The sequence below is a fragment of the Mesorhizobium sp. BR1-1-6 genome (assembly GCF_020165355.1).
Lineage (GTDB): Bacteria > Pseudomonadota > Alphaproteobacteria > Rhizobiales > Rhizobiaceae > Mesorhizobium.
Window position 1 is genome coordinate 784,876 of the sequence record NZ_JAIUHZ010000001.1, and the last position, 57,671, is coordinate 842,546.

At 64.5% G+C, this 57,671-nt stretch carries 52 protein-coding genes (2 of these 52 only partly in view); 25 read left to right on the forward strand and 27 right to left on the reverse strand.

What is annotated here, in order from left to right:
* The 4 genes from LB545_RS03835 to LB545_RS03850 form a co-directional block, all read left to right on the forward strand.
* Positions 1–1,371: the 3' portion of a DUF11 domain-containing protein gene (locus tag LB545_RS03835; RefSeq protein WP_224704457.1), read on the forward strand. The gene continues 2,388 nt to the left of window position 1, outside the view; the window shows 1,371 of its 3,759 coding nt (coding positions 2,389–3,759); its start codon lies off the left edge, out of view; it ends in the stop codon at positions 1,369–1,371.
* Between the two features lie 201 nt (positions 1,372–1,572).
* A complete protein-coding gene (rpe, locus tag LB545_RS03840; protein ID WP_140491619.1) occupies positions 1,573–2,250 on the forward strand; it encodes a ribulose-phosphate 3-epimerase in 678 nt (225 codons plus the stop codon).
* A gap of 417 nt (positions 2,251–2,667) precedes the next feature.
* Positions 2,668–3,414, forward strand: a complete 747-nt coding sequence (locus tag LB545_RS03845) for a GntR family transcriptional regulator (protein WP_140514205.1) — start codon at positions 2,668–2,670, stop codon at positions 3,412–3,414.
* 214 nt (positions 3,415–3,628) lie between these two features.
* Positions 3,629–5,158: a malonate--CoA ligase gene (locus LB545_RS03850; protein ID WP_224704459.1), complete on the forward strand. Its 1,530-nt coding sequence runs from the start codon at positions 3,629–3,631 to the stop codon at positions 5,156–5,158.
* A 78-nt stretch (positions 5,159–5,236) separates the two neighbouring features.
* On the opposite strand, the gene LB545_RS03855 is transcribed toward LB545_RS03850, so the two are convergent.
* From LB545_RS03855 to LB545_RS03875, 5 genes are read right to left on the reverse strand one after another with little or no spacing between them, the layout of a single operon-like run.
* Positions 5,237–6,349, reverse strand: a complete 1,113-nt coding sequence (locus tag LB545_RS03855; RefSeq protein ID WP_140897816.1) for an NAD(P)/FAD-dependent oxidoreductase — start codon at positions 6,347–6,349, stop codon at positions 5,237–5,239.
* A gap of 9 nt (positions 6,350–6,358) precedes the next feature.
* Entirely contained in the window at positions 6,359–7,537 is a 1,179-nt protein-coding gene (gene nagA, locus LB545_RS03860; protein ID WP_224704462.1) for an N-acetylglucosamine-6-phosphate deacetylase, read from the reverse strand.
* Positions 7,534–8,586 carry an SIS domain-containing protein gene (locus LB545_RS03865; RefSeq protein WP_140559105.1) on the reverse strand — a complete coding sequence of 351 codons (1,053 nt, stop codon included), beginning with the start codon at positions 8,584–8,586 and terminating at the stop codon, positions 7,534–7,536. Before LB545_RS03865 ends, nagA begins: the two co-directional genes overlap by 4 nt.
* Positions 8,583–9,365 (reverse strand): GntR family transcriptional regulator, encoded by a 783-nt coding sequence (locus LB545_RS03870; protein WP_140491609.1) that lies wholly within the window; start codon positions 9,363–9,365, stop codon positions 8,583–8,585. Before LB545_RS03870 ends, LB545_RS03865 begins: the two co-directional genes overlap by 4 nt.
* Entirely contained in the window at positions 9,362–10,240 is an 879-nt protein-coding gene (locus tag LB545_RS03875) for an N-acetylglucosamine kinase (RefSeq protein ID WP_140559104.1), read from the reverse strand. The genes LB545_RS03870 and LB545_RS03875 overlap by 4 nt, the downstream gene beginning before the upstream one ends.
* Before the next feature lie 199 nt (positions 10,241–10,439).
* Here LB545_RS03875 and LB545_RS03880 point away from each other — a divergent pair, with 199 nt between their 5' ends.
* The 6 genes from LB545_RS03880 to LB545_RS03905 all read left to right on the forward strand — a co-directional run bounded on the left by LB545_RS03880 (position 10,440) and on the right by LB545_RS03905 (position 17,295).
* Positions 10,440–11,390 (forward strand): N-acetylmuramic acid 6-phosphate etherase, encoded by a 951-nt coding sequence (locus tag LB545_RS03880; RefSeq protein WP_140559103.1) that lies wholly within the window; start codon positions 10,440–10,442, stop codon positions 11,388–11,390.
* A 117-nt stretch (positions 11,391–11,507) separates the two neighbouring features.
* Positions 11,508–12,767 carry an ABC transporter substrate-binding protein gene (locus LB545_RS03885; protein WP_140559102.1) on the forward strand — a complete coding sequence of 420 codons (1,260 nt, stop codon included), beginning with the start codon at positions 11,508–11,510 and terminating at the stop codon, positions 12,765–12,767.
* A gap of 249 nt (positions 12,768–13,016) precedes the next feature.
* Positions 13,017–13,946, forward strand: coding sequence for a carbohydrate ABC transporter permease (locus LB545_RS03890; protein WP_140524307.1), 930 nt, complete (start codon positions 13,017–13,019; stop codon positions 13,944–13,946).
* 226 nt (positions 13,947–14,172) lie between these two features.
* Positions 14,173–15,012 (forward strand): carbohydrate ABC transporter permease, encoded by an 840-nt coding sequence (locus LB545_RS03895; RefSeq protein ID WP_140551691.1) that lies wholly within the window; start codon positions 14,173–14,175, stop codon positions 15,010–15,012.
* The gene (locus LB545_RS03900) at positions 15,009–16,070 is read left to right on the forward strand and encodes a Gfo/Idh/MocA family protein (protein WP_140514220.1); all 1,062 of its coding nucleotides are present in this window, start codon (positions 15,009–15,011) and stop codon (positions 16,068–16,070) included. The genes LB545_RS03895 and LB545_RS03900 overlap by 4 nt, the downstream gene beginning before the upstream one ends.
* Positions 16,071–16,296: 226 nt before the next feature.
* Positions 16,297–17,295, forward strand: a complete 999-nt coding sequence (locus LB545_RS03905) for an ABC transporter ATP-binding protein (RefSeq protein WP_140559100.1) — start codon at positions 16,297–16,299, stop codon at positions 17,293–17,295.
* A gap of 186 nt (positions 17,296–17,481) precedes the next feature.
* Here LB545_RS03905 and LB545_RS03910 read toward each other — a convergent pair whose 3' ends face one another.
* From LB545_RS03910 to LB545_RS03930, 5 genes are all read right to left on the reverse strand, one after another.
* The gene (locus LB545_RS03910; protein WP_140559099.1) at positions 17,482–18,327 is read right to left on the reverse strand and encodes a fumarylacetoacetate hydrolase family protein; all 846 of its coding nucleotides are present in this window, start codon (positions 18,325–18,327) and stop codon (positions 17,482–17,484) included.
* Positions 18,328–18,496: 169 nt separating this feature from the next.
* Entirely contained in the window at positions 18,497–19,228 is a 732-nt protein-coding gene (locus tag LB545_RS03915; RefSeq protein ID WP_140514227.1) for an SDR family oxidoreductase, read from the reverse strand.
* Positions 19,229–19,407: 179 nt separating this feature from the next.
* Entirely contained in the window at positions 19,408–21,780 is a 2,373-nt protein-coding gene (locus LB545_RS03920; RefSeq protein WP_140559098.1) for an aldehyde dehydrogenase family protein, read from the reverse strand.
* A 223-nt stretch (positions 21,781–22,003) separates the two neighbouring features.
* The gene (gene deoC / locus LB545_RS03925; RefSeq protein ID WP_140559097.1) at positions 22,004–23,044 is read right to left on the reverse strand and encodes a deoxyribose-phosphate aldolase; all 1,041 of its coding nucleotides are present in this window, start codon (positions 23,042–23,044) and stop codon (positions 22,004–22,006) included.
* Between the two features lie 207 nt (positions 23,045–23,251).
* On the reverse strand, positions 23,252–24,079 hold the full coding sequence (locus LB545_RS03930) for a ferredoxin--NADP reductase (protein WP_140491577.1): 828 nt from the start codon (positions 24,077–24,079) through the stop codon (positions 23,252–23,254).
* Between the two features lie 222 nt (positions 24,080–24,301).
* Here LB545_RS03930 and LB545_RS03935 point away from each other — a divergent pair, with 222 nt between their 5' ends.
* From LB545_RS03935 to LB545_RS03950, 4 genes are all read left to right on the forward strand, one after another.
* Positions 24,302–26,386 carry a hydantoinase/oxoprolinase family protein gene (locus LB545_RS03935; protein ID WP_140559096.1) on the forward strand — a complete coding sequence of 695 codons (2,085 nt, stop codon included), beginning with the start codon at positions 24,302–24,304 and terminating at the stop codon, positions 26,384–26,386.
* A gap of 1 nt (position 26,387) precedes the next feature.
* Positions 26,388–28,073: a hydantoinase B/oxoprolinase family protein gene (locus LB545_RS03940; protein ID WP_224704464.1), complete on the forward strand. Its 1,686-nt coding sequence runs from the start codon at positions 26,388–26,390 to the stop codon at positions 28,071–28,073.
* 105 nt (positions 28,074–28,178) lie between these two features.
* Entirely contained in the window at positions 28,179–28,385 is a 207-nt protein-coding gene (locus tag LB545_RS03945) for a hypothetical protein (RefSeq protein ID WP_140514236.1), read from the forward strand.
* A 4-nt stretch (positions 28,386–28,389) separates the two neighbouring features.
* Entirely contained in the window at positions 28,390–28,956 is a 567-nt protein-coding gene (locus LB545_RS03950) for a Fic/DOC family protein (protein WP_224704466.1), read from the forward strand.
* 9 nt (positions 28,957–28,965) lie between these two features.
* On the opposite strand, the gene LB545_RS03955 is transcribed toward LB545_RS03950, so the two are convergent.
* The 3 genes from LB545_RS03955 to LB545_RS03965 all read right to left on the reverse strand — a co-directional run bounded on the left by LB545_RS03955 (position 28,966) and on the right by LB545_RS03965 (position 31,617).
* On the reverse strand, positions 28,966–29,622 hold the full coding sequence (locus LB545_RS03955; RefSeq protein ID WP_140662489.1) for a methionine ABC transporter permease: 657 nt from the start codon (positions 29,620–29,622) through the stop codon (positions 28,966–28,968).
* Complete coding sequence (locus LB545_RS03960; protein ID WP_140763022.1) at positions 29,603–30,691, reverse strand: methionine ABC transporter ATP-binding protein; 1,089 nt, start codon at positions 30,689–30,691, stop codon at positions 29,603–29,605. The genes LB545_RS03955 and LB545_RS03960 overlap by 20 nt, the downstream gene beginning before the upstream one ends.
* 71 nt (positions 30,692–30,762) lie before the next feature.
* Positions 30,763–31,617, reverse strand: a complete 855-nt coding sequence (locus LB545_RS03965) for a MetQ/NlpA family lipoprotein (protein WP_140491565.1) — start codon at positions 31,615–31,617, stop codon at positions 30,763–30,765.
* 748 nt (positions 31,618–32,365) lie between these two features.
* Between LB545_RS03965 and LB545_RS03970 the strand changes: the two genes are divergently transcribed.
* The 7 genes from LB545_RS03970 to LB545_RS04000 all read left to right on the forward strand — a co-directional run bounded on the left by LB545_RS03970 (position 32,366) and on the right by LB545_RS04000 (position 40,428).
* A complete protein-coding gene (locus LB545_RS03970; protein ID WP_140763019.1) occupies positions 32,366–33,460 on the forward strand; it encodes a transporter substrate-binding protein in 1,095 nt (364 codons plus the stop codon).
* Positions 33,457–34,074, forward strand: coding sequence for an ANTAR domain-containing response regulator (locus tag LB545_RS03975; protein ID WP_140491561.1), 618 nt, complete (start codon positions 33,457–33,459; stop codon positions 34,072–34,074). The genes LB545_RS03970 and LB545_RS03975 overlap by 4 nt, the downstream gene beginning before the upstream one ends.
* On the forward strand, positions 34,052–34,960 hold the full coding sequence (locus LB545_RS03980; protein WP_411971064.1) for an ABC transporter permease: 909 nt from the start codon (positions 34,052–34,054) through the stop codon (positions 34,958–34,960). The genes LB545_RS03975 and LB545_RS03980 overlap by 23 nt, the downstream gene beginning before the upstream one ends.
* The gene (locus LB545_RS03985; protein WP_140625241.1) at positions 34,957–35,877 is read left to right on the forward strand and encodes an ABC transporter permease; all 921 of its coding nucleotides are present in this window, start codon (positions 34,957–34,959) and stop codon (positions 35,875–35,877) included. Before LB545_RS03980 ends, LB545_RS03985 begins: the two co-directional genes overlap by 4 nt.
* A 34-nt stretch (positions 35,878–35,911) precedes the next feature.
* On the forward strand, positions 35,912–37,555 hold the full coding sequence (locus LB545_RS03990; protein ID WP_224704467.1) for an ABC transporter substrate-binding protein: 1,644 nt from the start codon (positions 35,912–35,914) through the stop codon (positions 37,553–37,555).
* Positions 37,545–38,489 (forward strand): acetamidase/formamidase family protein, encoded by a 945-nt coding sequence (locus LB545_RS03995; RefSeq protein WP_224704468.1) that lies wholly within the window; start codon positions 37,545–37,547, stop codon positions 38,487–38,489. The genes LB545_RS03990 and LB545_RS03995 overlap by 11 nt, the downstream gene beginning before the upstream one ends.
* A 163-nt stretch (positions 38,490–38,652) precedes the next feature.
* Entirely contained in the window at positions 38,653–40,428 is a 1,776-nt protein-coding gene (locus LB545_RS04000) for an ABC transporter ATP-binding protein (protein WP_224704469.1), read from the forward strand.
* Positions 40,429–40,513: 85 nt separating this feature from the next.
* Here the strand turns inward: LB545_RS04000 and ggt are convergent, their stop codons facing one another.
* The 5 genes from ggt to LB545_RS04025 all read right to left on the reverse strand — a co-directional run bounded on the left by ggt (position 40,514) and on the right by LB545_RS04025 (position 46,064).
* Positions 40,514–42,100 (reverse strand): gamma-glutamyltransferase, encoded by a 1,587-nt coding sequence (gene ggt, locus LB545_RS04005; RefSeq protein WP_140563703.1) that lies wholly within the window; start codon positions 42,098–42,100, stop codon positions 40,514–40,516.
* 48 nt (positions 42,101–42,148) lie between these two features.
* A complete protein-coding gene (locus LB545_RS04010) occupies positions 42,149–42,949 on the reverse strand; it encodes an ABC transporter permease (RefSeq protein ID WP_224704470.1) in 801 nt (266 codons plus the stop codon).
* Positions 42,946–43,872, reverse strand: a complete 927-nt coding sequence (locus tag LB545_RS04015) for an ABC transporter permease (RefSeq protein WP_224704471.1) — start codon at positions 43,870–43,872, stop codon at positions 42,946–42,948. The genes LB545_RS04010 and LB545_RS04015 overlap by 4 nt, the downstream gene beginning before the upstream one ends.
* Complete coding sequence (locus tag LB545_RS04020; RefSeq protein ID WP_140655397.1) at positions 43,872–44,954, reverse strand: ABC transporter ATP-binding protein; 1,083 nt, start codon at positions 44,952–44,954, stop codon at positions 43,872–43,874. Before LB545_RS04020 ends, LB545_RS04015 begins: the two co-directional genes overlap by 1 nt.
* A 69-nt stretch (positions 44,955–45,023) precedes the next feature.
* Complete coding sequence (locus LB545_RS04025) at positions 45,024–46,064, reverse strand: ABC transporter substrate-binding protein (RefSeq protein WP_140514265.1); 1,041 nt, start codon at positions 46,062–46,064, stop codon at positions 45,024–45,026.
* A gap of 218 nt (positions 46,065–46,282) precedes the next feature.
* On the opposite strand from LB545_RS04025, the gene LB545_RS04030 reads away from it, so the two are divergent.
* The gene (locus LB545_RS04030; protein WP_181171609.1) at positions 46,283–46,984 is read left to right on the forward strand and encodes a GntR family transcriptional regulator; all 702 of its coding nucleotides are present in this window, start codon (positions 46,283–46,285) and stop codon (positions 46,982–46,984) included.
* Positions 46,985–47,125: 141 nt separating this feature from the next.
* Complete coding sequence (locus tag LB545_RS04035) at positions 47,126–47,683, forward strand: TMEM175 family protein (protein WP_246670963.1); 558 nt, start codon at positions 47,126–47,128, stop codon at positions 47,681–47,683.
* Between the two features lie 159 nt (positions 47,684–47,842).
* Here the strand turns inward: LB545_RS04035 and LB545_RS04040 are convergent, their stop codons facing one another.
* The 5 genes from LB545_RS04040 to LB545_RS04060 all read right to left on the reverse strand — a co-directional run bounded on the left by LB545_RS04040 (position 47,843) and on the right by LB545_RS04060 (position 51,849).
* Complete coding sequence (locus LB545_RS04040) at positions 47,843–48,619, reverse strand: carboxymuconolactone decarboxylase family protein (RefSeq protein ID WP_224704472.1); 777 nt, start codon at positions 48,617–48,619, stop codon at positions 47,843–47,845.
* Positions 48,620–48,646: 27 nt separating this feature from the next.
* Complete coding sequence (locus LB545_RS04045) at positions 48,647–49,105, reverse strand: cupin domain-containing protein (protein ID WP_140655238.1); 459 nt, start codon at positions 49,103–49,105, stop codon at positions 48,647–48,649.
* A 56-nt stretch (positions 49,106–49,161) separates the two neighbouring features.
* Positions 49,162–50,178 carry a zinc-dependent alcohol dehydrogenase family protein gene (locus tag LB545_RS04050; RefSeq protein ID WP_224704473.1) on the reverse strand — a complete coding sequence of 339 codons (1,017 nt, stop codon included), beginning with the start codon at positions 50,176–50,178 and terminating at the stop codon, positions 49,162–49,164.
* Positions 50,179–50,194: 16 nt separating this feature from the next.
* A complete protein-coding gene (locus LB545_RS04055) occupies positions 50,195–50,545 on the reverse strand; it encodes a cyclophilin-like fold protein (RefSeq protein WP_318012490.1) in 351 nt (116 codons plus the stop codon).
* Between the two features lie 113 nt (positions 50,546–50,658).
* Positions 50,659–51,849, reverse strand: coding sequence for an MFS transporter (locus LB545_RS04060; protein WP_224704474.1), 1,191 nt, complete (start codon positions 51,847–51,849; stop codon positions 50,659–50,661).
* 167 nt (positions 51,850–52,016) lie between these two features.
* Here LB545_RS04060 and LB545_RS04065 point away from each other — a divergent pair, with 167 nt between their 5' ends.
* On the forward strand, positions 52,017–52,907 hold the full coding sequence (locus LB545_RS04065) for a LysR family transcriptional regulator (protein ID WP_224704477.1): 891 nt from the start codon (positions 52,017–52,019) through the stop codon (positions 52,905–52,907).
* Between the two features lie 64 nt (positions 52,908–52,971).
* On the opposite strand, the gene LB545_RS04070 is transcribed toward LB545_RS04065, so the two are convergent.
* From LB545_RS04070 to LB545_RS04085, 4 genes are all read right to left on the reverse strand, one after another.
* A complete protein-coding gene (locus tag LB545_RS04070; RefSeq protein ID WP_140514275.1) occupies positions 52,972–53,403 on the reverse strand; it encodes a nuclear transport factor 2 family protein in 432 nt (143 codons plus the stop codon).
* Positions 53,404–53,430: 27 nt separating this feature from the next.
* Positions 53,431–54,408: an alpha/beta fold hydrolase gene (locus LB545_RS04075; protein ID WP_224680505.1), complete on the reverse strand. Its 978-nt coding sequence runs from the start codon at positions 54,406–54,408 to the stop codon at positions 53,431–53,433.
* 121 nt (positions 54,409–54,529) lie between these two features.
* The gene (locus LB545_RS04080; protein WP_210239740.1) at positions 54,530–55,519 is read right to left on the reverse strand and encodes an alpha/beta fold hydrolase; all 990 of its coding nucleotides are present in this window, start codon (positions 55,517–55,519) and stop codon (positions 54,530–54,532) included.
* 393 nt (positions 55,520–55,912) lie between these two features.
* A complete protein-coding gene (locus LB545_RS04085) occupies positions 55,913–56,317 on the reverse strand; it encodes a hypothetical protein (protein ID WP_224680503.1) in 405 nt (134 codons plus the stop codon).
* Positions 56,318–56,518: 201 nt separating this feature from the next.
* On the opposite strand from LB545_RS04085, the gene LB545_RS04090 reads away from it, so the two are divergent.
* Positions 56,519–57,671 carry the 5' portion of a DUF4396 domain-containing protein gene (locus LB545_RS04090; protein ID WP_224704479.1) on the forward strand. 761 nt of this gene lie beyond the right edge of the window, so 1,153 of the gene's 1,914 nt are visible here — the first part of the coding sequence; its start codon is at positions 56,519–56,521; its stop codon lies off the right edge, out of view.

The window sequence follows — 57,671 nt, forward strand, 5'->3', positions numbered from 1 at the left end:
TCCATCCGCGTCGAGAAGACCGGCGACCGCGAGTGCCGGCCCGGAGAACCCTGCTCGTTCGAGATCACCATCACCAACGACGGCCCGGCGGAATTTTCCGGCCCTGTCCGCATCGGCGATGCGATCGGCGTCGAAGGCCTCGGCCGGCTGGAAGGCGTCGCGATCACCTCGATCGAGCCGGCCTTCGGCTGCTCGCCGGAACCGGCGGCCTTGCCTGCGTCCTGCATCGCAGACCTGACGCTTGGCGCTGGCGAAAGCCGCGTCCACCACGTCACCGTGGTCATCCCCGACGACGGCCGCCTGGCCAATCTGCAAGGCAGCGTCAACGGCCAGAACTGCGTCGGCGTGCTCTCTCCCGACACGCGGGTGCAGGGCGGCGGAGATGTGCTTTCCCGCGACCAGGCCAATACCCAGGGCAATCGCGACAAGGCCTATGCCTGCCATCCCTTCGCCATCAGGCATGAGACGAAGAAGGAATGCTCGGCAGGCTTCGTCATGAACGACGCCGGCCGGTGCGTCTGCCCGCAAGGCACCACCTATCGCAACGGCCAGTGCTCGTCCGGCGGCGTCATCATCCCGCCGAAGGAGCCAAAGCGTTGCGTGCTGCTCGAGGGCCAGGTCCGCACAGAGGATGGACGCTGCGTCTGTCCGCGCGGGACCGAGCTGGAGAATGGCGCCTGCGTCACGATATCCAGGCCGGGCTGCGCGATACCGGGATCGGTGCCGACATCGGACGACGATGGCTGCACCTGCCCCAAGGGCACGCATCTCGATCGGGATGCCAACGCCTGCGTACGCGACAGGCCGAAGCCCGAGCAATGCACCATCCGTGGTCAGGTCCACGGCGCGGACGGCGACTGCGTCTGCCCACGAGGGACGGAACTGCGCAAGGGAGCCTGCCGGGCTCTCCAGCCGGAGCCTGAGCAATGCACCATCCGCGGCCAGGTCCACGACGCCAATGGCGACTGCGTCTGCCCGAGGGGGACCGAGCTGCGCAATGGAGTGTGCCGGCGCAAGCAGCCCGATGTGGAGCAGTGCGACATTCGCGGCCAGATCCACAACAAGCGCGGCGAGTGTGTCTGTCCGCGTGGAACCCAGGTGATCGACGGCGCATGCCGCCGGTCCAGGCAAGAGAGCGAATGCGCGCCGGGCTCGCAAATGGTCAACGGCCAGTGCCAGCCGATCTTCAGGCGGCGTTGCCCGGAAGGCATGATCGGCCGTTATCCAAACTGCAGGCCGGTGCGCGGGCAGCCCTCGCTGGAACTCAACCCGGGACTGCTGCTGCAGCAGGTTCTGCCACGGCGCAGGCCGCAGTCCGAACAGCAGCAGGATACGGCTCCAAACAGAATCCTGAATCTCCAGCAGCAGTAACCATCGCCTGAAGGCACATCGGAAACCCCGCCGGAGCAATCCGGCGGGGTTCTTCGTGGCCGGGCAGGCTGAAGCTGCAACACGAAGAGGACGCCGCACTACCCCAGCTGTGGAACCGCCAAGCTCGCACCCTCGACAAGTCAGCGGCTGCGCTTTAGGCAGTGATCAGATGAAAAAGGCGCTCGGAAAGGCCCCGTCATCATGACGAAAAAAACCTTAATCGCACCTTCGGTGCTGGCTTCGGACTTTTCGAAGCTGGGCGACGAGGTCGAAGCCGTCACGGCAGCCGGCGCCGACTGGATCCATCTCGATGTGATGGACGGCCATTTCGTCCCCAACATCACCTTCGGCCCGCCGGTGATCAAGGCGATCCGCGATCGCACCAAGGCTTTCTTCGACTGCCACCTGATGATTGCGCCGGCCGATCCCTATCTGGCCGCCTTCGCCGAGGCCGGTTGCGACGGCATGACGGTGCATGCCGAGGCCGGGCCGCATCTCGACCGCTCGTTGCAGACGATCAGGAATCTCGGCAAGAAGGCCGGCGTTTCGCTCAATCCGGCAACGCCGGAAAGTGCGATCGAATACGTGCTCGACAGGCTCGACCTGATCCTGATCATGACCGTCAACCCGGGTTTCGGGGGCCAGGCCTTCATTCCGGCAATCGTCGACAAGGTGAGGCGGGTCAAGGCGCTGATCGGCGGCCGGCCGATCCGCATCGAGATCGACGGCGGCGTGTCGCCCGAAACCGCGCCGCTGGTGACCGCCGCCGGCGCCGATGTGCTGGTGGCCGGCGCCGCCATCTTCAAGGGCGGCAGCGTGGAAGCGTACCGGGCAAATATCGAGGCGATCAGGACGGCGGCCGACAAGGCAGCCGGCTAAAAGCACCGCACACGGAACCGATGGAGGCCAGGATCTCCCCACGTGGTCAACCCCGGGGGCCTGCACTGCGCGCTTCGCTGCGGCTGGCCCCGCGACAAAATCCATGGGCAGGATAAAAGGCCTGATTCGGTCCCACTGTTCGGTGTCTTTTGCGCGCGACGGAAAAGAGGTTCGCGCGGAGGCACGGAAGAACAGGTGATCCTGCATATAAACACGTTAAATTTCCGCCGGTTGTAGCCGAACACGATTTCGTTCGACCAGATATAGGATCGTGCATATTTCTTTGTTCTAAAGTACAATGACGCGATCTCCCGCTTGAGCGCGTCGAGGCGCGCGCGGTAGGGTACGTGTACGGAAAGGGAACTGTTTCTCGGACTCGAATTGCCCAGGACCAGATTTGGGGACAAGGAGCCGATTTTGACATACGCAGCTGCCAATCTGAATGACGACGGCACAGGCTCGAAGAGTACGCTCGCCAGCACTGTCTATCATCAACTCCGTGCCGATCTTCTGCGGGGCGCCTTTGAAACCGAGAGCAAGCTGCGGGTTGAGTGGGTTGTTTCCAAATATGGCGCCGGCGCTTCCCCGGTTCGTGAGGCTCTCAATCGCCTGGCTTCGGAAGGGCTTCTCGGTCGGCATGACCAGCGAGGCTTCTTCATCATGCCGGTCAGCGCGGCAGAGCTCGAGGAATTGACACGTACCCGTTGCTGGCTCGAGGAACGGGCGCTTCGCGAATCCATCGCCCACCGCACCGCCGAATGGGAAGAACAGCTGGTTCTGGCGTTGCATCGGTTGGGGCGCACCTCACGTCTCATGCCAACGGATCTGTCGTCGCTCAATCCGGACTGGGAGAGACTGCACCGCACTTTCCACCGTGCGCTGATCTCGGCCTGCCGGTCGCGATGGCTAGTGGGGTTTTGCGACCAGCTTTCCGATCACGCCTACCGCTACCGCCGAATGGCCAGTAACGGCGAAGGCATCCAGCGCGACGATTTTGCGGAGCACCGCCTGATCGCGGAAAATGCGCTGGACGGTAATGCCGACGCCGCGGTCGAAGCCCTGCTCAATCACTATCGCCTGACGGCAGCCATGTGCATGGAGCGCTTCAAGCAGGTCGAAGCATCAGAGCCGGCCAGCGCCAGGGCCGAGCGCACCCCACGGTAGCGCCGCATCGCGCCCCAAGCCTTTGCCCCCCACCGCCGAGGCCTTCCGCTTTTCGCCGGCGACATGATCATGGCGGCCGCGTGGAGCCGCCCTTGCGGGCTTGACGGGTCGGCAAGAACCACCAACAGTCTGGCGCCGTGCAAGCGGCCGAACCGGAAGACAGGCCCGGCTCCGTCGGATGCATGCCTTTGGCCGCCAGACGCAGGAAGACCTCATGAGCAATCATCTGTTCGACATTTTCCGGTCCCGGATGCCGAAGCCCGGACGCCTGTTGATGCGAACGGATGACGGCCGCGTGCTGACCTATGGCGACATGCTGGCGCGCTCGGCGCAACTGGCGCACGCGCTTTTGCAACTTGGCGTCGAGCCCGGCGACCGGGTCGCGGTGCAGGTCGAGAAGAGCCCGGAAGCTATGCTGCTGTACCTCGCCTGCCTGCGTGCCGGCGCCGTCTTCCTGCCGCTCAACACCGCCTATACGCTGGCCGAACTCGCCTATTTCTTCGGCGACGCCGAGCCCCGGCTGGTCGTCTGCGATCCGGCACGGGCAGCCGACATCGAAGCCCTGGCGCAAAAATGCGGAGCCCTTGCCGTCACCCTCGACGGCAAGGGGCAAGGATCGCTGGCGGACCAGGCGTCGCGGCAATCGCCCGACTTCCACGACGTCGCGCGCGGTCCCGACGATCTTGCGGCGATCCTCTACACGTCGGGAACGACCGGCCGCTCGAAAGGGGCCATGCTCAGCCACGAGAACCTCGCCTCGAATGCGCGCGTGCTGGTCGACTATTGGCGCTTCACATCAGACGATGTGCTGATCCACGCACTGCCCATCTTCCACACCCATGGGCTGTTCGTCGCCACCAACGTCATCCTGATGGCCGGCGCCTCGATGCTGTTCGAGCAGAGATTCGACGCAGGGCGCGTCGTCGCGCTCTTGCCGGACGCCACGGCGCTGATGGGCGTGCCGACCTTCTATGTCCGGCTCTTGCAGCAGGACGGGTTGACCCGCGAGGCGGCAAGAAACATCCGCCTGTTCGTTTCCGGCTCCGCGCCGCTGCTGGCCGAGACGCACAGGGCCTGGCGCGAGCGCACAGGCCACGCCATTCTCGAGCGCTACGGCATGACCGAGACCAACATGAACACCTCGAACCCCTATGATGGCGAGCGCCGCGCCGGCACCGTCGGCTTTCCCTTGCCTGGCGTGTCGTTGCGCATCGCCGACCCCGACACTGGCAGGCCGCTTGCCCAGGGTGAGGTCGGCATGATCGAGGTCAAGGGCCCGAACGTCTTCTCCGGCTACTGGCGCATGCCGGAAAAGACCAAAGCGGAATTCCGCGCCGACGGCTTCTTCATCACGGGCGATCTCGGCATGATCGACCGCGACGGTTATGTCCACATCGTCGGCCGCGGCAAGGACCTGATCATCTCGGGCGGCTACAACATCTATCCCAAGGAGCTCGAGAGCGAGATCGACGCGCTTGACGGCGTCCTGGAAAGTGCCGTCATCGGCGTTGCCCATCCCGATTTCGGCGAAGGCGTGACGGCCGTCGTGGTTCGCTTGCCGGCTTCGACCGTCACCGCTGCCGAGATACTCAATGCCATTGCCGCGCGCGTGGCGAAATACAAGCATCCCAAGCGCGTGGTCTTCGTCGACGAATTGCCGCGCAATACCATGGGCAAGGTGCAGAAGAATCTGCTGCGCGATACCTACAAGGACCTTTTTTCCATAAGCAGTCCCGCCAGCTAAGTCGATCCAGGCAAGGATACCTCATCCCGCTTGTTTGGACGGGAGGCATCGCGACAGTTTCGTGCGGTCGCCTGGGCACTATCGGGGGAACAAGAGACCGACGACATGCTCGGCCAGCGCCAGGCTTGCCGTCAGGCCCGGGCTCTCTATGCCGAACAGGTTGACGATCCGGCCCGCGCGGTGGTCGGCCGGCCCCTGCACCATGAAGTCGGCCGCCGGCTGGTTCGGTCCCGACAGTTTCGGCCTGATCCCGGCATAGGCCGGCAGCAGGGCGCCGTCCCTCAGATCCGGCCAATAGCGCCGGATCTCGTCATAGAAGACCGTGCTGCGGCCGGGATCCACCGTATAGTCCGCCTGGCCGATCCATTCGACGTCGGGGCCGAAGCGCGCGCTGCCGCCGAGGTCGAGGGTCAGGTGCACGCCCAGGCCGCCATTGACCGGCACTGGATAGATCAGCCGCGAGAATGGCGAGCGGTCCGAAAGCGAAAAGTAGTTGCCGCGCGCCAGCCAGAGCGGCGGCACGAGCTCTGGCGGGAACCCTTCGATGCTACCGGCCAGCGCCTGCGCGTCGAGCCCTGCGGCATTTACGAAAGCGCCGGCTTTCAACGCGAACGTCTCGCCGTCGCCATCGCGCGTGGTGATACGAATCCCGTCGGCCTCGACCGTCGCCGCTGCGACGGCGGTCAGGAAGGCGAACGACGCACCGGCCGCCTCCGCGTCGCCGCGCAGCGACAGCATCAGCCCCTGGCTGTCGACGATGCCCGTCGACGGCGACAGCAGCGCCCCGGCGCAGCTCAGCGCCGGTTCGAGGCTTTCTGCTTGCGCGGCGGTCAGCAAATCGAGGTCGTCGACGCCGCATTGTTCCGCATTGGCCCGGATTGCATTGAGCCGAGGCAGCTGGCCCGGTTCGACGGCGACGATCAGCTTGCCGGTGCGTCGATGGCCGATGCCGCGCTCGCGGCAATAGGTATAGAGCCGTTCGCGTCCTTCGACGCAGAAACGCGCCTTCAGGCTTCCGGGCGCGTAATAGAGCCCGGCATGAACGACTTCCGAATTGCGCGAACTGGTGACGGTGCCGATCGAAGCGGCCTTTTCGACCACCAGCACTTCGCGGCCCGACAGGGCGAGCGCCCTGGCGATGGCGAGCCCGACGACGCCGGCTCCGGCGACGACGCAATCGACGTCAGGCATTGCCGGCTTTCACCGTTGCCCGCCGGCGCTGGTCGAAAAAACCTTGTCGCCGCCGATCCAGACCCTTTTGATGTCGAGATCGTCCGAAAGCGCAACGATGTCGGCGGCGGTGCCCTTGGCGAAGCGGCCGAGCCGGTGCGACTGGCCGATCGCCTGCGCCGGATAGAGAGACGCCATGCGCAAGGCCTCGGAAAGCTCCACGCCCACGCTGCGATGAGTGAAGCGCACAGCCGAGATCATGTCGAGATCCGCGCCGGCCAGCGTTCCATCGGCAAGCCGCAGGCTGCCGTCCTTGCGGTAGATGGTGCGGCCGTTGAGCGTGAAGGAGGTCATGTCGGTGCCGATCGTCGCCATGGCGTCGGTGACCAGCACGATCCTGCCCGGCCCCTCTTTGGCCCGCAGCGCTATTGCGATGGTGGCGGGATCGACATGGATGCCGTCGGCGATCAGTCCCGCGGACAGGCCGCCGATGTCGATGGCGGCGCCGGCCAGTCCCGGCTCCCGGTTGCCGATCTGGCTCATGGCGTTGAACAGATGCGTGACCACGCTGGCGCCGGCCTCGCTGAATGCTTTGGCCGTGGCGTAGCCGCTGTCGGAATGGCCGAGGCTGACGATGATGCCGGCCTTGGCCAAGGCCGTCACGCGGGTCGCCTCGACGGATTCGGGCGCGATCGTGGTGAGCAGCACCGGGAGCTTGGCTCGCGCCGCGATCAGCATCGCCTCGTCCTTGTCCGTCATCGGCCGGATCAGCGCCGGGTCATGCGCGCCCTTGCGGGCGATCGACAGATGCGGACCTTCCAGATGCAGCCCGAGGAACCCCGGCACTTTCCGCAGTGCCGACGCCTCGCCAGCGGCAATCGCCGCGGCGGTGATATCAGCCGTATCGGTGATGAGCGTCGGCAGCAGTGCGGTGGTGCCGAACGGCGCATGCGCCCGGCAGATGGTCTCGATCGAGGCGACATCGGGGTGATCGTTGAGCATGACGCCGCCGCCGCCATTGACCTGGATGTCGACGAAGCCCGGCGCCAGCATGCCGCCGCCGGTGTCGACGCGGCGCATATCCGCGGCAAGCGCGCCGGTGGGCAGGATGGCCTCGACCAGACCGTCGCGCACGACGAGGGCATGACCGTCATGCCAGTCGTCGCCGTCGAAAATACGGGCGCCAGTCAGGGCGAAACGGTCGCTCATACGGTCTCCGTCACCTTGCGAAGGTTGCGCGGCGTGTCCGGATCGAGGCCGCGGTGGCGCGCAAGGGCCTCGACGAACACGTAGAAGGACACGATCAGCGTCAGCGGATCGGTCAGTGGATGGCCGGTGGCGACATGCGGCAGGCGTATGGCCTTGTTCGCCAGCATCGAGGTGACGAAGACCGGCGCCCCCTTGGCCGCCAGGCTGTCGGCGGCTTCGGCTACGGACGGTTCGGACGCGTCGCGCGCGGCCAGCGCCAGCACCGGAAAATCGGGGCCGATCAGCGCCAGCGGGCCATGCATGACTTCGGCAGCACTGTAGGCCTCGGCATGCATGCCGCAGGTTTCCTTGAATTTCAGCGCCGCTTCGTTGGCCATCGCCGCGGATGGGCCGCGGCCGAGGATGAACAGCGACTTCTGCTTTTCGATCGTTTCGACGAGCACGCTCATCCAGTCACAGGCGATCGCCTTGCCGAAATGCTCGGGCAAGCGGGCAAGCGCCTTGAGAAGCGCTTCGTCGCCGGTGGAATGCGCCATCAGAGCAAGGCCGGCGACAGCGGAATTGACGAAGGTCTTGGTCGCCGCGACGCTGCGCTCGGGCCCGGCCAGGATGTCGATCGCATGGTCCGAGGCGCGCGCCAGCGGTGAATCGGCGGTGTTGGTGACGGCGATGGTCAGCGCGCCACCTGCCCGTGCGGTTTCGGCCATGGCGACGATGTCGGGGCTCTTGCCCGACTGCGAGATGGCCAGGCACGCGGAGCCGCCGAGCCTGAGCTTGCGGCCATAGATCGAAGCGATGGAAGGGCCGACCGAAGCCACCGCAAGACCGGCGGTGAGTTCGACCGCGTACTTCATAAAAGTAGCGGCATGGTCGGACGAGCCGCGCGCCACAGTGACGACGAAATGCGGGTCGCGCTCGCGAATGCCGCGGCCGGCTTCGGAAAGTACGGCACCGGAACCGTCGAGCAGGCGGGCGACGGCTTGCGGGATCTCCTCGATCTCGCGCCGCATATGGGTCGGCTCCGTCGATTTGTTCGGCTCGGTCGTCATGGTCGGCCCTCTTCGCTCGGCCCTGTCAGCCGCAGTTCGGCGACGAAATCATAAGCGTCGCCCCTGTAGATGGAGCGGGTGAACTCGATCACCTTGCCGCTCGCCAGATAGGAAATACGCTCGATGTGCAGGCCGGCAATGCCCGGCGGCACTTCGAGCAGGCGCGCGTCGCCGTCGCCGAGATTGGCGGCCGAGATGCGCTGCACCGCGCGCACCGGCCTGTTGCCGGTCAATTCCAGGGCTGCGTAGAGCGAGGAGCCAATTCCAGCGGGGTCCGGCAGCACGCTGGCCGACAGCGAGGCGCGCTCGATCGCCAGCGGCGTGTCGTTGGCTATGCGCAGGCGCGCCACGCGCGCCACCAATTCGTTCGACGACAGGCCAAGCACCATCATCTCGTCGGGCGAGGGCGCGTAAAGGCCGCGGTCGAGCCAGGCCGAGCGCACAACCATGCCGCGCCGCGCCATGTCCTCGGTGAAGGAGGTCAGCCGCGACAGCGACTGCTCGACCCGCTCCATGCGCGGCGCCACGAAGGTGCCGGAGCCGTGGCGCTGGACCAGGATGCCGCCCTTGACGAGGTCCTGCACCGCCTTACGCACGGTGACACGCGAAATATCGGCCTTGATGGCGATGTCGCGCTCGGAAGGCAGCGCGTCGCCGGGCCCGATCAGACCGCGATTGACGGCATCCTCAATGCTTTTGCGCAGTTGCAGGTAGAGCGGCGCACCGCTTTGCGAGGACTGTTTCAGCGCGGCGAAGATCTGGTCGGCGGCGTCGCTCATCGAGCCGCTCCCCTCGGCGCGAACAGGCGGACCGCCATCTGCACGGCGCCGCCGAGCGCATCGTCGAGCGGCTCCCGAAGCAGCGCCCGGTAGCGTGCAGACAGGCGCGGCGCGTAGAGCGGCGCCAGCCCGCCGAGCAGGCAGAGCGGCGCGTCTGCCGCGAGATCGAGAGCGCCGAGCGAGGCCTCGACATCGGCGACCGCCTTGTCGAGGATCCAGTTGGCGACCGCGTCGCCCTTTTCGGCATGTTCGAACACTTTGGGGGCGAAGCCGCCGAAATCGCCGGGCTTGGCATTGGTGGTGAACTCGACCACATCCTCCGGATTGTCGCGGAACACGGCCATCATGCTATCGGTCAGCGGCGTGCGCGCTCGCACGCCATCATGGGCAAGCAGGGTCTGTTCGAGCAGGTCGCGGCCGATGCGGGCGCCGCTGCCCTGGTCGCCGACCTGGAAGCCCCAGCCGCCGATGGCACGCGACTTGCCGTTCTTGCGCGCCATGTAGGCGGTGCCGGTGCCGAGGATCGCCATGGCGCCGTCGCCGGAACCGACTGCGCCTTCCAGCGCGATTTCGGCATCGGTTTCGACGCGGCTGGTGCTGAACGGCAGGATCGCCTCGAGCTGCTGCCGGTAGGTGCCGACATTGGCGCCGGCGAGGCCGAGAATGGCCGGTGTTTGCGGGATCAGGTCCGAATCCTGGCCAGCCGCGACAAAGGCTTGCCGCGCCGCCTCGACGATGTTCGACCGGGCGCCGGTCAGGTCGGTGCGGATGTTGGCGGCGCCGCTTTTGGCGCGGCCGAGCACCGTGCCGTCCGCCATTGCCAGGGCCGCCCTGCAGCTGGTGCCGCCGCCATCGATGCCAAGCACGAATTTCACGTGATTTCTCCTCCAGGCCGATAATACCAATAAAATACCAATAGCCAAGGGTTAATTTCCGCTGCAAAAAGGTTAGAGCGTATTTCACTGAAAAACTTGGCCATTTACCTGCGCCAGCGATTTCGGTACCGCGAATTCGTTAATGCGTGTGGACAAGTGGTATTTTTTTGGTATTATTTTTCGAATTGGAGGAATTGGGATGGCGGAAACGCGCACCGAAGCGCTGCACAGGAATGCCGAGGGGCTGGATATCCAGGCTCCCGAAGCCATCCTTGCTTCGCTGGCCGATGCGCAGGTCGAGGCGGCGAAGACCGTGCACAACGCCATTCCCTCCATTGCCAAAGCGGCCGAGATTATCGCCGGCAGCCTGAAGGGCGGCGGCAAGCTCGCCTATGCCGCGGCCGGCAGCTCCGGCCTGATGGCGCTTGCCGATGCGCTGGAGCTGCCCGGCACCTTCGGCATCCGTCGCGACCGCATCGCCATCCTGATCGCCGGCGGCGATGGGGCCTTCAGAGCCCTGGCCGGCGGCCCCGAAGACGATACCGAGGAGGCCGCGACAGCGGTCGCCAACGCCGGCATCGGCAAGGGCGACTGCCTGATCGCAATCTCGGCCAGTGGCACCACGCCCTATGCGCTACGGGCGATCGAGGAAGCCGCCCGTCGCGGTGCGGCCACCATCGGCATCGCCAACAACCGGGACTCGGCTCTGCTGCGTCTGTCCGGAACCGCCATCCTGCTCGAAACGCCGCCGGAAGTGATCGCCGGCTCGACGCGCATGGGCGCCGGCACGGCCCAGAAGATCGCCCTCAACATGCTGTCGACGCTCGCCGCTATCCATCTCGGCCATGTCCATGACGGCTACATGGTCAATCTCATGGCCGACAACAGCAAGCTGCGCGACCGCGCGGCGCGGATCGTCGCGGCCATCAGCGGCGGCAGCCGCGACGACGCGGCCCGTTTGCTCGAAAAGAGCGGCGGTGCGGTCAAGACCGCCATTCTGCTTGCCGCCGGCGCCGACAGCGCCGACACGGCGCAGAAGATACTGGAAGAGGCCGGCCAGAAGCTGCGGCCGGCCCTTTCCGCGCTGGGGCATGATCCCGAAAAGTGGAGACCGCTTCTCGGAAAAGATCATGCTCGAACAAAGAAATAGAGCCTGTTTCATCCCGGTGTCCATCGGGGTGAAGCAGGCTTGCGAGGGGAGCAAGGGGCGCAACGCCTCTGTTCTCATCAAAACCGAACCTGAAAAAGGTCAACAGGGAGACTGAGCATGACAACGAAACTACTGATGGCACTGCTTCTGGGCACCAGCATTCTCGGCTCCGCCGGGATGGCTTACGCCGAGGACGTAACGCTCAACATCGAAAGCTGGCGCGGCGACGACCTTGCCATCTGGAAGGACAAGCTGATCCCCGCTTTCGAAGCCAAGAACCCCGGCATCAAGGTGGTGTTCGCGCCCTCGGCGCCGACCGAATATGACGCGGCTCTCGGCGCCAAGCTCGCCGCCGGTTCGGCGGGCGACCTGATCACCTGCCGCCCGTTCGACAAGTCGCTCGAGCTGTTCAAGAAGGGCAATCTCGCGGACCTCTCCTCGCTGCCGGGCATGGACAACTTCTCGCCGGTGGCCAAGTCCGCCTGGCAGACCGACGACGGCAAGGCGACCTTCTGCGTGCCGATGGCGTCGGTCATCCATGGCTTCATCTACAACAAGGACGCCTTCGACAAGCTCGGCATCAAGGTGCCGGAGACCCGTGACGAGTTCTTCGCCGCGCTCGACAAGATCAAGGCCGACGGCACTTACATCCCGATGGCGATGGGCACCAAGGATCTCTGGGAAGCCGCGACCATGGGCTACCAGAACATCGGCCCCAACTACTGGAAGGGCGAGGAAGGCCGCGCGGCCCTCATCAAGGGCGAGCAGAAGCTGACCGACAAGGACTGGGTCGCGCCCTATGAGGAACTGGCCAAGTGGAAGCCCTATCTCGGCGACGGCTTCGAGGCGCAGACCTATCCGGACAGCCAGAACCTGTTCACGCTCGGCCGCGCCGCCATCTACCCGGCCGGCTCGTGGGAAATCGGCCTGTTCAACACTCAGGCCCAGTTCAAGATGGGTGCCTTCCCGCCGCCGGTCGAGAAGGCCGGCGACACCTGCTACATCTCCGACCATACCGACATCGGCATGGGTCTGAATGCGGGCTCCAAGCATGCGGATGCGGCCAAGACCTTCCTGTCCTGGGTCGCCTCGCCGGATTTCGCCACCATCTACGCCAACGCGCTGCCGGGCTTCTTCAGCCTGAACTCCTCGCCGGTGAAGATGGAGGACCCGCTGGCGCAGGAATTCGTCTCCTGGCGCGGCAAGTGCAAGTCGACGATTCGCTCGACCTACCAGATCCTGTCGCGCGGCACGCCGAACCTCGAGAACGAGACCTGGGTCGAATCGGCCAATGTCATCAACGGCACCGATACGCCGGAAGCCGCTGCCAAGAAGCTGCAGGACGGCCTCGACAGTTGGTACAAGCCCGCCAAGTAAGGCTCGGGCAATGAGCTGGGCCGTTCCAAGTGGACGGCCCAGCGTTTTTCGATAGCATCGACTGCGAAGGACGGCGCCGCCCCTTATCCGCCTGCCGGCACCTTCTCCCCGTACAGTGACGGTGAGAAAGGGAGTTGCCGCAACGCTGGCGACCTCCTCTCTCCGTTCTTCACCGGGAGAGGGTAAGGATGAGGGGCACCGCTGTTGTCGAAAGCATTTTCCCAGACCTGATCGGTGGGGACCGAACTCATGGCCGCACAAGCACGACCGAAAAGACCGATCCGCTGGCATATCGCCGTCTTCCTGGCGCCGGCGGTGCTCGTCTATACGGCGATCATGATCCTGCCGCTCGCCGGCACTTTGCAGCTGTCGCTGTTCCGCAACATCGAGCAATCCCAGGTCTTCGTCGGGCTGGCAAACTTCCGCACCCTGTTCGGCGATCCAAACTGGTCGGTGAATTTCTGGAACGCGCTGCGCAACAATGTCTGGTTCTTCATCATCCACATGCTGGTGCAGAACCCGATCGGCGTACTGCTGGCCGCACTTCTGTCCAGCCCCAGGCTGCGCTTTTCGGCCTTCTACCGCACGGCGATCTTCGTGCCGACCATCCTGTCCTTCGTCATCGTCGGCTTCGCCTGGAAGCTCATCCTGTCGCCGCTATGGGGCGTGGCACCGCACATGATGGACCTGGTCGGCCTTAAAAGCCTGTTCACGCCATGGCTCGGCAAGGAGCAGTATGCGCTGACCGCGCTTAGCCTGGTCTCGGTGTGGCAGTTCGTCGGCATCCCCATGATGCTGATCTACGCCGCGCTGCTGTCGATCCCCAATGAGGTCATAGAGGCGGCGGAATGCGATGGCATCACCGGCCTGTCGCAGTTCTGGAAGATCAAGCTGCCGCTGATCCTGCCCTCGATCGGCATCATCTCGATCCTGACCTTCGTCGGCAATTTCAACGCCTTCGACCTGATCTACACCGCGCAGGGCGCGCTCGCCGGGCCGAATTATTCGACCGACATTCTCGGCACCTTCCTCTACCGCGCATTCTTCGGCTTCCAGCTGCAGGTCGGCGACCCCAACATGGGCGCGACCATCGCCACGATCATGTTCCTGATCATCCTCGGCGGTGTCTGCGTCTACCTCTTCCTCATCCAGACGCGCCTGCGTCGATATCAGTTTTAGGGGGCGATATGTCGAGCTTGAGCACCCCCCTCTGTCCTGCCGGACATCTCCCCCGCAAGGGGGGAGATCAGCTGTTGTCACGGCCTTCGCCAGCCACCAGCGATGCAGGAGATGTGTCGGCGCCAAAGCTGCCAATCTCCCCCCTTGCGGGGGAGATGGCCGGCAGGCCAGAGGGGGGTGGCTGGGTGCTGTTCCTCGGCAAAGTAGCTCCTCAGGAGACCATCCAATGAGCACCGCCACCCGTTCGCTGCCCCGCACGATCGGCGCCCATGCGGTCCTGTTGACCTACACGGCGATCGCGCTGTTCCCGGTGATCCTGGTCATCATGAATTCGTTTAAATCCCGCGCCGGCATATTCGGCGCGCCGCTGACACCGCCGACGCCAAAGACCTTCGACCTGATCGGCTATACCACGGTGATCGGCCAGGGCGATTTCATCCACTACTTCCAGAACAGCCTCGTCGTCACGGTCGCCTCGCTGTTCTTCGTGCTGCTGTTCGGCGCCATGGCTGCCTTTGCGCTGTCGGAATACCGCTTTCGCGGCAATACGCTGATGGGCCTCTATCTGGCGCTGGGCATCATGATCCCGATCCGGCTGGCCACCGTCGCCATCCTGCAATTGATGGTGGCGAGCGGGCTGGTCAACACGCTGACGGCGCTGATCCTGGTCTACACCGCGCAAGGCCTGCCGCTGGCTGTCTTCATCCTTTCGGAATTCATGAAGCAGGTGTCCGACGACCTGAAGAACGCCGGCCGCATCGACGGCCTGTCGGAATACACCATCTTCTTCCGGCTGGTGCTGCCGCTGGTGCGGCCATCGATGGCGACAGTCGCAGTGTTCACCATGATCCCGATCTGGAACGATCTGTGGTTCCCGCTGATCCTGGCGCCGTCGGAAGAGACCAAGACTGTGACCCTCGGCGCGCAGCTCTTCCTCGGCCAGTTCGTCACCAACTGGAACGCCATCCTGGCCGCGCTCTCGCTGGCGATCATGCCGGTGCTGATCCTCTACGTCATCTTCTCGCGGCAGTTGATCCGCGGCATCACGTCAGGAGCCGTCAAGTGAATTCGCAATCGCCCCTTCGCGTCGTCGCCGCCGGCCTCGGCAATATGGGCCGCAGCCATGCGCTCGCCTATCACACCAATCCGGGCTTCGAGATCGCCGCGTTGATCAACCGCTCCGACGTGCCGCTGCCGGATGGGCTGTCGGGCTACGGCATCAGGCGCTCCTTCGACGATGCGCTGCGCGACGAAAAGCCCGATGTCGCCTGCATAGCCACTTATTCCGACAGCCACGCCGACTATGCGGTGAGGGCGTTCGAGGCCGGCTGCCATGTCTTCGTCGAAAAGCCCCTGGCGACGACGGTGGCCGACGCCAGGCGCGTCGTCGCGGCCGCCAAGGCCAATGGCAGGAAACTGGTGATCGGCTACATACTGCGCCACCACCCGTCCTGGATCAGGCTGATCGCCGAGGCGCGCAAGCTCGGCGGCCCTTATGTCTTCCGCATGAACCTCAACCAGCAGTCCTCTGGCCATACCTGGGAGACGCACAAGCAATTGATGCGCACGACCTCGCCGATCGTGGACTGCGGCGTGCATTATCTCGACGTCATGCTGCAGATCACCGACGCCAGGCCGGTCGAGGTGCGCGGCATGGGCGTGCGGCTGACCGAGGAGGTGGCGCCCACGATGTACAACTACGGCCACCTCCAGGTGCTGTTCGATGACGGCTCGGTCGGCTGGTACGAGGCCGGCTGGGGACCGATGATTTCGGAGACCGCGTTCTTTGTCAAAGATGTCATCTCGCCGACGGGCTGCGTGTCGATTGTCATGAAGGAAGGCGTTAAGTCCGACGACATCGACACTCACACCAAGACGTCGACCATCCGCCTGCACAGTGCGAAAACCGGCGCGGACGGCAAGTTCGCCAAGCCAGACGAGATGCTGTCGATGGAGGGCGAACCCGGCCACCAGGATCTCTGCGATCTCGAACAGGCTTTTGTCCTCAAGGCGATCCGCGAGGATATCGATCTCACCCGCCATATGGACGACGCCGTGAAATCGCTCGCCGTCTGCCTTGCCGCCGACGAGAGCGTGCGCAGCGGGAAGGCGGTGCGATTGTGAAAACGAGGCTAGCGGTAGGGGTTGCGGCCTACGGCGCCCCCCTCTGGCCTGCCGGCCATCTCCCCCTCAAGGAGGGAGATCAGCTGTCGGCATGGCCTTCGCCAATCACAAACGTCAACAAGAGTGTTTCAGCGTCAAAGCTGCCAATCTCCCCCCTTGAGGGGGAGATGTCCGGCAGGACAGAGGGGGGTGCCCTGGCGCCCACTCATCAATTTGGAGGACTGCCGTGGGCTCGCTGAAGATCGAGAATGTGAAGAAGGCCTTCGGCCCGGTCGAGGTGCTGAAGGGCATCGACCTCGAGGTGACGGATGGCGAATTCGTCGTCTTCGTCGGCCCCTCGGGCTGCGGCAAGTCGACTTTGCTGAGGGTGATCGCCGGGCTGGAGGATTTGACCTCGGGCCGGGTGGTCATCGATGGCGCGGATGTCTCGGCCACGCCGCCGGCCAAGCGCGGCATCGCCATGGTGTTCCAGACCTATGCGCTCTATCCGCACCTGACGGTGAAGAACAATATGGGCCTTGGCCTCAAGCAGGCCGGCACGCCGGCGCCCGAGATCGAGCGCCGCATCGGCATCGCCTCGTCCATGCTGTCGCTTGAGCCCTATCTGGAAAGGCGTCCCGCGGAACTCTCCGGCGGCCAGCGCCAGCGCGTCGCCATCGGCCGCGCCGTGGTGCGCGAGCCAAAGCTGTTCCTGTTCGACGAGCCTTTGTCCAATCTCGACGCGGCACTGCGCGTCAACACGCGGTTGGAAATCGCGCAGCTGCATCGCCGCCTCAAGGCGACGATGATCTACGTCACCCACGACCAGGTCGAGGCGATGACGCTGGCAGACAAGATCGTGGTGCTCAATGCCGGGAAAATCGAGCAGATCGGCGGACCGATGGAACTCTACAATTCGCCGGCGAACGAATTTGTCGCGGGCTTCATCGGCTCGCCGAAGATGAACTTCATCGACGGCGCCAGGCTTGGGGAAACCGCCAAGAGCATCGGCGTGCGGCCGGAGCATCTGACTGTCGACCCGAAATCCGGCGCCTGGAAAGGCACGGTCGTGCATGCCGAGCACCTCGGCGCCGACACCAATCTCTATCTCGACTGCGAGAAGGCCGGGCTGATCACCGTGCGCATTTTCGGTGTTTATGACGCCGAGCCGGGGGCGACACTTTATGCAACGCCGGATCCGGCGAAGACCTATCGGTTTGGCGCGGATGGGAAGGTGCTGAAGTAGTATCGCAACATAGTTGGCGCTGCCCCTCATTCGCCTGCCGGCACCTTCTCCCCGTATAGTGACGGGGAGAAGGAAGATAGCTCCAGCGCCGGCGATTGGCGAAAGCAGCAACGACAGCGTCCTTCTCCCCGTTCTACGGGGAGAAGATGGCGGCAGCCAGATGAGGGGCGGCGCGACTCGTGAAAGTTATGCGTCAGCCCTGAACGTCTGCTTCTGCTGGCCCAACCCTTCGATGCCCAGCTCCACCACGTCGCCGGCCTTCAAGAACACCGGCGGCTTCATGCCCAGGCCGACACCGGGCGGCGTGCCTGTCGAAATGATGTCGCCAGGATGCAGCGACATGAACTGGCTGAGATAGGACACAAGATAGGCGACGCCGTAGACCATGGTCTTCGTCGAGCCGTTCTGCATGGTCTTGCCGTTGACGGTCAGCCACATCTTCAGGTTCTGCGGATCCGAGACCTCGTCCTTGGTCACCAGCCATGGGCCGGTCGGGCCGAACGTGTCGCAGCTCTTGCCCTTGGTCCATTGGCCCTGGCGCTCGGCCTGGAAGGCGCGCTCGGAGACATCGTGCGCGACGCAGTAGCCGGCGACGTATTCGAGCGCATCGGCCTGGCTGACATATTTTGCCGTTTTGCCGATGACGACGCCGAGCTCGACCTCCCAGTCGGTCTTCTCCGAGCCGCGCGGGATCAGCACGTCATCGTCCGGTCCGACGATGGCCGAGCTGGCCTTCATGAAGATGATCGGCTCCGGCGGCACGGTGGCGCCGGTCTCGGCGGCGTGGTCGGAATAGTTGAGGCCGATGCAGATGAACTTGCCGGTGCCGGCAACGCAGGCGCCGAGCCGCGGCTTGCCGGAAACCGCCGGCAGCGACTTTGCGTCGAGCTTGGACAGCATCTCCAGCGAGGCCGGGTGAAGCGTGGTGCCGGCAATGTCGGCGACATGGGCGGAGAGGTCGCGGATCGTCCCATCCGCATCGAGCAGGCCGGGACGTTCGCTCCCCACCTCGCCATAGCGCAGCAGTTTCATTTAGACCCTTCTCCTGGTTGCGGCCTCGCGGCCTTTTGCAAACTCTTCACCGAAACGAATGGCTCCCGTTTGGGAAGCCGGCGGACCGTACCACCGGCCTGATCCAGGGCAAGCGCGGACACCATATAGTGATCGCCGGTGAGCGGGATTTTCAGACTCCTCGATCCGGTCAGATCGACCAGCCACCATCGATATTGTAGGCCTGCCCGGATGTGTAGGTGGCGCCGGCCAGATAGACGGCCAGATCGGCGATTTCCTCCGGCGTGCCGAGCCGGCCCATCGGCTGGCGCGCGATGAAGGCGGCGCGCGCGGCTTCATAATCGCCCTGCGCGTGCATGCGATCCTGCAGCGACGGGCTTTCCACCGTACCGGGGCAGATGGCGTTGCAGCGTATGCCCTTGCCGACATAGTCGGCCGCGACTGCCTTGGTCAGGCCGATCACCGCAGCCTTGGTGACACCATAGGCGAAACGGTTCGGCACGCCCTTCTGCGAACTCGCCAGCGAGGCCATGTTGATAATCGACCCGTCTGCGCGCTCCAGCATGCCGGGCAGCACGGCGCGGATGGTGCGGATCATGGCGCGAACGTTGAGGTTGAGAGCGAAATCGAGATCGCTGTCCTTCATCTCCAGGATCGAGCCGGAGTGGACGAAACCGGCGCAGTTGAACAGCACGTCGACGCGGCCGATCCCGGCGAAGGCGGTGTTGACCGCCTCGTCATTGAGCACGTCGACCTTGCGTGTCTTGATCCCGGCAGTCTTGGCGAGTTCCGCCAGCAGCGTTTCGTTGATGTCGGTGGCATGGACGGTAGCTCCTGCCTTGGCGAAGGCGAGCGCGCTTGCCTTGCCGATGCCTTGCGCCGCTGCCGTGATGACGACGACCTTGCCTGCCAGATCCGCCATGCTGTTCTCCTCCTGGGTTAACTGCCTTTATCGGCGGCCTGCGAAGGCGTCATGTGCCAGTCACAGGCCATGATGTGGCCTGCTCTGTCAGTTCACAGATAAAGATGTTTTTTCTCGTTAAAGAACATAAGCCCGAGCGTCAAGCCCGAACCCGATCTCCATCGTGACAGCATGGAACGTCAGTCGCCGTAGGGCACCCAGACGTTCTTCACCTCGACGGCGCGGCGCAGCAAAACATCGCCAGCGGCTTCTTCCGAGGCCCAGTCGAGGCTACGGCCATTGCCGCTCCAGATACGTTTGAGGTTGCCGACGGACTCGACCTCCGCCTTGGCGCAGGTGTCGGCATCGGCGAACAGCCAGAGCCCATCGACATCGTCATGCTTGGCCAGCACGCCGGCAAGTTCGGCCGTGCGTCCGGTGACGATGTTGATGGCGCCGGCAGGCACGTCGGAATATTCGATGACCTGATAGAGATCGGTGGCGAGCAGCGGATGGCGCTCCGAAGGCACCGCGACCACCGTGTTGCCCATTGCCAGCGCCGGCGCGACCAGTGAGATGAACCCGAGCAGCGGCTGATTGTCGGGCGCGACGATGCCGACGACGCCAACCGGCTCATGCAGCGCCAGCGTCACCGCCCGTGCCGGTGGCTGGTGCACGCGCCCCTCGAACTTGTCGGCAAGTCCGGCATAGAGAAACAACCGCTCGATCGACTGGTCGACCTCCTCGCGTGCCGCCTTGGCGGTCGCGCCCGTGAGCTGGACGAGACGGGCGGCGAACTCCTCCGCCCGGCCGGAGAGGTTTTCCGCCAGATAGTAGAGCACCTGTGAGCGGTTGTAGGCGGTCGCCTCCGGCCAGCTCTTGCAGGCCCGCGCCGCGGAGACGGCATCGCGTATATCCTTGCGGTTGCCCAAGCCGACTTCGCCGGCAAGCTTGCCCTTGGCGGTGACAACCGCCAGCGAGTAGTTGCCATCGGGCCGAACCTGTTTGCCGCCGATGAACAGTTTTGCCGTCCGGTCGATTGCTGCGCCATCGGCCTGTTCAACGGGTTGTGCCGAGACTGTCGCCGGCTTGATGACCGGGCCGAGCGGCAGCTTTGCCGTGAGATATTCGAACATGCCTTCGCGCCCGCCCTCGCGGCCGAAACCGCTCTCGCGGTAGCCGCCGAAGCCGCAGGCGGCGTCGAACATATTGGTGCCGTTGACCCAGATCACGCCGGCCTTCAATTGCGGTGCGACGTGCAAAGCGAGGTTGACGTTTTCGCTCCACACCGAAGCGGCAAGGCCATAGCGGGTGTTGTTGGCGAGCTCGATCGCTTCCTCGGTGTTGCGGAACGTCATGGTCGCCAGAACGGGGCCGAATACTTCTTCCTGGGCGAGAATATTAGCCGGCGAAACGCCGGTAGCGAGGGTCGGCAGATGGTAATAGCCGGATGAGGGCAGCGCCGCATCCGGCTGCCAGCAGACCGCCCCCTGTTTTGCGCCCTCGGCGACCAGGCCCTTGACGCGATCGAGCTGCGTCAGATCGACCAGCGGGCCGATATCGGTGTTCTTGTCCAGCGGGCTGCCGACGCGCAGCCGGCTCATCCTGACCTTGACCTTGGCGAAGAACGCTTCGGCGATGCCTTCCTGCACCAGCAGCCGCGAACCGGCGCAGCAGACCTGTCCCTGGTTGAACCAGATGCCGTCGACCAGGCCTTCGACGGCGCTGTCGAGATCGGCATCCTCGAACACGATGAAGGCCGACTTGCCGCCAAGCTCCAGCGACAGCTTCTTGCCCGAGCCGGCGGTAGCCTTGCGGATGATCTTGCCGACTTCGGAAGACCCGGTGAAGGCGATCTTCTGGATGCCGGGGTGTTTGACGATGGCCGCACCCGCTTCCGGGCCGCCCTGCACGATGTTGACGACGCCTTTCGGCACGCCGGCGCGTTCGCAGATTTCGGCGAACAGGATGGCTGTCAGCGGCGTGAACTCGGCCGGCTTCAGCACCACCGTGCAGCCGGCGGCCAGCGCCGGCGCGATCTTCCAGGCCAGCATCAAGAGCGGAAAGTTCCACGGGATGATCTGGCCGACGACGCCGACGCCCTTGTGGCCGGGGAAATCCCTGTCCAGCGCCTGCGCCCAGCCGGCATGATGGATGAAGTGGCGGATCGCCAGCGGCACGTCGATGTCGCGGCTCTCGCGGATCGGCTTGCCATTGTCGATTGTCTCAAGCACCGCGAGCAGGCGCTGGTGGCGCTGCATGGCGCGGCCGATGGCATAGAGCACTTTTGCCCTGGTATAGCCCGAGGAGGCCGACCATTTCGGCAGCGCCTTGGTGGCCGCCGCGACCGCCGCGTCGATGTCGGCGGCGCCCGCGTCCGAAACCTTGGCCAGCAGCTTGCCGGAAGAAGGCTCGCTGGTCTCGAAGGTCTTGCCGCCCCCAGCCGCCTTCCAGGTGCCGTCGATGAACAATGCCTTGGAAAAATCGCGCACGGCAAGCCAGGCGTCGGCCTCGTTGCGGGCTTCCGGCGCCGGACCGTATTCCATGGCGTGATAGCGTTCGAGAATGTTCATGGGGCCCTCCAGATAATTGCCTCGGCAAGCGCTCTGTCGCGCCCCCCTCTGTCCTGCCGGACATCTCCCCCACAAGGGGGGAGATTGGCAGTTTCAGCGTGTCGCTGCCCTTGCGACGTTGAAAATGGACGAAAACAAGGAAGCGCGTGATCTCCCCCCGTATGGGGGAGATGTCCGGTAGGACAGAGGGGGGCGCCGTAGGGCTCCACGTTCGAGCCCTGACTCAAGCCATCGCGTGGCGATGATTGGCCGAATAATGCCCGGTCAGGTGATGCTCGAGCTGCCTCTCGATATCGGTGAGAAGGCTCGAGGCGCCGAAGCGGAACAGATCCGGTTCCAGCCATGGCCGGCCGAGTTCTTCCTTCATCAGCACCAGCCAGTCGAGCGACACCTTGGCGGTAGAAATGCCGCCGGCCGGCTTGAAGCCGATGAGATAGCCGGTCTCCTCGAAATAGGCCCTGATGGCGCGCACCATGGCAAGGCCGACGGGCAGCGTGGCGTTGACGCTTTCCTTGCCGGTCGAGGTCTTGATGAAATCGGCGCCCGCCATCATTGCCAGCATAGAGGCCAGCATCACATTGCGCAGCGTGGCGAGGTCGCCGGTGCCGAGAATGACCTTCAGATGCGCATCGCCGCAGGCAGCGCGCATCGAGACGATCTCATTGTAGAGCTCGCGCCATTTGGCCCCGAATACCAGGCCGCGCGGGATGACGACATCGATCTCGTCGGCGCCGTCGCGCACCGAGGCCTCGATCTCCTGGAGGCGGGTCGACAGTGGCGCAAGACCATGCGGGAAGGCAGTGGAGACGGCGGCGACATGGATGCCGGTGCCGCGCACGGCGTCGACCGCGGTGGCGACGAACGGATGATACACGCAGACGGCGGCCGGGCGGATGGGTTCGCCCGCAATGCCCAGGCCCTCGGCGATGTCGCGGCGCAGCGGATTGATCGCTTTGGCGCAAAGCCGGCGCACGCGCTCTTCCGTGTCGTTCGAGTTGAGCGTCGTCAGGTCCATGCAGGCTATCGCCCGCAGCAGCCAGGCCGCCTGGTTGTCGGCCTTGATCGAGCGCCGCTTGGTCAGGCTGGCGACGCGCCGTTCCAGCGCCGAGCGGTTGACGCTGCGCACCGACTCCAGAAAGCCGAGGTCGAGCTTCATGCCGGGATTGCGCGCGATGCGATGATCCAGCGGGAGGGCGGTGTTGGCGGCGGCGCGCGCCGGCAGCGGCATCACCTTGGCCTCGGCCTCGCGGATTGTGCTGCTCATCTCCTGCCCTTTCACTCAGCGACTGCGCTTATGTCTAGGTGTGTATCGTCTTCCCAAACCGCTCGGCACTTTTGGGCGACACGCACGAAGATAGCCCGCGAAGCCGCGCTTCACGAGTCCTCAAGCGAGGATAGCTGAAAAAGGCCGCGAAAGCAGCTAATTTTTGACCAGAAGGTCAAAAGCTCGATCGCCGGAGAAGAGCAGGCCTCAGCCGACGAAGGCGCGCTCGACGACAAAAGTCGAGGGATGGCTGAGCGAGCCTTCCTGGAAACCGAGGCTCTCGGCCATCTCCTTGACGTCCTTGAGCATATGCATCGAGCCGCAGATCATGATGCGGTCGGTCTCGGGATTGAGCTTCTCTATGCCGAGGTCGGCGTAGAATTTGCCGGAGCCGATCAGCGCGGTGATACGGCCCATGCGGGCCGACTCCTCGCGGGTCGTGGAGTTGTAGAGCGTGACACGGCCGCCGGTCAGTTCGCCGATCAGCGGGTCGCTTTCGAGCGCCGCCACCAGTTCCTGGCCATAGGTCAGCTCGGCATTGTCACGGCAGGTGTGGGTCAGGACCAGCTGCTCGAATTTTTCATAAGTGTCAGGGTCACGCAGCAGGCTGGCGAAGGGCGCGATGCCGGTGCCGGTGGAGATCATGAACAGCCGCTTGGCCGGCGTCAGCGCGTCGACCACCAGCGTGCCGGTCGACTTCTGGCGCATGATGACGGTGTCGCCGACCTGGATCTTCTGCAACTCCGAGGTCAGGGGGCCGTCCGGTACCTTGATGGAAAAGAATTCCAGCTCTTCGTCCCAGGCCGGGCTGGCCACCGAATAGGCGCGGAACACCGGCTTCTCGGCATTGGGCAGGCCGATCATGACGAATTCGCCGGAACGGAAGCGCAGCGACTGCGGACGGGTGATGCGGAACGAGAACAGCCGGTCGGTGTAGTGCTTCACCGAGACCACGGTTTCGGCATAGACATTGGCTGGAATCGGAAATTGCAGCGGGCGGGCGCCGGCGGTGTTGAACGCGGATGTGGTGTTCATCAAATCCAACCTTCTGGCCCAACTCACGAACGCGGGCGCCAAACCTTATTCCTGCGCGCCCGGACCGTTCAGGTTCCGGCGTGCTGCTCGCACACTCCAAAGCGGTAAGCTCTTGTGTCCGGAATTTATTAGTATACAAACGATATTTGCGTCAAGATGCCGCCGTAAAACACCTTTCCAAACTGTGACATATCCGTAGTCCCAGCATTTCGGGTTTCGACAATGAAAGAGAATTTTTCAGTGCAGCCGCCGGATTCCCTGGGCAGTGTCGTCGCCGGCATCGACGTCGGCGGAACCTTCACCGATCTGCTTCTGATTGATGGCAAGGATGGCGGGCGGGTACATATCGCCAAGACGCCCACGACCGTCGACAACCAGGCCTTCGGCGTCGTTTCGGCGCTCGATACCACCGGCTTTCCGATCGACGGCATCGATCTTATCGTGCATGGCACGACGACAACCACCAACGCGGTGCTCGAACGCCGGCTGGCGAAGACCGGCATGATCACCACGCGCGGCTTTCGCGACGTGATCGAGCTCGGCCGGCGCACGCGGCCGCAGCCCTATGGCATGACCGGCACCTTTGTTCCGGTCATCCCGCGCAACCTGCGGCTCGAAGTGTCCGAGCGCGTCGAGGCGTCGGGAGCGGTACGCATGCCACTCGACGAAGCCGAAATGCGCGAGGCGGTGAAGGCGCTGATCGATGCCGGCTGCGAATCCCTGGTCATCCACTTCCTGCATTCCTACGCTAACCCTTCGCACGAGCGGCGCGCCGCCGAGATCGCCGCCGAACTCTGGCCGAACGACTACATCACCGCGGGTCATGCGCTGCTGTCGGAAGCGCGCGAATTCGAGCGCGGCGTCACCGCCTCGGTCAACGCTTCGGTGCAGCCGATCCTCGAGCGCTATGTCGAGCGGCTGCGCAAGGAACTCGCCGACAAAGGCTACGCCCGCGACTTCCTGATCATGAACGGCAATGGCGGTATGATCTCGGCCCGCTTCGTCACACGTGAATCGGCCAAGACCGTGATGTCCGGCCCGGCCTCGGGCGTCATCGCCGCCGCCTACACGGGCAAGCGCGCCGGCTTCGAAAATCTCGTCACCTACGACATGGGCGGCACCTCGACCGACGTGGCGCTGATCCGCAACGCCGAACCGGCGGTTTCAAACGAGATCGAGATCGAATACGCCATGCCCATCCATGTGCCGATGGTGGCGGTGCACACGGTCGGGGCCGGCGGCGGCTCGATCGCGCGCGTCGACGCGGCAGGCCTGATCCAGATCGGCCCGGAAAGTGCCGGCGCCAATCCAGGCCCGATCTGCTACGGCCGCGGCGGCCTGCAGCCGACCATCACCGACGCCAATCTGGTGCTCGGCCGGCTGGCGTCGAAGAAGCTGCTTGCCGTCGACAATCCGGCCACATCAGAGCGTGTCACCGGCATTTTCGCCGACAGGATCGGCAAGGCGACGGGCTTGTCCGGCGTCGAAGCAGCCGGCGCGGTGCTCAGGCTCGGCAACATGAAGATGGCCGGCGCCATCCGCATGGTGTCGGTGTCGCGCGGTCACGATCCGCGCGATTTCGCGCTGTTCGCCTTCGGCGGCGCCGGCCCGCTGCACGCCACCGCTCTGGCGCGCGAACTTGGACTGCCCCGGGTGCTGGTGCCGGCACGGCCCGGCATCACCAATGCGCTCGGCTGCGTCGTCGCCGATCTGCGCCATGATTTCGTCAACACCATCAACCGGCCGGTAGGCGTTCTTGATGAAAGCCAGCTCCATCGGGTTTTGGAACGGCATCGAAACGAAGGCGAGGAGCTGATCGCCAAGGAGGCGGTGAAACCGCAGACCATCCGCGTCACCCATTCCGCCGACATGCAGTTCGTCGGCCAGACCCACATCATCAACGTGCCGCTGCCGTCCTCGTCGGTGACCCGGCAGGAGCTGCAGGCGCTGTTCGAAAAGGCCTATTTCGCGCGCTTCAAGGTCGAGCTGCCGGAAATCCGCGCCAATCTGGTCAACTTGAACACCTCGGTGACGGGTGTCAGGCCGGCGATCGATCTGTCGCGGCTGATCGACCCCGCCGGGCGGGCAAAGACGCTCGACGAGGCCCGGCGCGAGATCCGGCCGGTCTGGTACAGCGGGCGCTGGCATGACACGCCCGTATACGCACGCGAAGAACTGCCGCTCGATGTGATCATCGAAGGGCCCGCGATCCTCGAACAGATGGACGCTACCACGGTGCTCGAACCCGGCGACCGTGCCCGCTCGGACGCCGACGGCAACATCATCATCGACATTGGCGAGGCCTGAGATGCAAAAGCTCGACGCCATCACGCTCTCGGTTCTCCAGGCAGCCCTGCAGCAGGTCTGCGATGAGATGGACCTGACCTTTTCCCGCGCCGCCTTCTCACCTGTCATCGCCGAGGCCAATGACCGCTCCGACGGCATCTATTCGGCCGTCGACGGCTCGCTGATCGCGCAAGGCAGCCAGGGCCTGCCGGTATTCGTCGGCGTCATGCAATATTCGACCAGGACGGTGATCGAGATGATCGCCGACGGCCGCTGCCTGGCCCCGGAGCCGGGCGATATCTACATCGTCAACGACCCGTATCTCGGCGGCACGCATCTGATGGACGTGCGCTTCGTCATGCCGGTCTACCGGGACGGCAAGATTTTCTGTTGGCTGTCCAACACCGGTCATTGGCCCGACATTGGCGGTTCGGTGCCCGGCGGCTTCTCGGCTTCGGCGACGGCGGTCGAGCAGGAAGGCTTGCGGCTGCCGCCGGTCAAACTGTTCAAGAAAGGCGTACTCGACCCGGAGATCTACGCCATCATCTGTTCGAACATCCGCGTCGCCGACCAGCGCATCGGCGACATCAGGGCGCAGGCTGCCGCACTGCTGATCGGCCAGGATCGGCTCAATGGAATTCTGGATCGTTACGGAGACGAAACCGTTGTCGAGGCGATCGCAGAACTGCGCCGCCGCGCCGCCGAGCAGATGCGCGCCAACATAGCGGCCATTCCCGACGGGACCTACCGCTCGACGGCCTTCGTCGATTCCGACGGCGTGGTCAACGAGCCGCTGACCATCGCGCTCGCCGTCGAGAAGAAGGACGACACCCTGACTTTCGATTTCGCCGGCTCGTCAAAACCCTGCGCGGGGCCGATGAACAGCGTGCTGGCGACCACCTTGTCCTCGGTTTATCTCGCCATGCGCCATATCTTCCCCGATGTGCCGATCAGCGCCGGCGCCTTCGAGCCGCTCGAGGTCAAGCGGCCGGAGGGTACCTTCCTGGATGCCAGATATCCCCGCCCGGTCTCGGGCTGCGCCGCGGAAGTGTCGCAGCGCATCGCCGAGGCGGTGTTTGCGGCCATGGTGCAGGCGCTGCCCGACAAGGTAACGGCGGCGCCCGCCGGCTCCAGCGGCAATTTCGCGCTCGGCGGCAACGATCCGGCGCGCGGCCGCGACTATGTCATGTACCAGATCTCTGGCGGCGGCTATGGCGGCAATGCCGGCCATGACGGGCTGACCAATGGCTGCTCGACCATCGGCATCTCCAAGTCGCCGCCGGTCGAGATCATGGAGCAGGCCTTTCCGGTGCTTTACCGTCACTATGCGTTGCGCGAGGGCTCGGGCGGCGCCGGCAAACATCGCGGCGGCTTTGGCCTTGCCTACGAGGTCGAGATCCTGCGTGGAGAAGCCCGCGCCTCCTTTGTCATGGACCATGGCCGCTTCGGCCCGCAAGGCGCGCTCGGCGGCCGGGATGGCGAGCCCAACACGGTGGCCGTCATCCGCGACGGGAAGGAACATGTGCCGCCGCACCTCTCCAAGGAGCAGGACATCCCGCTCAAGGCCGGTGACCGCGTCCGCGTCGGTACGCCGGGTGGTGGCGGCTACGGCAATCCGCGTGAGCGCGATCCGGAACTGGTGGCTCAGGACGTCAGGCTTGGTTATTATACGGCTGAACAGGCCAGGGATTTGTTCGGCGCCGCATGAACTCGCTGGCGCCTTGTTCGACCCGGAGGAGTAAGGCCGCGGCCTGGTCCGGCTTGCTCGGAAATCGTTTTGGCCTCTCCTGCGGGTCCATGATATGATTTGCGAATGAAGTATCTTAATTCAAGAACCGGCCGCTCAGCCAAGACGGGTCATTTCGTGCTGACGAGAGCGCATGGCGAGAAAATCAGCGCTGTCGAAGGTATGAAGTTGTCGTCCCGCATGGCGAAAATACTCAACCATGGTGTGCGGCAAGGGTTGTCCGGTGACGAGCGGCGCTCGCTGATCAAAGAAGAAATCCGCAAAAAGAAATAGGCCGTTGGTCTACGCTGCCGAGTTCGATCCACTCTGCTACCCCGGCACGACCGTGCTTATAAATCTGCTTGATATCCGCGAGCAGGCAGAGCTCGATGAGGTCGAGCTCGCCTTGTTCCTGACTCGCGCGGACGAGCCCCTTCCGGCAGGCGAACTCGACTACCGTCACTATCTCCACCTGCATCGGCACCTGTTCCAAGACGTGTATGCTTGGGCCGGTCAGCCGCGCACCATCCGGATCGGCAAGGGTGGCAGCTGGTTTTGCTATCCCGAGCACATCGCCAGCGAGATGGTTCGGGTGTTCCGTGAACTTGACTCCTTGGCAGACCTAGACAGCCTCGGTTTTGCGAGGCACGTGGCCCACATCGTTGCGGAGGTCAATGCCGTTCATCCTTTTCGCGAAGGCAACGGCCGTACCCAACTCACCTTCCTTGCGATGCTTGCTGAACATGCGGGCTTCACATTCAACGCCGATATCCTGGAGCGAGATCGCGTTATTCAGGCGATGATTGACAGCTTCGGTGGTTCCGAGGCGCCGCTTCAAACGCTTATCGAAGACATCATCGCGTAGCTCAGCCGCTCACCCCCTCCGGTCCAGCTTCGCCGCCAGCCGGTCGCCCACCCACTGGATGCCGCAGACCAGGATGATCAGCACGATCACCACGGCGATCATCACTGACGTCTCGAACCGCTGGTAGCCGTAGCGGATGGCGAGGTCTCCGAGGCCGCCGGCGCCGATCGCGCCGGCCATGGCGGAGGCGCCGACCAGCGTCACCAGCGTCACGGTGAAGCCCGCGACGATGCCTGGCAGCGCTTCCGGCACCAGCACCTCGCGGATGATCGTCCAGCGGTTGCCGCCCATGGCGCGCGCCGCCTCGATCAGGCCATGGTCCACCTCGCGCAGCGACACTTCGGCGATGCGCGCGTAGTAGGGCGTGGCGGCGATCGACAGCGGCACGATCGCCGCCCAGGTGCCGATCGAGGTACCGACGATCAGCCGCGTCACCGGGATCAGCGCCACCAAAAGGATGATGAACGGCACCGACCGGAAGCCGTTGATGACTGCGCCGAGCACGCGGTTGACCCACAGGCTTTCGGCGATGCCGCCGCGTTCGGTGGCGATCAAGGCGAGACCAAGCGGCAGGCCGAAAACCAGCGAGATGAGGCCGGAAGCGGCCGTCATCAGCACCGTCTCCCAGATCGACCGCAGCAGAAGCTCAAACAGGATCGGCGACATGGCCAAGCACCTCCACCCGCGCCTGGCGGGACTTCAGGAATGCGATCACTCGCGCGAGATGGCTTGCATCCTTGCCGGGAACAGAAAGGAACAATGTGCCGACCGGCTGCTGCTGGATATGGTCGATGCCACCATGGATAAGGCGGAACGGGCCAGGCACCGTCGCCGCGAGATCGGACAGCAATGGGCTGCGCGCGGTCTCGCCGGCCACATCCACGCGCAGGATCGTCTCCGCCCCGGTCGCGGGCAGCAGCCGGGCCGAGAGCTCGGCCGGCAATTGCGGCCGGATGGCGCCAAGCAGGCTTTTCGTAATGTTCGAGCGCGGCTCGGCAAATACCGACCAGACCGGGCCTTGCTCGACGAAGCGCCCGGCGTCGATCACCGCCACGCGGTCGGCGATCGAGCGGATCACCTCCATCTCATGGGTGATCAAAAGGATGGTCAGGCCAAGCTGCCGGTTGATGTCCCTCAGCAAGGCGAGGATGGACCGCGTCGTCTCCGGGTCAAGCGCGGAGGTAGCTTCATCCGACAACAGCAGCGCCGGCCGCGCGGCCAGTGCCCTGGCGATGCCGACGCGCTGCTTCTGTCCGCCCGACAGCGATGCCGGATACGCCTTTGCCTTCTCCGACAGGCCGACCAGTTCAAGCAGTTCGGCGGCGCGCATCAGCCGCTCCGCCTTCGGGCGGCCCTCGATCTTGAGCGGTAGCGCCACATTGTCCTCGACCGTCTTGGCCGACAGCAGGTTGAAATGCTGGAAGATCATGCCGATGCGGCGCCGCAGCGGCTGCAGGTCGCGCTCGCCGAGCCGGCTGATCTCGCGGCCTTCGATGAAGACTTCACCGGAATCCGGCCGCTCCAGCCCGTTCAGGCAGCGGATCAGCGTCGACTTGCCGGCGCCGCTGCGTCCGATGATGCCGAGGATCTCCCCCTTGCGCGCCGTCAGCGAAATGCCGTCGAGTGCCGCCGTCGCGCCGAAGCGGCGCTTCAGGTCGACGAGCCGCACCACGTCTTGCGGCGGTGGGCCTGTGCCCTCCATGGCTTCTGCGGTTGCTGAGAAATGCTGGTTCATGCGCGGATCCCGAATACGATCGCGGCCCGCGCACCGCGCGGACCGCCTTCATGTCAAATGCACTAACAGCCTCAATAGGCGCTGAGGCCGGTGCCCTTGTAGACCTTGTCGAACTCGGCTTTCACCGCCTCGTTCTGGTAGGAGGCGACCAGCGTCTTCACCCAGGGCTCGTTCTCATTGCCAACCTTGACCGCGATGAAGTTGCGGTAGGGGTTGTCGGCGATAGGCTCCTGCGCGATACGGTTTTCCGGTGTCAGGCCGCTCTTCAGCGCCCAGTCGGTGTTGACCACGGCGGCATCGAGATCCTCGACGGAGCGGCCGACAATGCCGGCGTCAAGCTCCTTGATCTCGACCTTCTTCGGGTTTTCCGCGATGTCGGCGGTGGTGGCGAGAATGCCGGTGCCGTCCTTCAGTTTAATCACGCCCTCGTTCTGCAGCACGCGCAGCGCCCGGCCTTCATTGGAGGGATCGTTCGGCACGCCGATCACCGCGCCCTCGGGCAGGTCGGCGATCTTCGTATATTTCTTGGAGTAGAGGCCGATCGGCCAGACGCCGGTATAGCCGACGCGCACGATGTGGTAGCCCTGTGTCTTGATCTGGTTGTCGAGATAGGGCTGGTGCTGGAAGGCATTGGCGTCGATCTCGCCGCGTTCCAGCGCCTCATTGGGCTGGGTGTAATCGTTGAAGACCACGGTTTCGATGCTGAGGCCCTTTTGCGCCGCCTGGGCGACGACGACGCGCCAGACATCCTCGTCCTCGCCGCTGATGATGCCGACCTTGATCGCCTTCTTGTCCTCGGCGAACGAAGCGCTGGGCGCAATCAGCCCGGCGACCGCGACCGCCGAAGCGAAAAGCAAGCCAAGACCCGCGCGGCGGTTGAAATATGACGAGAGGGAAGACGACAAGGTGTTCCTGAAATCGGACATGATGGATCTCTGCGGTTGCGAAGTCACAAGCCGGGCGGAACGCCAAGCCTTGTCCAGATCATCAGAAACTCCAGGGATATTATCAAAGAACCGCGTTCCCGGTTCGCCCGGAAGCCCGGAATATTCTCTCAAAATTTTCTGAACGGCGAGCACGGTAGCCTAGCCGCCGCGCCAAACGGGCCGCAGCGCCGCGGTTGAGCTGACGAACGCACTTTCCCGTAGTGTCCCGGTTGCGATCTGGCCGGTCTGCTGGCGCATTCCGCTCTGAATCCCTATATGCCTAGAGGAAAGCACAGGAGATTTCATGATAGCCAAATACACAACCGCTGAAGAAATGGCTCAAACCGTAGGCGTTGAGCCGACAGCATTCCGTGAAGCGCTACGCAGTGCTAAGTTTCCCCGTAAACGCGGCACTGACTGGGAAGTGACAATCGGCGGCCCGGCATACTCAGGAATGCGTACCGTCCTAGCATCTCTCATACGGCGCAAGGCGGCCTGATTCCGACCGGTCCAAAAGGTCACATGTTCTTTTCAATCGCGCCGCTTTTCCATAGGAGTTTGGCTAGGATCGCGACAAGCGCGGCGTCTAATTTCAAACTGAGACACTACCCACTTTCCCGCTTGACTGCGTGGTGGCACGGAATAGTTTAGGCTGAAAATACCGGCCCTGATCGCCGGGCGGCAAGAATGCCTCGTATGCCTCGCCCTCCGGCGGTGGCTGCGGGGCATTGTTATTTTGGGGATCTGTTTGAAACGGCGTATCGAGATCGGCATCCTCTATTCCCGCTCGGGAAGCTATCAGCTCGTCTCCGATGCGTGCCGGATGGGCGCCATGCGCGCCATCGCCGACATCAATGCCGACCGCGGCTCGGGTATCGAACTGGTGCCCGTCGAGCGTGACCCACAGAGCAATGCCGATCGCTACGCGACGCTGTGCGAGGACATCTTCAAGACCAGCAGCGCCCGCCACGTGGTCGGCTGCGTCACCTCCTGGAGCCGCAAGGAGACCATTCCGGTGCTGGAAAAAGCCGGCGGCATGCTCTGGTACGCCTGCCCCTATGAAGGCTTCGAGGCCAACGAGCACGTCGTCTACATGCACGCTTGTCCAAACCAGCATCTGGTGCCGCTGATGGCCCATGTCGTGCCCCGCTTCGGCGCCAACGGCTTCCTGCTCGGCTCGAACTACATCTGGGGCTGGGAGATGAACCGCGTTGCGCGCGACCTGATCGCGGATGCCGGCGGCAAGGTCTTGGGCGAGCGCTATCTTCGTATCGGCGAGACCGACGTGTCACGGCTGATCGCCGAGATCCGGGCGACGCGGCCGAACTTCGTCCTCAACAACCTGATCGGCACCTCCTCCTACGCCTTCCTGGCGGCCTACCGCGACCTGGGCGTTGAGGACCCGGCCTTCAGCCCCGAGGTGTGCCCGATCATCTCCTGCAACCTCACCGAGGGTGAGCTGCCGGCGATCGGCGAAACCGGCAAGGGGCATTTGTCGGTCGGGCCGTATTTCGCGCCTCGCCCGGCGGCCTTCGCCTCGTCTTTCGAGGCCTCCGCCTATGCCTCCGTGCAAGTGATGGCCGACGTGCTCTCGCGTGATCCCGACGCCGGTCCGGCGGAATTTTCCAAGGCCTTCGCCGAACGGCGCTTCTCCACCCGGCTCGGCCCGATTGCTATCGACGCTCATTCCCAGCACGCAACGCTGCCGGTAATCATCGGCCGGATCGCCGACGGCTTCTTCGAGGTCGTCAGCCGGCAGCACGAGGTCGCGCCCGATCCGTACCTGTCACGCTACGACCCCGCCACGACATTCGGCCGGCCGCGCCTGAGGGTGGTGTCGTGACCAGGCCATCGCGCATCCCGAATCTCGGCGGCGCCAGGGCATTCATCCTGCATCGCCCGCACCCGACCGTGCAGGCCATCACCAGGCAGTTGTCCGCCATCGGCCTGGTCACCGTCGACTGCTGGCCCGAACTGCCGCCTGAAGCGCTGGCCGCCGATTTCGTGTTCTTCGACGCCGATCTCGGTTTCGACGAGCAATTCCCGTGGAAGGCCGGCGAGGCGCCGATGCCGCTGGTGGCGCTGATCGGTTCGGAGGCGCCCGGCCGCATCGAATGGGCTCTCTCGCACAAGGCCGATGCGCAGCTCCTGAAGCCGGTCGGCACTGCCGGCGTCTACAGCGCGCTGCTGATCGCAAGGCAGAGTTTCGAGGCGCGAAAACATTTGGCCGGCGAGATCGCCTCGCTGCGTCAGCGTGTCGCCGAGCGCCAGACCATCGTGCGCGCCGTCGCGGCACTGTCGAAAGGCGCCGACGACGATCGCGCCTACGCGCAGCTGCGCTCGCTGGCGATGAGCTGGCAGATCAGTGTCGAGGATGCGGCGCGCCGCATCGTGGCAATGACCAATGAGGAAGTAACGGGTGAGGAAGGCGGCGATGACCACTCCTATCGCGCCTGACCTCCCGGCGGCCGCACGCATGCCGGTCAAGTCGCGCGCCGGCGTCTGGCGCCGGCTGGTCAAACGCCGCCTGGCGCTGCTCGGTCTGTTCATCGTCGCCATCGTCCTTGCCGGCGCGATCCTCGCGCCATGGCTGACCGGCTATGACCCGAATGAGCAGATGTTCGACGGGCTGACGTTGGAAGGCTCGCCCTTGCCGCCCGGCGCAAAATTCTGGCTGGGCACCGATCTGCTCGGCCGCGACCTGTTGACCCGCATTCTCTACGGCGCCCGCACCTCGCTGATCATCGGCATCGCCGCCAATGGCGTGGCGCTGTTGATCGGCACGCTAGTCGGCGTCACGGCGGGTTATTTCCGCGGCTGGATCGGCAGCGCTCTCATGCGCTTCACCGATCTGATGATGGCGTTTCCGGCGCTGCTGCTCGCCATTTGCCTGGCGGCAGTGTTCGAGCCAAGTCTCTGGATCGTCGCTCTGGTCATCGCGCTGGTCAACTGGGTGCAGACCGCGCGCGTCATCTACACCGAAACCTCTTCGCTCGCCGAACGCGAGTTCATCGATGCCGAACGCACCATCGGGGCGAGCGCGCCGCGCATCCTGTTTCGCCACATCCTGCCGCATCTTCTGCCCACCATCATCGTCTGGGGCACGCTCGGCATCTCCACCACGGTGCTGCTGGAAGCGACGCTCTCCTTCCTCGGCATCGGCGTGCAGCCGCCGACGGCCTCCTGGGGCAACATCATCTTCGAGAACCAGACCTACTTCCAGGCGGCACCCTGGCTGGTGTTCTTCCCGGGTGCGGCGATCCTGGCGCTGGCGCTGGCCTTCAACCTGATCGGCGACGCGCTGCGCGATATCCTCGATCCGACGCAAAGGGGCCGGGCATGATCTCCTATCTCGGCCGCCGCCTGATCCAGTCGCTGCTCATCCTGCTCGGCGTCTCGCTGATCACCTTCGCGCTGCTTTATTTGCTGCCTGCCGACCCGGTGCGCCAGATCGCCGGCCGCAGCGCCACGCCGCAGACGGTCGAGAACATCCGCCAGCAGCTCGGCCTCGACCAGCCCTTCGTCGTCCAGTACTGGCACTATCTCACGAAGCTCGCCAGCGGCGATCTCGGCCGCTCCTACATCCAGCGCTCCGAGGTCACCGAGCTTATCGTCTCGCGGCTGCCGGCGAGCCTGCTCCTGATGGTCGGCGCCATCCTGTGCGAATTGCTGATCGGGCTCAGCATGGGCCTGATCGCCGCCGTCAAGCGCGGCACCGCCACCGACCAGACGCTGATGGTCGCCTCCTTCGTCGGCGTCTCGGCGCCGCAATTCGTCGTCGGCCTGCTTTTGCTCTACGTGTTCGCCGTGCGGCTGGGCTGGTTCCCGATCGGCGGCTACGGCACCTGGCGCCATCTGGTGCTGCCCTCGCTAACCATGGGCATTCTCGGCGCCGGCTGGTACGCGCGCATGATGCGCTCCTCGATGATCGACGTGCTGCGCCAGGATTATGTGCGCACCGCCCGCGCCAAGGGCCTGGCCCGCCGCGCCATCCTGTTCCGCCATGCGCTCCCCAACGCCATCCTGCCGGTCATCGCCATGATCGGCATCGATATCGGCATCTTCATGGGCGGCATCGTGGTGGTCGAAAGCGTGTTCGGCTGGCCAGGCATCGGCCAGCTCGCCTGGCAGGCGATCCAGCGCGTCGACATTCCGATCATCATGGGCGTCACGCTGGTGTCGGCCTTCGCCATCGTGCTCGGCAATCTCTTGGCCGACATCATCGCCCCGTTCATCGATCCCCGCATCAAGCTCAGATGAAACCAGAAAACCAACAGAGAAAGGGAACATAACAATGAAAAAGCTTCTCGCATCAACCGTGGCCGCATCGGCGCTGGCGCTGATGCTCGGCATGACCAGCGCCCGCGCCGAGGACACTATCGATCCCAACGCCAAGCAGGGCGGCGCCATCACCATCACCTACAAGGACGATGTCGCGACCCTCGATCCGGCGATCGGCTATGACTGGCAGAACTGGTCGATGATCAAGAGCCTGTTCGACGGGATGATGGACTACGAGCCGGGCACCACCAATCTCAAGCCCGACCTCGCCGAAAGCTACGAGATTTCGCCCGACGGCAAGACCTTCACCTTCAAGCTGCGCCATGGTGTGAAATTCCACAATGGCCGCGAGATGATCGCCGACGACGTGAAATACTCGCTCGACCGCGTCACCAATCCGAAGACGCAGAGCCCCGGCGCCGGCTTCTTCGGCTCGATCAAGGGCTATGACGATGTCGCCGCCGGCAAGGCCGAAAGCCTGTCCGGCGTCACCGTCGTCGATCCCTATACCGTCAAGTTCGAGCTGACCCGGCCCGACGCCACCTTCCTGCATGTCATGGCCATCAACTTCTCGCATGTCGTGCCGAAGGAAGAGGTCGAGAAATACGGCGCCGATTTCGGCAAGCATCCGGTCGGCACCGGCGCCTTCAAGCTCGCCGAGTGGACGCTCGGCCAGCGCATCGTCTTCGAGCGCAACGCGGACTACTGGCACAAGGGACTGCCGCATCTGGACAAGATCACCTTCGAGATCGGCCAAGAGCCGATCGTGGCGCTGCTGCGCCTTCAGAAGGGCGAGATCGACGTGCCCGGCGATGGCATTCCGCCGGCCAAGTTCCAGGAGGTGATGGCCGATCCCGAGCAGAAGGCGCGCGTCGTCGAGGGCGGGCAGCTGCACACCGGCTACGTCACCATGAACACCACCATGGCGCCGTTCGACAATGTGAAGGTGCGCCAGGCGGTCAACATGGCGATCAACAAGGCGCGTGTCGTCCAGATCATCAACAACCGTGCCGTGCCGGCCAACCAGCCGCTGCCGCCCTCGATGCCGGGCTACGACAAGGCGTACAAGGGCTATCCCTATGACGTCGCCAAAGCCAAGGCGCTGCTGGCCGAAGCCGGCCATCCCGACGGCTTCGAGACGCAGCTTTTCGCCATGAACACCGATCCCAATCCGCGCATCGCGCAGGCGATCCAGCAGGACCTCGCGGCGATCGGCATCAAGGCCAGCATCCAGTCGCTCGCCCAGGCAAACGTCATCGCCGCCGGCGGCGACAAGGCCGGCGCGCCGATGATCTGGTCCGGCGGCATGGCCTGGATCGCCGACTTCCCGGACCCATCGAACTTCTACGGTCCGATCCTCGGCTGTGCTGGCGCGGTGCCTGGCGGCTGGAACTGGTCGTGGTATTGCAACAAGGACCTCGACGCCAAGGCGGCCGAGGCCGACTCGGTGGTCGACCCGGCTAAAGCCGCCGAGCGCGACAAGATGTGGAGCGCCATCTACGACAAGGTGATGGAGGACGCGCCCTGGGCGCCGGTCTTCAACGAGCAGCGCTTCACCATGAAGTCCGCGCGCATGGGCGGCGCCGACAACCTCTATGTCGACCCGGTCCATATCCCGATCAACTACGACAATGTGTACGTAAAAGATGTGCAATAACTGCGACTACACCATCCACGGACGCCATCACCATTTCGGCTGGGACAATTCCTTTGCCCCGGCGCAGCGCGTGGCGCCCGGCTCGACCATCGAGTTTCAGTGCCTCGATTCCTCCGGTGGCCAGCTCAAGCCCGACAGCACCGTCGCCGACATCGCCAAGCTCGACTTCGCCGGGATCAACCCTGTCACCGGGCCGATCTTCGTCGAGGGCGCCGAGCCGGGCGACGCGCTGAAGGTGACGATCGAGATGTTCAAACCGTCCGGCTTCGGCTGGACGGCGAACATTCCAGGTTTCGGCCTGCTCGCCGACGACTTCAAGCAGCCGGCGCTCAACATCTGGAAATACGATGCCGCCTCGCTGGAGCCGGCCTTGTTCGGCAAGAACGGCCGCGTGCCGCTGAAACCCTTCGCCGGCACCATCGGCAACGCGCCGGGCGAGATGGGCCATCACTCGGTGGTGCCGCCCCGCCGCGTCGGCGGCAATCTGGACATTCGCGACCTCGCCGCCGGCACAACGCTCTATCTGCCGGTGGAGGTGGCCGGCGCGCTGTTTTCGGTCGGCGACACGCATGCCGCGCAGGGCGATGGCGAGGTCTGCGGCACGGCGATCGAAAGCCCGATGGACGTCGTGCTCAAGCTCGACCTTGTCAAGGACGTCAGGCTGAAGATGCCGCGCTTCACCACGCCCGGCCCGGTGACGCGCCACCTCGACACCAAGGGTTACGAGGTGACCACGGGCATCGGCCCGGACCTGATGACCGGCGCGAAAGAGGCGGTCGCCCAGATGATCGACCTGCTCGCCGGCCGTTACCAGATCGATCCGGTCGAGGCCTATATGCTGGCCTCGGTCTGTGGCGATCTCAGGATCAGCGAGATCGTCGACATGCCGAACTGGGTGGTGTCGTTCTACTTCCCGCGCTGCGTGTTCGAATGATATTCGGTCGGCGCTGCACCCCCACCCCGCTGCTTCGCAGCGACCCTTCCCACAAGGAGGAGGGTAAAAAACCGGCGCCCTACCTCCCCCTTGTGGGGAGGTCGGACCGAAGGTCCGGGTGGGGGGCGCCACAGAATAAATCCCTTGCAGGTTTGCGTCTGCAATGATCTCCGCCACCGAAACCATTCTCGACATCGCCAATCTCTCCGTCTCCGTGCGTGGCGAGGACGGCGAGCGCGACGTCGTCTCCAACCTCTCTCTGACGCTTTCACGCGGCGAGACGCTCTGCATCGCCGGCGAATCCGGCTCCGGCAAATCGATGACCGCGCTGGCGATCATGCAACTACTGCCGCGGCCCGCCGCGCGCATATCTTCGGGCACGATCCGCCTTCTTGGCGGGGATGCGGGCGACACCGATCTCACAGCGCTCGACGAGCGCCGGATGCGCCGCATCCGCGGCGACCGCATCGCCATGATCTTCCAGGAGCCGATGACCTCGCTGAACCCGGTGCTGTCGATCGGCCGCCAGCTCACCGAATCCATCGAGGCGCATACCAGCCTCTCGCCCGCCGAGGCCCGAAGCCGCGCCAGCGAGGCGTTGAAGGCAGTGCGCATTTCGGAAGCCGAAAGCCGGCTGAAACAGTTTCCGCATGAGCTGTCCGGCGGTATGCGCCAGCGGGTGATGATCGCCATGGCGCTGGCGCTGGAACCCGACGTGCTGATCGCCGACGAGCCGACGACTGCGCTCGACGTCACCGTGCAGGGCGAGGTTCTGGAACTGCTGCGCGACCTGCAGCGCCAGCACGGCACCAGCGTCATCCTCATCACCCACGACATGGGCGTGGTCGCCGAAATGGCCGACCGCGTCATCATCATGCGGCATGGCCGCATGGTCGAGGAAGGCAAGACATCGGACATTTTCGCCAGGCCGCAAGCCGAGTACACACGCGAGCTGCTCGCCGCCGTGCCGCGCATCGGCACTGGCGCCGGCCGCCAGAAATCGAAAGAGATTGCCGAGCCGGTTGCGCCGGCGAACGTCGCCGATGTCACCGATCTGCATGTCCGGTTCGACCTGCGTGGCGGCTTCTTCGGCCGGGTCAACCGGCGCGTCCATGCCGTCGAAGGCGTCAGCTTTTCGATCGCGCCCAACGAAACGCTGGCGCTGGTGGGCGAATCCGGCTGCGGCAAGTCGACCACCGCCAAGGCGCTGGCCGGACTGGTGCCTTATACCGGCGACATCGTCATCGGCGGACGCAACCTGTCGGGCCTCGGCCGCGACGAGCGCAAGGCGGTGCGCCGCGACGTGCAGATGATCTTCCAGGACCCCTACGCTTCGCTCGACCCGCGCATGCGCGTCGGCGATCTCGTCGCCGAGCCGCTGGTCATCCATGGCGTCGCTTTGAAGGAGGAGCGCAGGGAGCGGGTGGCGGCATTATTCGAGCGTGTCGGCCTGTCGGCCGGCCAGATGGAGCTCTATCCCCACGAATTCTCCGGCGGCCAGCGCCAGCGCGTCTGCATCGCCCGTGCCCTGGCGCTCAGGCCGAAGCTGATCATCGCCGACGAAAGCGTTTCGGCCCTCGACGTTTCCGTGCAGGCGCGCGTGCTCGACCTGTTGAAGGAATTGCAGCGCGAATTCGGCGTCGCCTACCTCTTCATCTCCCATGATATGGCCGTAGTCGAAAACATCTCCGACCGCGTCGCCGTCATGTATCTCGGCCAGATCGTCGAGATGGGCACGCGCGACCAGGTTTTCTCCAACCCGCGCCACCCTTACACCAGGCGGCTGATCGAAGCTGTGCCGGTGCCCGATCCGGCGAAGCGCAGGAGCCGGTTCGCAAGGCTGGACCAGGAGATTCCGAGTGCGACGCGGAGGCTGGGCGAGAGCCCGCAGAGGCTGGCGCTGAGCGATGTCGGAGGCGGTCACCTGGTGGCGGGGTGAGGGTATGCTGCTCATGTGGGGCGGCGCCGACGCTTCCTGTGGCAACTGCAGCCATATCCGGGCCGCGACGGCTGTCCCGATCCCATCAATACCCAAGCGCCATTCCGTCCTTGCGTGGGTCCGACGCCCCGGTCAGCGTTCCCTTTTCCCAGTCGATCAGCACCGCCTGGCCGCCGCCGAGCGGGTGGTGCGGCTGGGTGATGGCATGGCCGCGGCGGCGCAGGCCTTCGATCGCATCAGCGGGAACACCGCGCTCGGCCTCCACCATGCCGTCATTGTAGAACACTCGCGGCGCATCGAGCGCCTGCTGCGGATCCATGCCGAAGTCGAGCATGTTGGTCAAAAGATGGACGTGGCCGAACGGCTGGTAGCCGCCGCCCATGACGCCGAACGGCATCACCACGCGGCCGTTTCGCGTCGCCATGCCGGGCATGATCGTGTGCATCGGCCGCTTGCCGGGCGCGATGGCGTTCGGATGCGCCGGGTCGAGGCGGAAGCTCGAGCCGCGGTTCTGCAGCACCACGCCGGTCTTCGGGCCGACGACGCCGCTGCCGAAGGAATAATAGGTCGAGTTGATGAAGGAGACCGCGTTGCGGTCGCGGTCGACGATGGAGATGTAGACCGTGTCGCTGCCGGGCAGCTGCACATCCGGCAGGTGCGTCATGGCACGCTGGCGGTCGATCTCGGCGCGCAGCCGCTCGGCATAGGCGGCCGACAGAAGCTCTTTTACCGGCACCGGCACATGGTCCTGGTCGCCGAGGAAACGGTCGCGGTCGCGGTAGGCCAACCGCCCCGCTTCGATCTCCAAGTGCAGGCGCTCGGCGCCGCCGGGGTCGAGCTCGCCGAGCCTGAGCCCCGACAGCACATTCAGCATCACGAGCGCCGTCAGCCCCTGATTGTTCGGCGGCATCTGGTGGATCTCGTGGCCGCCATAGGAGACGCTGACCGGCGCTACATAATCGCCCTTGGTCGAAGCGAAATCCTCAAGCGAATGCAGTCCGCCCAACGCCCTGAGCCGGCTCACAATGTCGTCGGCCACGGTGCCTTCATAGAACCCGGCGCGGCCATGCCTGGCAATGATGCGTAAGGTGGCGGCAAGCTCCGGCTGCCGGTGCACGTCGCCGGCCCTGGGCGCCTCGCCGCCCGGCAGGAAAATGCGCGCGGCGTGCTCGTCGGCCGACAGGTCGGTCTCCGGTTCGGCCCAGTCGAAGGCGACGCGGTCATGCACGACATAGCCGTTCTCGGCATAGTTGATCGCCGGCGCCAACACCTCTGCAAGGTCCTTGCTGCCATGGTCTTCCAGCAGCCTGCACCAGGCGTCGATCGCGCCGGGCACGGTCACGGCATGCGGCCCCTGTTTGGGAAGTTCGCTGAAGCCTTTGTCGCGATACCAGTCCACGGTCGCCTTGGCGGGCGCCCGGCCGGAGCCATTGAAAGCCAGCACGTGTCCCTGCCCCGCGGGGCAATAGAGGACAAAGCAGTCGCCGCCTATGCCGGTCGATTGCGGCTCGACCACGCCCTGCACGGCGGCGGCGCAGACAGCGGCGTCCATGGCATTGCCGCCGGCGCGCAGCATGTCAATGGCTGCAAGCGTCGAAAGCGGATGCGAGGTCGCGGCGATCGCTTCGGTGGCACGGACCGGCGAGCGGCCGGGAAACTGGAAATCACGCATTCTGTCCGAATATCTCCTGGTCACTTGAAGCCAATTGGTCCGGTGAAATCAATGCCGTCTGCCGAAGATCTGCGCCACCGACAAGAGCACGACCGACAGCACGATCAGGCAGGTCGAGATGGCAGCGATCGTCGGGTCTATCTGGTCGCGCAGGGCGTTGAACATGCGGCGCGTCAAGGTCGTCGTCTCGCCGCCCGAGATGAACAGCGAAACCACCACTTCGTCGAAGGAGGTGATGAAGGCAAACAGCGCGCCCGAGACGATCGAGAAGCGGATCTGCGGCATGGTAACTTGCCAGAAGGCGGCTACGCGTCCGGCGCCCAGGCTGCGCGCCACGCGCTCCTGGTTCATGTCGTAGGAGCGCAGGCCCGAAAGCACCGTCAGCACCACCAGCGGCAGCGCCTGCACCGTATGCGCGATGACCAGGCCGGTCAGCGTGTTGTTCAGCCCGATGCGCGCGTAGAGGAAGAAAGTGCCGATGCCGATCAGGATCACAGGTACGATCAGCGATGCCGTCATCAGTGCGTTGATGCTGCCGTTGAAGCGCAGCGTGCCGCGATTGATGGCGTAGGCGGCGGCCGTGCCGAGCGGCGTCGCCACCAGCGCTGTCATAACGGCCACCTTGACCGAGACGACCGTCGCGTCGCGCCACTCCGGCGACTGGAAGTAGGTCTGGTACCAGCGCAGCGACCATTGCTGGGGCGGAAACTGCAGCAGCGTCGAATCCGAAAACGACATGATGACGATGATGACCGACGGCGCGATCAGGAACAGCAGCACGAGGCCGCCCAGCGTATAGAGCCACAGACGTTGCCGGTGCGAGATCGGCAGGCCGACATCTCCACTCATCGCGAACTCCACACACCTGTGGCGCGCGCGCCGAGCAGCCACTGGAACAGGCCGAGCAGCGCCAGCGTGACCGCGAGCAGCACGACGCCGAGCGCCGCGCCGGCGCCCCAGTTGGAATAGAGACTGGTGGTCTGTTCCATGCGCATCGCCCACATGACAACCTTGCCGCCGCCCATCAGCGCCGGCGTGACGAAAAAACCGAGGCACAGCACGAAGACGATGACCACGCCCGAGGCGAGGCCGGGCAGCGACAGCGGAAAGAAGATCTGCCGGAAGGTGGCGACGGGGCCGGCGCCCAGGTTCATCCCGGCGCGCAGGCAGTCGGTGTCGATGGTCTTCATCGAGGCGTAGAGCGGCAGCACCAGGAACGGCAGCAATATATGCGTCATGCCGATGACGACGCCGGAAAAATTGTTGGCCAGCGGCAGCGGCTGGCTGATGACTCCGAGGTAGATCAGCCAGCTGTTGATCAGCCCCTTGCGCTGCAGGATCACCAGCCAGGCATAGGTGCGCACCAGCACCGATGTCCAGAACGGCAGGATGACGAAGATCAGGCAGATCGACGCCGCCCGGCGCGGCAATTGCGACAGCATATAAGCCAAGGGATAGCCCAGCAGCACGCAAGCGGCGGTGACGATGAAGGCGACCTTGAAGGTGGTGAGGAAGGTCTTGATGTAGGAGGCCTGCTCGAAAAAGCGCGCATAGTTGGCCGCGCTCAAGACGCCGGCCTCGTCGAACAGCGACAGCCAGAACAGCCAGCCGATCGGCACGATGATGATGGCAAAGACGAGGAACAGGCTTGGCGACAGCAGCGCCAACAGCCGAAACTGCTCGCGCCGCGCATCGGCGCGCAACGCATGCGCGTTCAGGTCCTGGGTCATGGCGCCAATTGCCTCGTCCATCGTGGCGGTTTGCACGCTCATCAGTCCGCCGCCACCAGGATCGTATCCTGCGCATCGAGGCCAAGCGCGATCGGCTGCCCGGCGGCCGGCAACCTGGCCAGCACGTCGCTGCGGCAATAGTCGCGCAATGTCAGCTGCCTGCCGTCGCGCAGCACGGCGTAGCAGACGAAGCTGTCGCCCTGATAAATCACGTCACTGCGAGTCGCGCTGAGCACGTTGACGCCCTTGGCCGGCTCTGCATTTGACAGCAGCCGCAGCTTTTCCGGCCGCACCACCATCAGCTGCTGGCCCGATGCCGGCGCCGGCGCCGCGGTGTGGATTTGCCTGTCCTCGTACCAGACCGAACCGCTGCGGCATTCGACGGGAATGAAATTCGATTCCCCGATGAAGCCGGCGACGAACCGGGTGCGCGGCGCGGCGTAGAGAATTTCGGGCTTGTCGAGCTGCTCGATGCGCCCGGCATTCATGACGGCGATACGATCCGACATGGTGATCGCCTCGCGCTGGTCGTGCGTGACATAGACAGTCGTCATGCCAAGCCGCCGATGCAGGGCGCGCAGTTCGATCTGCATGTGCTCGCGCAGGCCCTTGTCCAACGCCGACAGCGGCTCGTCCATCAGCACGATGCGCGGCTCGAACACGATGGCGCGCGCCAGCGCCACGCGCTGGCGCTGGCCACCGGAGAGCTGGTCGACGCGCCGTTCGCCGAGGCCCTGCAACTTCACCAGCTCCAGCGCTTTCTCGACGCGTTCCACCGTCTCGGCGGCCGGAACGCGGCGCTGCTTCAGCGGAAAGGCGATGTTGTGGAAGACGTTCATATGCGGGAACAGGGCATAGTTCTGGAACACCATGCCGATATTGCGCCTGTGCGGCGGCGTGGTGATGATCTCCTCGTCGCCGACCTTGATTGAGCCGGCATTGGCCCTGACGAATCCCGCCAGGATCATCAGCAGCGTCGTCTTTCCGGAGCCGGAAGGGCCGAGCAACGTCAGGAATTCGCCGGCCGCGACGTCGAGATTGAGGTCGCGCAGCACCGATACGGAGCCAAAACGTTTCTCTATCGCGCGCATGCCGATCGGCAGCGCGGATGGCGCAATGGACAAGATTGTTTTCTCCTAGGCAGGACTCCAAGAAGCAGGGCCAGGCGGCCCCGCAATGTCAGGGTTTCCGGTCTATTGCTGGATCAGATTGTTGAACTTCTCCGTCGCCTCGACGAGGTTGTCGCGCCAGAACTCGGCGTCCTGCAGCACCTGCTTCTTGACGTTCTCAGGCGACGAGTTGATGTCCTTGATCCGCTCCGGCGGGATCTTCCCGGTCTCGAACGCCTTCTCGTTGACCGGTCCGTTGTCGACATAAAGCGGCAGATTGGCCTGCAATTGCGGACTGACGAACATCGCCAGCGCCTTCATCGCGACCTCCTTGTTCTTGGCGCCCTTGGGAATGACCATGCAGTCGGCGGTGAGTACGCCCTGGTCGAAGGAGAAGCTGACCGGCGCGCCTTCCTTCTTCAAGGTGCCGGCGCGGCCGTTCCAGATGCTTGCCATGTCGACCTCGCCGTCCTTCACCAGTTGCATGGCCTGCGCGCCGGAAGTCCACCAGGCATCGACATGGCCACGGATCTTGTCGACCGATTTCAGCGCGCCGTCGATGTCGACAGGATAGACCTTGTCGATCGGAATGCCTTCGGCGAGGGCTGCAACGCTAAGCGTCTCCGTCGCCTGGCTGCTGCTCAGTGCGCGCCGTCCGGGAAACTTCTCCACATTCCAGAAGTCGGCCCAGGTCTTGGGGCCTTTGTCACCGAATACGTCGGTCCGGTAGACGAGTACCACGGAGGTGTAGGAGATGCCGACCCAGTCGTCATGCACGAGCTTGGGATTGATGCCGCTCTTGTCGATGAGGTTGTAGTCGAGCTTTTCGAAAAGCCCTTCCTTCGAGCCGCGCGCGCATTCGTCGGCGCCGAGCTCGGTGATGTCCCACTTCACCGCGTTGCCTGTCACCTGCAGGCGCACGTCATCGAGGCCGTTGGTGGTGTCTTCCTTGATGGTGATGCCGAGCGCATCGGCGGTCGGCTTGAAGAAGGCCTTGGCCTGCGCCTCCTGATAGGTGCCGCCCCATGAGGCGACGGTAATGGTGTCGCCTGCCGCGGCGGGCGCCGTGACCGTTGCCATAAGGCCCGCTATGGCAACGACGCTAATGCCTTTGGTACTGTTCATTTCGGTTCTCCAACCGGTGTTCCCATTGTTTTTGATTTCGCATGCGATTTTGTATACAATTTTGAGTGTAGCTCGGGGATCAGCGAAGTCAACACCGCTCGGCGGGGCCTTGGGGCCACCGACCCGGGGCCGGGGAATGGCAAAACGCGCCGATTTTGAATACAGCTACGCGCGAAACACATCGATTTCCGGCACGGACCGGAGACTGGATACGGAACTTGGCCAAGGAAACAAAAAACACGCTGCGCGACTCGGTCTATTCCGCGCTCAAGGCAATGATCGTGACCGGCCAGATCCCGCCGGGCGCGCGCGTCACCGAGAGCGACATTGCGGCAAAGCTGAATGTCAGCCGCACGCCCGTGCGCGAGGCCTTCAACCGCCTCGAGCGCGACGGGTTGGTCACCGGCCGGCCGCGGCAGGGCTACGCCGTCACCGAGTTCGACATAAACATGTTCCGCGAGGCCTTCGACATCCGCGAACTGCTCGACGGCCACGCCACCGAACTGGCGGCGGCTGCGGCCACCGAGAAAGACAAGGCGCGGCTGCGCGTCATGCTGGCCGAATGCGAGAGGCTGGCCGCCATTGCGGAGCGAACCACAAGGGAAAAATTCCAGGAGCTTGAAGTCGGCATCGACCTGCACCGCGTCATCGCCGAAATCAGCGGCAATGCCATGCTGCACGGCATGCTGTGCGGCATCCTCGACAAATGCCAGCACTATGTCTGGACGGAACTGCTGTGGCTCGACGAATGGAAGATCGCCCGCGACGAGCATGCCGAGATTGTCGAGGCGATCTGCGCCGGCGACGCCAAGCGCGCCGGCGCCCTGGCGCGCGCCCATGTGCGCGGCTCGCGCGAGAACGTGCTGCGCCTGCTGCAGGCCAAATCGGATTACCAGAGCTTTCTGGCCAAGGCGTCGTGAGCGGGGTTGGACTTGGCGCGAAGCAACGCGTTAGCGATCTCGACTGGGCAGCCATGGATATTGCGGGTGGCGATGCTACCATAGGCCGGACGAACCTCGACAAGGACACTCCAGGTGCTTCCCTCGACAGGGCTTGAGCGATTGAGCGCATTTTCGGATGGCGTGTTCGCCGTCCTTATCACCGTGCTCGTGCTTGACCTGCGTCCACCGGAGGTGCCGACCTTCACCGCGTTGCTGGCCTTGTGGCCGACATGGCTGAGCTACGGCGTGAGCTATCTCTTCATCGCCATCGTCTGGGCGAATCACCATCATCTCCTGCGCCACGCCACGGCGGCGACGACCAGCCTGATGTGGTACAATTTCGCGCACCTGTTTTCGGTGTCGCTGCTGCCGTTGGCAACCGCGTGGATGGCGGTCAGCGAGCTGGCCCCGCAGCCGGTGGCGTTCTACGCGGTCGTCTTCTTCCTGGTGAACCTGACCTACATTCTCCTGATCCGGGAACTCATCGACCCGATGCCGGCCGACACCGTTCCGCTCAAGGTGCGCAAGGTCATGCGCATCCGCTCGATGGTGACGCTGTGCCTTTTCGGCTTGGCGGCGGTCGTCGCCCTGAAATACCCGATCGCCGGACTGGCGATCTGTTGCTGCTGCCTGACGGTCTATCTCCGGCCGGAAGCGCCGGGATCGCGCGCCGGCTGAGCGCAATGTCAGGTCATACCGCCCGCGTCGGCTTTCGGCCTCGATCCGCCAGACCGCCCTGAATTTGCGCTGGGCAGTTCTCCAGATGCTCGCCGCATCGCCACTTGGCCGCGTCAGGCCGCGCGGCTCGAACGGCAGGGTCGTTACGGTCGAAAACGGTCAGTCGGCGGAGCGCTTCTCGAATACGGAGCGTGCGACCGGGGCTGCCGAGAAAGCGTTTGGCCATCCCGCGTAATAGGCGAGATGACTGATCACCTCCGAGGCCTCGGCGCGCGTCAGTCCATTATCCATGGCCCTGTTGAGATGGTAGGGAATCTGCTCCACCTGACCGGCGGCGACCAGTGCGCTGACCGTCACCAGGCTGCGGTCGCGCGGCGCGAGGTCGGGACGCAGCCACAGGTCGCGAAACAGCACTTCCGTCGTGTCGCGCACCAGGCCCGGCGACGCCGGTCCCGTGCCTTGCTCGACCCGTGCGGCACGATCGGCCTCCGCCTTTTCGTCGAGCGGCAGCAAATCGACGACAGCCTTGGGGAGCTGGTCCGGCCCGATGCCGCGTGCCTCGAACACCGCTTTGACGATCGCCGTGGCTGCCATCGCGTTGCCCCACCCGGCATAGAAGGCAAGATGCGTGATCATCTCCGAGATCTCGGCCGGCTTCACGCCACTGTCGAGGGCGAGGCTCAACTGCTCCGGCAGGAGTATGCCCTGGTTCCGGGTGACCACCGCCGCGATGGTGACGATGCTGCGATCGCGCCGCGACAGGCCGGGGCGCTTCCAAACGTCATCGGCAAGCTTGTCCGTCGCATAGCGCGCAAGGGCGGGCGAGACGGCCTGCAAATCCTCTGGAGGCAGGCTGCCGGTCTGCGACCCCGTCTGCGCCGCAGCGTCGGCAGCCCCCATCGACAAAGCGAGTGCGAGAATGGTTGAAGGTTTCATGATGATGCCTTTCGTTCCTGCGTACGGTCAGCGGTATTGCTCGTCGGAGACAGGCTCCAGCCAGTCGACATTCTTGCCGTCATGCATGTAGCTCAACGCGATATGGGCCATCGGGCTGGTGGCGGTCGCGCCATGCCAGTGCTTCACCCCGGCGGGAATCCAGACGACGTCGCCTGGATTGATGACGCGGGCCTCCTTGCCGTCTTCGCGAATCCAGCCTTGGCCTGATGTGACGATCAGCAATTGACCGGCAGGATGGGTGTGCCAGACGGTGCGCGCTCCGGGAGCAAAGTTCACCAGCCCTGTGCTTGCGCGCGTTATCTCGGTGGCGGGAAACAGCGCAGTGACGACCGCTTGCCCGGTAAAGTTTTCTGCCGCTCCGATCACCGCCGGCGTGCTGCCGTTTGTCCGGATTTCGATCCCCTGCGCTTGGACGGGCATGGTTCCCGCCACACTCGCGGCCGCTGCTGTCAGGATTTTCTTCATTTTGGTCTCCTTGAGGTTTGCTCCCCTGCATTTGTGGGCTGAACCCAGCGCGGCGCTTACAGACGAAGCAGCGTCTTGATCGCCCGCCTCTCATCCATGGTGCGATAGCCCTCGGCGACATCGGCCAGCGGCAGGGTCAGGTCGAAGACCTTGCCGGGATTGATCTTGCGCTCCAGCACCAGATCCATCAGATGCGGAAGAAAACGGCGCACGGGCGCGGGGCCGCCGAGCAGGCTCTTCTGGGCGAAGAAGAGGCCCTGGCCGTCGAGCTGGACGCCATGCGGCACGCCGACGAAGCCGATCGAGCCGCCGGGGCGGGCACAGTTGATCGCCTGCATCATGGATTCCTGCGTGCCGACGCATTCCAGCACGGATTCCGCGCCGACGCCGCGGGTCAGATCCTTGATCCGCGCCACGCCGTCATCGCCGCGCTCCGAAATGATATCGGTGGCGCCGAATTCGAGCGCGAGATCCTGGCGCGTCTTGTGGCGGCTCATGGCGATGATGCGCTCCGCGCCCATCTGCTTGGCCACGAGCACGCCCATCAGCCCGACCGCGCCGTCACCCACGACGACCGCGGTCGCGCCGGGCTCGACGCGCGCGGCGTCGGCGGCATACCAGCCGGTGCCAAGCACATCCGATGCCGCCAGCAGGCTCGGGATCAGATCGTCCTCGGGCATGCCGGGGGTGGCGACCAGCGTGCCGTCGGCAAGCGGCACGCGCAGCATCGGCGCCTGCGCCCGGCTCATGAACTCGCGCTGCTCGCAGGACGAGGGGAAGCCGAAGCGGCAATGCGGGCAGGTGTTGTCGGAGGTGCAGAACGAGCCGACGACGAACTGGCCGGGCTTCACCGCTCTCACCGCGCTGCCCACTTCCACCACCACGCCGCAATATTCGTGGCCCATATGCATCGGTTCGTTCAGCGGCTGGAGCCCGCGATAGGGCCACAGGTCGGAGCCGCAGATGCAGGTGGCCGAGAGCTTGAGGATGGCGTCGGTGGGATGAAGGATTTCGGGCTCCGCCACTTCCTCGCAGCGGATGTCGCCGGCACCGTAGAGAACTGTTCCGAGCATGGTTTTCTCCTTGAGCCTATGTCAGGCGTTCTATGCGTATGTTGAAGCGTCCGCCGCGCAGCAGCGGCGCGATACCGCTGTCGAGCCGGCCGAGCCGGATCAGGCCGCGCGAATACCGGTAGGGGCCATAAAAGAAGATGAGATTGCCCCAGGGCGCGTAGTAGGCGATGTCGCCGATGGCCTCACTGTCGAACGGGCCGCTGCCCTCGATCCGCAATTTGCGCGGCAGGTAGCCGATCTTCTCGACGGATGCGTAGTCTTCCAGTGTCAGGTCCAGCGGCAGCATCGCGGCGAAATCCTGCGCGCTCGGATTGTCGAACAGGGAGGCCGTCAGGCGCATCGCGTCCACTTCAATAGCAATCCTCATCAACGATTTCTCCTGTCCGTCCGTTCCGCGGGCTTGGCCTGGCGCGGCGGAGGGCGCGAACGCGGCTGCCAGTGCGGCGGCAACTGCGGTGCGGCGCGTCATGTGGCTGCGTGTCATGGCGCGTCCTTGCCATGATCATGGGCGGCTGCCGCCGCGGCCAGCGCGGATCCCACAAGCAGCACCGCGCCGAGTGCGAAGGGGCTTCGCCAGCCGAGCGTGTCCAGCAGCAGGCCGCCGCCCGCCGCCCCGAGCGTGATGGCGAACTGGATGACGGCAACCTGCAAGCCGCCGCCGGCTTCGGCATCGTCGCGCAGCGCGCGGCTCAGCCAGGTGCCCCAGCCGACCGGCGCCGCGGTTCCGAAAAAGCCCCAGCCGACGAGCAACGCGGTGACGGCCATCGGCATCGATCCAAGCACGATCAATGCGACGGCCAGCAGCGCCATGGCCAGCGGAATGATGATGACGATGCTGTAGAGCCGCGTCTTGAGCAGCCGGCCTATGGTCCAGGTGCCGGCGACGCCTGCTAGTCCCATCACGAGCAGGATCGCCGAGAGCGCCGAAACGCCGACACCGGTCACGGTTTCCAGGAAAGGCCTGAGATAGGTGAAGAGCGCGAACTGGCCCATGAAGAGCAACAGGATCGAGGCCATGCCGAGCGCGACCTGACGGCGCAGCAGCAGCCGGAAGACATTGCCCGACGCCTTGCGGCCGCGTGGCGGCAGCGCAGGCAGGCTGAGGCTTTGCCAGGCAAGGGCAAAGAGGGCCAACGGCACCACGAGGAAGAACGCGCCGCGCCAGCCGACATAATCGCCGAGCAGGCTTCCGAGCGGCGCCGATATGGTTGCCGCGACGGCGTTGCCGGCGTTGATCATCGCCAGGCCCTCGGGCACGGAGTCCTCCGGCACGAGGCGCATCACGATCGCGGTGGACATCGACCAGAAACCGCCGATGGCAATGCCGAGCAAGGCGCGGCCGATCATCAGCACGGCATAGTTGGGCGCAAAGGTCACCACCAGGCCGGACACGGCGAGCAGCAGCGAGAACGACGTCAGCACCAGCTTGCGGTCGATATGCCGCGTCAGGCCAGCGATGAACAGGCTGGTGACGACCGCGAAGATGCCGGAGACCGAGATCGCCTGTCCCGCCCGGCCTTCGGTGATGCCGAGCCCGTCGGCGATCGGCGTCAGCAAGCTCACCGGCATGAACTCGGAAGCGATAAGGACGGCGACGCAAAGCGTCATCGAGAACACCGCACCCCATGCTGCCCGAGGCTTCACCAGCCTGTCGTCGTAAGTCGTTTCCATCAGCCGTCACCACGCACAAAAAGCCGGCCGCCGGAAAACGCATCGGCGGCCTGTTCGCGACAGGAGATAGCGCCGGACTATTGGAATGATTAGCGGCTGAAAGTCGCTTGAACTTATCGATGCAGGCCATAAATAACGTCGGGCCGTATTCAGCGGGGCAGAAGGCCATGCGCGAAAACTTCAACGATCTTCTGTGGTTCCTGATGGTGGCCGAGGAGCGCAGTTTCACCAAGGCCGCCGCCAAGATCGGTATTACTCAATCGACCCTCAGCCACACCATCAAGCGGCTCGAAACGCGCCTGGGCCTGCGGCTGCTGGCGCGAACGACGCGCAGTGTCTCGACGACCGAGGCGGGGGAGCGGTTGCGTCAATCCCTGGCACCGCGCATCGTCGATATCGAAACCGACATCGCGGCGCTGACGGCCTATCGCGACAAACCCTCGGGGACCGTGCGCATCACCGTCTCCGATCATGCGCTCGAGCAGCTGGTCTGGCCGAAACTGCGGCCTGTCCTTGCCGACTATCCCGACATCAAGCTCGAATTCAGCCGGGACAACGGATTGCGCAACATTGTCGAGGATGGTTTCGATGCTGGCGTGCGGCTTGGCGAAAGCGTGGAGAAGGACATGATCGCCGTGCGCATCGGGCCGGACTGGCGACTTGTTGCCGTAGGCTCGCCGGCCTACATCGCCGGACGTGGCGTGCCGAAGGCGCCGCAAGACCTGATCGGCCACAATTGCATCAACCTGCGCATGACCAGCGCCGGTGGCCTCTATGCCTGGGAATTCCAGAAGGCCGGCCAGGCTCTGCGTGTGCGCGTCGATGGCCAACTCGTGTTCAACTCGACCCTGCCGATGGTCGACGCCGCCATTGCCGGCTACGGGCTTGCCTATGTGCCCGAGGATCTGGTCACGGCGCATGTTGCCGCCGGCCGGCTGCAACTCGTGCTCGACGATTGGGCGCCGAAATTCGCCGGCTATTACCTATACTATCCAAGCAGTCGCCAGAACTCGCCGGCCTTCAAGGTCATTGTCGACGCGCTTCGAAAACACAGCTAATGATGGCCACCACACAGAAGCCGAGGAGGGGGCTGAGCACAACCGGGAATGGGAGCGGCGGACCTCAGATGATGCCGTGCTTCCTTAACAGCGCCTGCTCATCGCCCGCCACCCATCCGAATATCTTCGGCTCCCCGTCGAGTTTCCGGACAAGGTAGTGAACGTCGAAATCTATCCCGACGTCCGCTTGGCCCTCGCGGGCATAGGTCGCGGTCCACGCAACATGGGCAACGCAATGATGCTCGTCGATCGGCGAGATGCCGATGTCGCGTATCCGCATCTCTTTCGTTCCGATCGCCCGGTAGTGAGCATAGCCCTGAGCCATGACTTGCTTGAGTTGATCGTCGTTCTTTCCGGTCACGACGCCGGCAGGCGAGGCGGCTATGAACTCCGACGTGTAGAGCGACGCGGCCTCATCCATATCCATGCCGCCGCCAAGCGACTCCTTGAAAAACCGCTGATAGCGTTCAAAAAATCTCTTTACGCTCATCTCCATGATTTCCGCTCCGGTCGTGTCCTCGGATCAGCGCTGTTCCCGCACGCTCCGGAGGAAATGGATCATCGCGGCGTTGACCTCGTCCGGGCGTTCCTGCTGGGTCCAGTGCCCGCAGCCGGGCAGCATCAACTTGTCGCGGAGTTGCGGGACGAAATTTCCGAGATTGGCCAGTAACTGGTCCATTCCGGGGAAGGCGACCACCAGATCGCGGTCGCCCGCTATATAGAGCGCGGGAACCTTGATCCGCGCGCCCGCAAAGGGCGCCATCAGCTCCCAGTTCCGGTCGATGTTGCGGTACCAGTTGAGACCTCCCGCGAAACCGGTGCGCTGGAACTCGCCGGCGTAGAAATCGAGGTCGCCTTGGCTGAGCCAGGGCGGTAGGCCCGGCGGTGCCTCGACGGCTTGCAGGAAACCTCCATCATGTGGAACCATGCCGATTCCACCCCCGCTCGTGCCCGAGGCATCCCCCGATGCGGCGTAAAGCATGGCCCGCACCGTGGTCCGGGGGTCCCGCTCCAGCTCGGCTTCTGCAATGCCGGGTTGCTGGAAATAGAGCTGGTAGAATTGCGAGTCCGTCGTTCGCGGCATCACGCTGGTTGGGCGCACCTTGGCCCGCGGCCGGAACGGCACGCTGAGACCGATGACGGCTTGAAACCGATCCGGGCGCATCAGCGCCGCGTGCCAGGCGATGACGGCGCCCCAGTCGTGGCCGGCGATGATGGCGGTCGGCGCTTCGAGGGCGTCAAGAAGGCCCACCATGTCGCCGACCAGATGGAAGAGCGTATACTGTTCGACCGCCTCCGGCCGATCGCTCCTGCCATAGCCCCGCATGTCGGGGGCGACGGCGTGAAAGCCCGCCGCCGCGAGCGCACTCAATTGATGGCGCCACGAATACCAGGATTCGGGAAAGCCGTGGCACAAGAGCACCAAAGGGCCATCGCCCTGCTCCGCGACGTTGAGGCGGATGCCGTTGGTCTCGACCATTCGCTGTGTCGGTTCGCTCACGGCTGCTTCTCGTGCTCGTGTGTCAGCCTCAGTTTATTAATGGCTGGCGGCGGAGGCCGCAACGAGTGACTGTCTCAGGAACGATCAGGGCGATGAATGTCCAAAGCGGATGATCACCGCACTATTTCGCTCCGCGATAGATTTGACTGAAGAAGGCGACCAGCTCCTTGGTGAGGAACTCCGGGTTTTCGTCGGGCAGCCAGTGCCCGGTGTCCGGTGCGACACCGCCGCGCACGTTGATGCCGAGGTCCTTCGCCATGGCGAGTTCCGTCATGCCGTTGCTCTTGTCGCCGGCAAGCGCCAGGATAGGCATCGGCAGTCTGCGTTTCTCAAATTCGGCGAAACGGCGCTCGTCTTCGGGAAAGGCGCGATAGAGCTCGAAGCCGGCACGAAGCCCTCCTGGAGCGGCGTAGGCCCTGGCATAGACCGCTATGTCCTCGTCGGCGACGTGCCTGTAGGCGCGCTTCAGATAGAAATCCCGGATGAACGGGTATTCGTGGCCCGCGACCAACATTTCGGCGATGTCGCGCTGCTGGAACAGCCCGAAATGCCAAAGCTCCGGATCGGGCTTGTGCTTCGCCTCGTTCCATGCGGCGGTGGCCGGAATCGGCACGTCGAGCATCACCAAACTCGCGACCTCGTCCGGCCACTGCGCGGCGTAGGCATAGGCGACCATCACGCCGATGTCGCGCCCGACCAGATCGACCTTGGTCGCGCCGAGCCCGTGGACAAGGGCGCGAATATCGGCGGCCATAGTCGCTTTGTCATACCCGGCGAGTGGCTTGTCGGATTCTCCCGCACCGCGATAGTCGACGGCGACGACGCGGTAGCCGGCCTTCGCCAGCGACGGCATCACATTCCGCCATGTATACCAGGTCTGCGGCCAACCGTGCAGCAGTACCACGAGCGGGCCGGTGGCGCCGCCGCCGATGACATAGTGGAGCCGGGTACCGTTCGCGTCGATATAGCGGTGCTGGAATTGCGCCTCAAAGCCGGGTGGCAGGCCGGTTTGCTGCGTTTCAACAGAGGTTGCGTGCTGCTGTTCTTGCGCGGGTGCGGGGGCGCAGAGCGCGGCAAAGGTCAGCGCCATAGCTGTGACGAGGCACCGCATTCGAGTAGGTCCCTTTAACGTTTGCACGCAGTCCAGCCACGTTGGCCATGAACTCGACCGGCAGTTCATGAACGACGGCGGCGCCGTCTGTCTCGTTCAGCTTCGAGTCGATCCCAAGCTGCTCCAGCGCCGAAGCGATCCGATGCGTGCGCCCGTCGAACAGCTTTCCTGATCCGGCTCTTTCGCTGGATGAAATGATCCTGAATCTCCGGCGTGACCTTGTCCGTCAGCGGGCGTCGTCCGGCCAAACCCCCACGCGCGGGAAAGGTTCCCCCGTGAGCGCCAGGAGGCGTCGCCTGCTAACAGACAACGGTGCGACACTGTTCGTCAATTGGCGGCCTGCTGGTTGATTGTCTTGCAAAAAAGGGCGCGCCGGCGCGGTCGCAGCCATTCTCATTTCACCCTTTGCCGGAACCTGGAATGGCAGCGGTTGGCGAAGGTGATCTCCACGCGGTCGCCCTCGAAGGCTTCGATCAGCGGGCCCGGGCTCACACAGTTATAGGCGAGGATCGGCGTGTCGAGCCTCTCGGCGAACCTCGCGACGGCCGGCTCCGCCGCCAGCCTCGCCTTGAACAGGCCTGGCCGATCAGTTTCGTTGGCAAGCAGCGGCAGGTCGCGCAACGCCTGGCCGTCGGGCAGGGTAACAGCGTCTTGCCTCATCGCGGCCATGTCGTGGCCGGCATGGCCGCCCATATCCATGCCGGGCATCGACATGTCGTCCATCTTCGTCTGCGCCAGTGCGCGCGGGCTCGCCAGAACCGTCGCCAGGCCTGCCGCCAGAAAACCGCGTCGATGCATTTTTTGCTCCTTGCGCCCGATGGAAAGGCCTCGCCGGAAGACCTCGCTCTGACCCTAGAGGTTCCAGTAGCTGGAAGGTCAAGCGGGATCGAGCCGTCGGCGTATGAGAGGAACAGACGGGATCGTATCCGCCACGACCGCGTTCATCCGCAGGAGGGCACAACCTGCCGTTTTATCTGACGACGCAAAGAGGCCGAATCCATGCTTATCCAACCGATCGACTATTTTCTGGTCGCCTGGTTCGTGCTCGCCCTGGCCTCGACGCTCTATGTCGGCGTTGACCAGTACCGCAACAATCCTGAGCCGGTAGTGATGAAATGGGGCTTCATCCTGGTGACGCTCTATATGGGCCCGCTCGGGCTGCTGCTTTACGTGCTCGCCGACAAGGAGCCGCGCCCGGGCGAGCACGAAGCCTTCACCAGTCCGCTCTGGAAGCAGGGCGTCGGCTCGACCATCCACTGTGTCGCCGGCGATGCGACGGGCATCATCCTTGCCGCGGTCGTCACCGCCACGCTCGGCCTGCCGATGTGGCTCGATCTCATCGTCGAATATCTCGCCGGCTTCGCGTTCGGCCTTTTCATCTTCCAGTCGCTGTTCATGAAATCGATGATGGGCGGCAGCTATTGGGACAACGTGCGCAAGAGCTTCCTGCCCGAGTTCATTTCGATGAACTTCATGATGGCCGGCATGGCGCCGGTCATGAGCTTCCTGATGATGGGCCGCGACATGCGCGCCATGGAGCCGACCGAGCTGCTGTTCTGGGGCGTGATGTCGCTCGGCGTCATCGCCGGTTTCGCGCTTGCCTACCCCGCCAATGTCTGGCTGGTTGCGCGCGAGTTGAAGCACGGCCTGATGACCGAGCGCCCGCCGGAGGCCGGGAAAGACAACCAGGAGCCCGCTGCCAGAAGGCAGCATGCGCAGACGCAAATGCGGCAGGCCGGTGGCCATGGTCATCGCGAGCATGGCCACGACACGGGTTCCCACAAAAGCAAGGGCGGCCATCAGACGCGGTCGGACGCGACCACGCCGCAGATCGCCGCGCTCGGCGTGGTGTCGCTGATTGCGCTTGGTGTTGGCATGGCCGCTCCGGCGAACTGGCTGAACCTCAGGCTTTCGGCCCGCGACGTCGGCGGGGTGATCATGCCGCAGGGCATGATCATGGACCGCGACACCCCGGCCGACGCCATGCGCGACATGGCGGCGGCCGATCCGCGCCTCGTCACCGCTTCATACGACCTCGCCACCAAGGGCGACCAGGATCTGCCGTTCCGAATGGAGAACGGCGTGAAGGTGTTCGAGCTGAGGCCCTCGGTGATCCGCTGGCAGATCCTGCCGGACGTCGCGGTCGATGCCT

Bases quoted from the DNA above. Each gene is read 5' to 3' on its own strand.
- rpe (WP_140491619.1), top strand. From the start codon at position 1,573: ATGACGAAAAAAACCTTAATCGCACCTTCGGTGCTGGCTTCGGACTTT.
- LB545_RS03850 (WP_224704459.1), top strand. From the start codon at position 3,629: ATGAGCAATCATCTGTTCGACATTTTCCGGTCCCGGATGCCGAAGCCC.
- LB545_RS03855 (WP_140897816.1), bottom strand. From the start codon at position 6,349: ATGCCTGACGTCGATTGCGTCGTCGCCGGAGCCGGCGTCGTCGGGCTC.
- nagA (WP_224704462.1), bottom strand. From the start codon at position 7,537: ATGAGCGACCGTTTCGCCCTGACTGGCGCCCGTATTTTCGACGGCGAC.
- LB545_RS03865 (WP_140559105.1), bottom strand. From the start codon at position 8,586: ATGACGACCGAGCCGAACAAATCGACGGAGCCGACCCATATGCGGCGC.
- LB545_RS03870 (WP_140491609.1), bottom strand. From the start codon at position 9,365: ATGAGCGACGCCGCCGACCAGATCTTCGCCGCGCTGAAACAGTCCTCG.
- LB545_RS03880 (WP_140559103.1), top strand. From the start codon at position 10,440: ATGGCGGAAACGCGCACCGAAGCGCTGCACAGGAATGCCGAGGGGCTG.
- LB545_RS03885 (WP_140559102.1), top strand. From the start codon at position 11,508: ATGACAACGAAACTACTGATGGCACTGCTTCTGGGCACCAGCATTCTC.
- LB545_RS03890 (WP_140524307.1), top strand. From the start codon at position 13,017: ATGGCCGCACAAGCACGACCGAAAAGACCGATCCGCTGGCATATCGCC.
- LB545_RS03895 (WP_140551691.1), top strand. From the start codon at position 14,173: ATGAGCACCGCCACCCGTTCGCTGCCCCGCACGATCGGCGCCCATGCG.
- LB545_RS03910 (WP_140559099.1), bottom strand. From the start codon at position 18,327: ATGAAACTGCTGCGCTATGGCGAGGTGGGGAGCGAACGTCCCGGCCTG.
- LB545_RS03915 (WP_140514227.1), bottom strand. From the start codon at position 19,228: ATGGCGGATCTGGCAGGCAAGGTCGTCGTCATCACGGCAGCGGCGCAA.
- LB545_RS03920 (WP_140559098.1), bottom strand. From the start codon at position 21,780: ATGAACATTCTCGAACGCTATCACGCCATGGAATACGGTCCGGCGCCG.
- deoC (WP_140559097.1), bottom strand. From the start codon at position 23,044: ATGAGCAGCACAATCCGCGAGGCCGAGGCCAAGGTGATGCCGCTGCCG.
- LB545_RS03930 (WP_140491577.1), bottom strand. From the start codon at position 24,079: ATGAACACCACATCCGCGTTCAACACCGCCGGCGCCCGCCCGCTGCAA.
- LB545_RS03935 (WP_140559096.1), top strand. From the start codon at position 24,302: ATGAAAGAGAATTTTTCAGTGCAGCCGCCGGATTCCCTGGGCAGTGTC.
- LB545_RS03940 (WP_224704464.1), top strand. From the start codon at position 26,388: ATGCAAAAGCTCGACGCCATCACGCTCTCGGTTCTCCAGGCAGCCCTG.
- LB545_RS03945 (WP_140514236.1), top strand. From the start codon at position 28,179: ATGAAGTATCTTAATTCAAGAACCGGCCGCTCAGCCAAGACGGGTCAT.
- LB545_RS03955 (WP_140662489.1), bottom strand. From the start codon at position 29,622: ATGTCGCCGATCCTGTTTGAGCTTCTGCTGCGGTCGATCTGGGAGACG.
- LB545_RS03960 (WP_140763022.1), bottom strand. From the start codon at position 30,691: ATGAACCAGCATTTCTCAGCAACCGCAGAAGCCATGGAGGGCACAGGC.
- LB545_RS03965 (WP_140491565.1), bottom strand. From the start codon at position 31,617: ATGTCCGATTTCAGGAACACCTTGTCGTCTTCCCTCTCGTCATATTTC.
- LB545_RS03980 (WP_411971064.1), top strand. From the start codon at position 34,052: ATGACCACTCCTATCGCGCCTGACCTCCCGGCGGCCGCACGCATGCCG.
- LB545_RS03985 (WP_140625241.1), top strand. From the start codon at position 34,957: ATGATCTCCTATCTCGGCCGCCGCCTGATCCAGTCGCTGCTCATCCTG.
- LB545_RS03990 (WP_224704467.1), top strand. From the start codon at position 35,912: ATGAAAAAGCTTCTCGCATCAACCGTGGCCGCATCGGCGCTGGCGCTG.
- LB545_RS03995 (WP_224704468.1), top strand. From the start codon at position 37,545: ATGTGCAATAACTGCGACTACACCATCCACGGACGCCATCACCATTTC.
- LB545_RS04000 (WP_224704469.1), top strand. From the start codon at position 38,653: ATGATCTCCGCCACCGAAACCATTCTCGACATCGCCAATCTCTCCGTC.
- ggt (WP_140563703.1), bottom strand. From the start codon at position 42,100: ATGCGTGATTTCCAGTTTCCCGGCCGCTCGCCGGTCCGTGCCACCGAA.
- LB545_RS04010 (WP_224704470.1), bottom strand. From the start codon at position 42,949: ATGAGTGGAGATGTCGGCCTGCCGATCTCGCACCGGCAACGTCTGTGG.
- LB545_RS04015 (WP_224704471.1), bottom strand. From the start codon at position 43,872: ATGAGCGTGCAAACCGCCACGATGGACGAGGCAATTGGCGCCATGACC.
- LB545_RS04025 (WP_140514265.1), bottom strand. From the start codon at position 46,064: ATGAACAGTACCAAAGGCATTAGCGTCGTTGCCATAGCGGGCCTTATG.
- LB545_RS04040 (WP_224704472.1), bottom strand. From the start codon at position 48,619: ATGAAACCTTCAACCATTCTCGCACTCGCTTTGTCGATGGGGGCTGCC.
- LB545_RS04045 (WP_140655238.1), bottom strand. From the start codon at position 49,105: ATGAAGAAAATCCTGACAGCAGCGGCCGCGAGTGTGGCGGGAACCATG.
- LB545_RS04050 (WP_224704473.1), bottom strand. From the start codon at position 50,178: ATGCTCGGAACAGTTCTCTACGGTGCCGGCGACATCCGCTGCGAGGAA.
- LB545_RS04055 (WP_318012490.1), bottom strand. From the start codon at position 50,545: ATGAGGATTGCTATTGAAGTGGACGCGATGCGCCTGACGGCCTCCCTG.
- LB545_RS04060 (WP_224704474.1), bottom strand. From the start codon at position 51,849: ATGGAAACGACTTACGACGACAGGCTGGTGAAGCCTCGGGCAGCATGG.
- LB545_RS04065 (WP_224704477.1), top strand. From the start codon at position 52,017: ATGCGCGAAAACTTCAACGATCTTCTGTGGTTCCTGATGGTGGCCGAG.
- LB545_RS04070 (WP_140514275.1), bottom strand. From the start codon at position 53,403: ATGGAGATGAGCGTAAAGAGATTTTTTGAACGCTATCAGCGGTTTTTC.
- LB545_RS04080 (WP_210239740.1), bottom strand. From the start codon at position 55,519: ATGCGGTGCCTCGTCACAGCTATGGCGCTGACCTTTGCCGCGCTCTGC.
- LB545_RS04085 (WP_224680503.1), bottom strand. From the start codon at position 56,317: ATGCATCGACGCGGTTTTCTGGCGGCAGGCCTGGCGACGGTTCTGGCG.